The sequence below is a fragment of the Pseudomonas fragariae (ex Marin et al. 2024) genome, from assembly GCF_059621105.1.
In genome coordinates, this window is sequence record NZ_CM184369.1 from 1 (window position 1) to 56,559 (window position 56,559).

Genomic DNA, 56,559 nt, shown 5'->3' on the forward strand with positions numbered 1-56,559 from the left:
GTGTCAGTGGAACTTTGGCAGCAGTGCGTGGAGCTTTTGCGCGATGAGCTGCCTGCCCAGCAATTCAACACTTGGATCCGTCCGCTACAGGTCGAAGCCGAAGGCGACGAGTTGCGTGTGTACGCACCCAATCGTTTTGTTCTCGACTGGGTCAACGAAAAGTACCTTGGTCGTCTGCTCGAGCTTCTCGGCGAACACGGTCAAGGCATGGTCCCTGCTCTTTCCTTATTAATAGGAAGCAAGCGCAGCTCAGCACCGCGTGCTGCCCCGAATGCACCCTTGGCCGCTGCAGCCTCACAGGCGCTGTCTGCCAATTCGGTCAGCAGCGTCTCGGCCCCGGCTCCTGCCACGGCCGCTCCAGCTGCTGCTGTAGCGACGCCTGCACCGGTTCAGAACGTTGCAACACACGACGAACCGTCGCGTGACAGCTTCGATCCGATGGCCGGTGCCAGCTCGCAACAAGCGCCCGCCCGCGCTGAACAACGTACCGTCCAGGTAGAAGGTGCGCTCAAGCACACCAGTTACCTGAACCGTACGTTCACGTTCGAAAATTTCGTCGAGGGTAAGTCCAACCAGCTGGCACGCGCTGCGGCCTGGCAGGTTGCCGACAACCCCAAGCATGGCTACAACCCGCTGTTCCTTTATGGCGGCGTCGGTCTTGGTAAAACTCACTTGATGCATGCGGTGGGTAACCACCTGCTGAAGAAGAACCCGAACGCCAAGGTCGTGTACCTGCATTCGGAGCGCTTCGTTGCAGACATGGTCAAGGCGTTGCAGCTCAATGCAATCAACGAGTTCAAGCGCTTCTACCGTTCAGTCGACGCGCTGCTGATCGATGACATTCAGTTTTTTGCCCGCAAGGAACGCTCGCAGGAAGAGTTTTTCCACACGTTCAACGCGCTGCTGGAAGGCGGACAGCAGGTCATTCTGACCAGCGACCGCTATCCCAAGGAAATCGAAGGTCTTGAAGAGCGACTCAAATCGCGTTTTGGCTGGGGCCTGACGGTTGCCGTCGAGCCTCCGGAGCTGGAAACCCGCGTGGCGATCCTCATGAAAAAAGCAGATCAGGCCAAGGTCGATCTGCCCCATGACGCAGCGTTCTTCATTGCCCAGCGAATTCGCTCCAACGTCCGCGAGCTGGAAGGTGCGCTCAAGCGCGTCATCGCTCACTCGCACTTCATGGGCCGCGACATCACCATCGAGCTGATTCGCGAGTCGCTGAAGGACTTGCTGGCGTTGCAGGACAAGCTGGTCAGTGTGGATAACATTCAGCGCACTGTCGCCGAGTACTACAAGATCAAGATTTCCGATCTGCTGTCCAAGCGTCGTTCCCGCTCTGTCGCCCGGCCTCGTCAGGTCGCGATGGCGCTCTCCAAGGAACTCACCAACCACAGTCTTCCGGAAATCGGTGACGTGTTTGGTGGCCGTGACCACACGACTGTCTTGCACGCATGCCGAAAGATCAACGAGCTCAAGGAATCCGATGCGGATATCCGCGAGGACTACAAGAACCTGCTGCGCACTCTGACTACGTGATAACGCCAGTGCAGCTCATCAAGGCAAGGGACTAGACCATGCATTTCACCATTCAACGCGAAGCCCTGTTGAAACCCCTGCAATTGGTCGCCGGCGTCGTCGAACGCCGCCAGACCTTGCCGGTTCTTTCCAATGTGCTCCTGGTCGTCGAAGGTCAGCAACTGTCGCTGACCGGTACGGATCTGGAAGTCGAACTGGTTGGCCGCGTCCAGCTGGAAGAGCCCGCCGAACCTGGAGAAATCACGGTTCCTGCGCGCAAGCTCATGGACATTTGCAAAAGCCTGTCCAATGACGCGCTGATCGACATCAAGCTCGATGATTCGAAACTGATCGTCAAGGCCGGTCGTAGCCGGTTCACCCTGTCGACTCTGCCTGCCAATGATTTCCCTACCGTTGAAGAAGGCCCGGGTTCGCTGACGTTCACTCTGGTGCAGAGCAAACTGCGCCGCTTGATCGAGCGCACCAGCTTTGCGATGGCCCAGCAGGACGTTCGGTACTACCTCAACGGCATGCTGCTTGAAGTGAGTGCCGGTATCTTGCGTGCGGTTGCCACCGACGGCCACCGCCTGGCCATGTGCTCGATGTCTGCCGATATCGAACATGCCGATCGCCATCAGGTGATCGTTCCACGTAAAGGTATTCTTGAAATGGCGCGCCTGCTGACCGAGCAGGACGGTACGGTCAGTATCGTTCTGGGTCAGCATCACATTCGTGCGACGACTGGCGAATTCACCTTCACCTCCAAACTGGTCGATGGCAAGTTCCCGGATTACGAGCGTGTGCTGCCTAAAGGTGGTGACAAGCTGGTGCTCGGTGATCGTCAGGCACTGCGTGAGGCGTTCAGCCGCACGGCGATTCTGTCCAACGAGAAGTACCGCGGCATCCGTCTGCAACTGGCCAGTGGTCAATTGAAGATTCAGGCCAACAACCCTGAGCAGGAAGAAGCAGAAGAGGAAATCAGCGTCGAGTACAACGGTGACTCGTTGGAGATTGGTTTCAACGTGAGCTACTTGCTCGACGTGCTGGGCGTCATGACCACCGAACAGGTGCGCCTGATTCTGTCTGACTCCAATAGCAGCGCCCTGGTGCAAGAGTCCGATAACGACGACTCCGCCTACGTTGTCATGCCGATGCGTCTGTAACTTCATGTCCAGCGCAACCTAGATGTCTCTTAGTCGCGTCTCGGTCACCGGGGTGCGCAATCTGCACCCGGTGACCCTCTCCCCCTCCCCGCGTATCAATATCCTCTACGGCGCAAACGGCAGTGGCAAAACCAGCGTGCTGGAAGCTATCCATCTGCTGGGCATTGCTCGCTCGTTCCGCAGCAGTCGCCTGCTGCCCGTCATTCAGTACGAGCAGCCTTCCTGCACCGTCTTCGGTCAGGTCGATCTTGCACAAGGTGGACACAGCAATCTGGGTGTTTCACGCGACCGCCAAGGCGAGTTCCAGATTCGTATCGATGGGCAGAACGCCAGAAGCGCTGCGCAGCTTGCAGAAATTCTGCCGCTGCAGCTCATCAACCCCGATAGCTTCCGATTGCTTGAAGGTGCGCCGAAGATACGCAGGCAGTTTCTGGATTGGGGAGTGTTCCACGTGGAACCTCGCTTTATGGCCACGTGGCAGCGCCTGCAGAAGGCCCTCAAGCAGCGAAACTCGTGGCTTCGGCATGGTACACTTGACGCCGCTTCACAGGCGGCATGGGACCGTGAGCTGTGCTCGGCAAGTGACGAGATCGATGAGTTCCGCCGGGCTTATATCAAGGCATTGAAGCCAGTCTTTGAACAGACTTTGAGCGAACTTGTTGAGCTTGAAGGTTTGACCCTGAGCTACTACCGAGGATGGGACAAGGAAAAAGAGCTAAGTACAGTGCTCGCCTCTTCCCTCCACCGCGATCAGCAAATGGGCCACACCCAGGCCGGACCACAGCGAGCTGACCTGCGCCTTAGATTAGGCGCGCACAATGCGGCAGATATTCTGTCTCGCGGTCAGCAAAAGCTGGTGGTCTGCGCACTGCGTATTGCTCAGGGACATCTGGTCAGCCAGGTCCGTCGCGGCCAGTGTATTTACCTGGTAGATGATTTGCCCTCCGAACTGGATGACAACCATCGACGCGCGCTTTGCCGCTTGCTGGAAGAATTACGCTGCCAGGTGTTTATCACCTGTGTAGATCAAGAATTTTTGAGGGAAGGCTGGCAGACGGAAACGCCAGTCGCTTTGTTCCACGTGGAACAAGGCCGTATCACCCAGACCCACGACCATCGGGAGTGATTGCATGAGCGAAAACCAAACGTACGACTCGTCCAGCATTAAAGTGCTGAAAGGACTTGATGCCGTACGCAAGCGTCCCGGAATGTACATCGGTGATACAGACGATGGCAGCGGTCTGCACCACATGGTGTTCGAGGTGGTTGATAACTCGATCGACGAAGCATTGGCAGGCCATTGCGACGACATCAGCATCATCATCCACCCAGACGAATCTATCACCGTGCGCGACAACGGCCGCGGTATTCCGGTAGACGTGCATAAAGAAGAAGGCGTGTCGGCAGCCGAGGTCATCATGACCGTGCTCCACGCTGGCGGTAAGTTCGATGATAACTCCTACAAAGTATCCGGTGGTTTGCACGGTGTAGGTGTATCTGTGGTTAACGCCCTTTCAGAGCTTCTGTTACTGACGGTTCGTCGTAGCGGCAAGATCTGGGAACAGACCTATGTTCATGGTGTTCCACAGGAACCGATGAAGATCGTCGGTGAAAGTGACAGCACAGGCACTCAGATCCACTTCAAGCCTTCCGCCGAAACCTTCAAGAACATCCACTTCAGCTGGGACATTCTGGCCAAGCGGATTCGTGAGCTGTCCTTCCTGAACTCCGGTGTAGGCATTGTCCTCAAGGATGAGCGCAGCGGTAAGGAAGAATTGTTCAAATACGAAGGCGGTCTGCGCGCATTCGTCGAGTACCTGAACACCAACAAAACGCCGGTCAACGAAGTGTTCCACTTCAACATCCAGCGTGATGATGGCATTGGTGTCGAGATTGCTCTGCAGTGGAACGACAGCTTCAACGAGAACCTGCTGTGCTTCACCAACAACATTCCGCAGCGTGATGGCGGTACTCACCTGGTGGGCTTCCGCTCTGCGCTGACGCGTAACCTGAACAACTACATCGAGCAGGAAGGTCTGGCCAAGAAGCACAAGGTCGCGACCACCGGCGATGACGCGCGTGAAGGTCTGACTGCGATCATTTCGGTCAAGGTGCCTGATCCTAAGTTCAGTTCGCAGACCAAGGACAAGCTGGTTTCGTCCGAAGTCAAAACGGCTGTCGAACAGGAAATGGGCAAGTACTTCTCCGACTTCCTGTTGGAAAACCCGAACGAAGCCAAAGCGGTTGTCGGCAAGATGATCGACGCTGCCCGTGCCCGTGAAGCTGCGCGCAAGGCGCGTGAGATGACTCGTCGTAAAGGCGCGCTGGATATCGCCGGCTTGCCGGGCAAACTGGCGGACTGCCAGGAGAAAGACCCTGCTCTCTCCGAACTGTACCTGGTGGAAGGGGACTCTGCTGGCGGATCAGCCAAGCAGGGGCGTAATCGTAGAACCCAGGCCATCCTGCCGCTCAAGGGCAAGATCCTGAACGTTGAAAAAGCGCGTTTCGACAAGATGATCTCTTCGCAGGAAGTGGGCACCTTGATCACTGCGCTGGGCTGCGGTATTGGCCGTGAAGAGTACAACATCGACAAGTTGCGTTATCACAACATCATCATCATGACCGATGCTGACGTCGACGGCTCGCACATCCGTACCCTGCTGCTGACCTTCTTCTTCCGTCAGTTGCCCGAGCTGATCGAGCGTGGCTACATCTACATCGCTCAGCCGCCGCTGTACAAGGTCAAGAAAGGCAAGCAGGAGCAGTACATCAAGGACGACGAGGCCATGGAAGAATACATGACTCAGTCGGCCCTTGAAGACGCCAGCCTGCACCTCAGCGAATCGGCGCCGGGTATCTCCGGTACCGCACTGGAGAAGCTGGTCAACGACTTCCGCATGGTCATGAAGACGCTCAAGCGCCTGTCGCGTCTTTACCCACAGGAACTGACCGAGCACTTCGTCTACCTGCCGCCGATCACCCTCGAGCAGCTGTCTGACCACGAGGGCATGCAAGCCTGGCTGGCACTGTTCGACGCGCGTCTGCGCACCGGCGAGAAGTCAGGTCTGGTCTACAAGGCCAGCCTGCGTGAAGACCGTGAACGTAACGTCTGGCTGCCAGAGGTCGAACTGATCTCCCACGGCCTGTCGAACTACGTCACCTTCAACCGCGACTTCTTCGGCAGCAACGACTACAAGACCGTTACCGCTCTGGGCGCGCAGATCAGCACGCTGCTGGAAGAAGGTGCCTACGTACAACGTGGCGAGCGCAAGAAGCCCGTCAACGAGTTCAAGGAAGCCCTCGCCTGGTTGATGGCCGAAAGCACCAAGCGCCACACTATCCAGCGCTACAAAGGTCTGGGTGAGATGAACCCGGACCAGCTGTGGGAAACCACCATGGACCCGAGTGTGCGCCGCATGCTGAAAGTCACCATCGAAGACGCCATCGGCGCTGACCAGATCTTCAACACCCTCATGGGTGATGCGGTCGAGCCACGTCGTGACTTCATCGAGAGCAATGCGCTGGCAGTGTCCAACCTGGACTTCTGATGAGCGTATGAGCAAACATCAACCCCGGCGAAAGCCGGGGTTTTTGTTTGTGCTCTAAAACAGTTTCGCCAGTCGCAGATTCAAGCGGGACTTTTCCTGGAAGCCCTCCTCCACTTCTACATCCCTGCCGAGTACGGCCTGGACCTGAATCGACGGGGTCAGCATGTGAGTAGCACTCACACGCAGGTAGGTAGTGCTTAGTTGATCGTCTTGATTGACGCCACCCACCCGGTTTTCTCCGCCATCAATATGGCCTCCACCAACGGCAAACCGGGTTTGCGGCGAAACGTTGTAGCTCAGGTAAGCCTGATATTCGTAGCGGGTCTTCTGTGCCAATGTGTCACTGCCTGAACCGTAATCATCGTTATCGCTGAACCATGAGACATCCGCAGCGGTGTCCAGAGCCCATCTGGCATTGAAGTGATGGATGTAGGCTGCTTGCAGCAAAAGACGCCAGCGGTTTTCACCCAGGTTGAGTGTGTCGTCGTTTTCGTAACTGCCGGTAGGCAAATAAAGGTAAGGCGCCACGGAAAAGACATCCTTATTTGCAGTGGCTAAGGTCCACTTTACCGGTGCGCCGAGAATCAGATCTCCGGCGCCGGTGGTCTGGCCAAGCGCGCTTGCCTCACCACCAGCCTTCAGATGTCCATAAGGCAGGATGAACTGTGGCTCTATCACCGCGTTGTTGCTCAGCGCAAACGAGTGGATATAGCGAAGCAGGCTGACATCGGTCTTGAGCCGAAAATCGTCCGAGACTTTTTGACCGTTGCTGTAAAAGTCCGAGCTTTCAGCGTGTTGTGCATAAACCAGCAAAGCGTTCATGCCGACAGGCAGCGGCTCATAATCGCCTGCGGTGATTTCCAGGGCATGAGTCACGGTCGACCAACACAGCATGGTAGAGCTGGCCAGCACTGAACGGGCAACCAGATTGAGTCTTTGCATATCTGTTTCCTCAAGGATTAATGCGTGTCAGCGGCTCAGCAAGCCGCTGCCGGGGTGGCAATTGAGGTATTCGAAATACTGGGCCTCACGGGGGATCACCGCGATCTCATGGTAGAGGCGTAACTGGACCTGGAAGTTGAGGGTCTGTACGTACTGCATGAAGCCGCCGAAGATCGCCACATGAGTGGGATGGGTCTTTGCCCAACGCTCCAGGTTGCTCAGGTCATCGAACCAGGCGAGGCCGAAGCTCTTCTCCAAAGGCTCGCCGCTCTCGTTGTCCAGCGCTTGCATGAAGCGACAGCTCAGGCAGCCGACGGTGGCGCCTTCGTCGCGCAGAAACGTCATGCCGGTCTGCAACACGGGCTGTATGTCGTTCAGGTACAGATCACGTTCCTGTCCGGTGGTGCTGCTCCAGTCCTGCCCGGAGCGAATCAGGCACAGGTTGTCGCGACCGGACATACGCACCCTGCCAGCACGCAGCACGTCCGCACTTGAAGGATTGCTGCTACCTGCCAGTGCATCAGTCTGGGCAAAAGGGATACGGTCGCGGGAACTGCCCCAGTACGCGTGTTCCTGAATAGGCTCACTCATGTGAGTGGCCAGGTGAGTAACACCTTCGGGCACATCCGGGGCGGAGAACAATGTTTCGAAACGCTCCGTGCTGGGGCAAACGACCTCTAGGAACCATCCCAGCGGCCCTGTTTCACGAGCCGGATCCTGCCACCAGCGCAAGAACCCCGAGCTGTTTCGCCACCGATTGAAAGCGTCCACGTCGTGCCAGTAAGCGATGGCTATGCAGGTATGGAAACCATCGGCGTCCACGCAACATGCGCTGTCCCAATACCGCGGGCCTGAGTCGCTATCAAACCAAGCGGTTATCGCTGCCAGTTCTGGCAGACCTACCGGATGCAGGGACTGGACGCCGAAATAAGCCATCACCACCTGCCCTGCCAGCGGATCGAAACGCGCGGACCATGCAGGAAAAGGTGGTTGATAGCCCTCGGGCAGATTGCTGTTCAGCTCACGTGGCTTGCGCAGATGTTCAGGAATCGCTGAGTGCATGTCACACCTCCAGCGCGATGTCAGGCCGAAGCAGCTCGATGGACTCGCTGCTGATCGGCAGGCCTGGCAGATCGACTACACATGGAGTGGGATTGGGATTGAACATCAGACGAGTGACGTCGGGACGTGAGTAATGTCCAGCCGGGTCGGCTGCTACTTTGGCCAAGGTCAATGCGGCTGGATCAAGTGTTGCGTAGAGCAGACCTTCCTCATGTTCGCCCAATGGGGTCGCCAGATCACTTCCGTCCGGACCGAAAATCCGTGCGTGCCCGCCACCGGCCTGCAGCAGGCTGCGTTTGGCATCACTGTCGCAAAGCATTTCGATCATTTCAGGGGAAACGATTGCACAGGGTGCGAGGACGAAGCATTGCCCTTCTGCGGCATAAACCCGCGAAGCCGCAGTATTGACCTCGGGGCCCAGGGCGCTCGTGGCGTTGCGGTACAGGCTGAAGCTTGGCCAGGCCGCTACGTGAATCTGTTCGTTCTGTGCGTACATGGCGTACTTGGAAAGCGGTTGCAGGTGCTCCCAGCAGCAAAGCGCACCGAGAACACCGACAGGGGTTTCAAAGGTACGCAATGATGCCCCGTCGCCTTCGCCAAACATCGTACGTTCCACATGAGTAGCCTTGAGCTTGCGACGCACGCCAACCGTTTCACCGTGATCGTCGATGATCCACTGACCGATATACAGCGACGCGTTGTTGCGCTCGCTGTAACCGAGCACCACATAGAGACCGAGATGGCGAGCCGCATCGCTGATACGTCGGGCCTGAACACTGTCCAGCACCAGAGACTGCTGGTGATAACGCTGCACCAACGGCATGTTCCAGGCCGGTGCGTCGAGCCACAAGAACCACGGATAGCCCGGAATCCACGTTTCCGGGAATGCAATCAGACCGGCTCCGGCGGCTGCCGCCTGCTCCATCAGGGTTATGGTCTTGTCTACGGTGGCGTCCAGATCCAGGAACACGGGCGCAGCTTGCACACAGGCGACTTTCAGAGGGTCTTTCATCGTCAAAACTCGAATGGCTGTTGGATGGCCACAGGCTATGAGCTTTCCTGACGACGGTATTAGGACGAAAAGGAACGGCTTTTTGACTGGAAGGGATAGGCTGACAGGGATGGTTTCAGACTTGCATGGCGATTGGCTCGACGCATCGAAGTGCAGGTTGAACGCGATGAGCATCTATTTCGATACCAACAGCATTGTCGTGCGGGAACGGGCAGAGTTCTGGCAGGAAGTGGTGTGCAGTACTTTCGTGCCATTGGAATGTGCCTTCCCGGATCGACAAAACTTCCAGGGTCGTTTGCGCTCGCATAGCGTCGCAGGGCTTGGCTTGGTTGAAGTACAGGCCTGCGAGCAGACGGTCGTTCGAGATACCTCGAGTATTTCGCGCAGTGACGACGAGTTCGTATTGGTGAGTCTGGCGCTTGAAGGCCGGGCGCAGGTTTCTCAGGAGGGACGCGAAGCGATATTGGAGGTCGGCGACTTTGCTATCTACGACACTCGTCGCCCTTACCGACTGCACTTCGACAGTGCGTTCAGTCAGACCGTGGTGCAAATCCCGCGCAACAGTCTGCAGCAGCGCCTGTGCAATCTGGAGTATCTGACCGCTTTATCCATGTCTCGCGATAACCCGCTCAATGGACTGGTCTTCGACTTTTTTACCGGTCTCGCTGCACTCGAGAACCGGGTAGGCGAATCGCAGCAGGCGCGGATAACCGAGCAAGGGCTGGACTTGTTGGCAATGGCTTTGTCCGAAAGAGTCAAAGGGCAGGCACAAGGTTCGAGACGCAGTGGCTTACTGCTGCGCATCAAGGACCATATTCAGGCCAACCTGGCAGATACAAAACTGTCTCTGGCCAATGTCAGCGCCCGATTCGGAGTCAGCACGCGCTATGTCAGCAGCCTGTTTCAGGATGAACAGACCTCGTTCGGGCGCTACCTGTTGGGCTCCCGGCTACAACGCTGCGCCAGTGATCTGCGCGAGCCATTACTCGCCAATCGACAGATCAGCGAGATCGCTTGGCGTTGGGGATTCAGTGATGTCGCTTACTTCAGCAGAGTCTTCCGCCAGCGCTTCGGAGCGCCTGCAAGGGAATATCGGCTTGAAACTTCGCAAACCCCGCGCATAAAAAAACCGACCTCTTAAAGGTCGGTTTCTGATACATCATCAAAACTTATGCACGTTTTTCCGGTTTTTATAGCCTGAAAAAATATGTATACGAATTAACAGGTTAGACAGCCTTTTTCAGCGATTTCAGAAAAACCGTACACAGGTTATCCACAAAATCACGCCGGGACTTTTTCGGGGGTGGCTGCAGGCTCGACAGGCGAACCCATTGCGCGTTGTGTGTCTTCATTCCAGGCCTGCACACGCTCATTCAACGCAGCAATGGCACGTGGGCCTGTGCCTTCTGCATACATCGGCTCGCCGATCACCACTTGAATGGTGCCTGGCTTTTTTGCCCAGCCGTCGCGAGGCCAGTACTTGCCTGCGTTGTGCGCGACAGGCAGCACGGGCAGGTCGGCGTTCACTGCCAGTGCAGTTCCACCGCGTGAGAATTTGCCGACCTGGCCGTAAGGCACGCGTGTGCCCTCCGGGAAGATCAATACCCAGACGCCATCCTTGAGCAGCTCGTCGCCCTTCTTGGCAATCTCCCTGAGTGCGGCTTTCGGGTTTTCGCGGTCGATGGCGATCGGGCGCAGCATTGCCATCGCCCAGCCAAAGAACGGCACGTACAGCAGTTCACGCTTGAGGACCTGACTCATCGGCTCGAAATACGCCGACAGAAAGAAGGTCTCCCAGGTGCTCTGATGGTTGGAGATGATCACGCAGGGGGTTTTCGGTACGTTCTCGGCGCCAGTTACTTCAACCTTGATGTTCAGAAACACCTTGGTCAGCCAGATGGCGCAGCGGCACCAGTAGACGTTGATGAAGCGATAGCGGGCTTTGAACGGCAGAAAAGGCGCAATGAAAAAACTCAATGTGCACCACAGCAGCGAGCTGGTGCCCAGCAACAGGTAAAAGAAGAAGGTCCTGATTGCCTGCATGATCGACATAGTTACGTTTACCGTACGGGCAGGTGCCCGCTCCTTGAGCGTCCTGAACCTGAAGAGCTGATTGTTCAGTGAGTGCTGTTGTGGATAAGTTCTGCGGCAACTGCCGCCAGATCGTCAAAAATCAATGTGCCTGCCGGCACTCCGCCTTCCATCGTCTTGCGGCCTTTGCCGGTCATTACCAGCACAGGCTGAGAATCGACGGCCAATGCGGCCTGCAGGTCACCCTTGCTGTCGCCCACGAACCAGAGACCTTTGAGGTCCGCTGCGTAATGACGGGCGATGGCCCGCAGCATGCCGGGTTTGGGCTTGCGGCAGGTACAGCCATCGTCTGGCCCATGCGGGCAATAGACGATCAAACCGAGCTCGCCGCCCTGCTCTGCCACCAGCTTGCGCAAGCGCACGTGCATGGCATCCAGAGTGGCCAGATCGTAATAACCTCGGGCAATGCCCGACTGGTTGGTGGCGACGGCCACCGTCCAGCCGGCCTTGCTCAGCGCTGCGATAGCTTCGATCGAGCCAGGAATGGGCAGCCATTCCGCCACCGACTTTATGTAAGTGTCGGAGTCATGATTGATCACGCCATCCCGATCGAGTATCAGCAGTTTCACAGCGACTCCTTGTCAGCCCAGCAGCGAGATGTCGGCGACGCCGAGGAACAGGCCGCGCAAACGCGACAACAGGGCATAGCGGTTGGCACGCACGTTGGCGTCTTCCGCGTTGACCATCACGGCTTCGAAGAACGCATCGACCGGCTCACGCAGCATCGCCAGGCGCGCCAGCGATTCACTGTACTGACGCTCGGCAGCCATCGGCTGGATCGCGTGATCGGCCTGCTGGATGGCCGAGTACAGCGAGAACTCGTTGGCGTTATCGAAATACTTGGGCTCGACGGTCTGGGCAATGCTGCCCTCGGCCTTGCTCAAGAGGTTCGATACACGCTTGTTCACTGCGGCCAGTGCAGCGGCCTGTGGCAGTTTGCGGAAGGCCTGAACCGCCTGGACGCGCTGATCGAAATCCAGCGCCGAAGCCGGTTGCAGCGCACGCACCGAGAGGTACACCGCCACGTCGACGCCTTCGTCTTCATAACGCGCACGCAGACGATCGAAGATGAAGTCGAGAACCTGTTCCGCCAGACCGGCCGGCTTGATCTTCGCGCCGAACTGCGCGACGGCGAATTTCACCGTTTCGATCAGGTTCAGGTCTAGCTTCTTCTCGATCAGGATGCGCAGGATGCCCAGTGCTGCACGACGCAGGGCATACGGGTCCTTGCTGCCGGTAGGCAGCATGCCGATACCGAAGATACCGACCAGCGTATCGAGCTTGTCGGCAATGGCCACCGCAGCACCGGTCAGTGTGGTCGGCAGTTCGGCACCCGCGCCACGTGGCATGTACTGCTCGTTGAGCGCCAGCGCGACATCTTCCGGCTCGCCGTCGGCCTTGGCGTAGTAGTAACCGGCAATGCCCTGCATTTCCGGAAACTCGCCGACCATCTCGCTCGACAGGTCGCACTTGGAGAGCAGACCGGCCCGCGCAGCACGCTGGGCGTCGCCGCCGATGCGCGGTGCGATGTAAGCGGCCAGTTTCGACACACGCTCGGCCTTGTCGAACACGCTGCCCAACTGCGCCTGGAACACGACGTTCTTCAGGCGATCGTTGAAGGTTTCGAGCTTCTGCTTCTTGTCCTGCTTGAAGAAGAACTCGGCGTCGGTCAGGCGTGGACGAACCACCTTCTCGTTACCGGCGATGATCTGTGCCGGGTCCTTGCTCTCGATGTTGGCCACGGTGATGAAGCGCGGCAGCAGCTTGCCGTCGACATCCAGCAGGCAGAAATACTTCTGGTTGTCCTGCATGGTGGTAATCAAGGCTTCCTGAGGGACTTCCAGGAAGCGCTCTTCGAACGAGCACACCAGCGGAACCGGCCACTCGACCAGACCGGCCACTTCGTCCAGCAGGCTTGGCGGCACGATGGCGGTGCCTTCCTGCTGGGTGGCCAGCTCGTCGACGCGTTTGCTGATGATCTGGCGACGTTCGTTGAAGTCGGCCAGTACATGAGCGGCGCGCAGGTCACTGAGGTAACCGGCAGGCGAGGAAATGCGCACGTCTTGCGGATGATGGAAGCGATGACCGCGCGAATGACGACCCGCGCTCTGGGCGAGGATCGTGCAGTCCACCACCTGATCACCGAACAGCATCACCAGCCACTGGGTCGGCCGCACGAACTCTTCCTTGCGAGCACCCCAGCGCATGCGCTTGGCAATCGGCAGGTCGTTCAGCGAGTCTTCGACGATGGTCGGCAACAGCGACGTCGTCGGCTTGCCGAGGATGGTCTGGCTGTAACGCAGTTTCGGACCGCTCTGATCGATTTCGCTCAGGTCGACGCCGCACTTCTTGGCGAAGCCCAGGGCGGCCTGAGTCGGGTTGCCGTCGGCATCGAACGCGGCCTGACGCGGTGGGCCGTCGAGGTTGACGCTGCGATCCGGTTGTTGCGTGGCCAGTGCGGTAATCAGCACGGCCAGACGACGCGGTGCGGCGTAGACCTGTTTGGCGCTGTAGGTCAGACCTGCGCCTGCGAGGCCTTTTTCAATACCGGCGAGAAACGCATCGGCCAGCGAGACGAGGGTCTTGGGTGGCAGTTCTTCGGTGCCCAGTTCGACCAGAAAATCTTGAGCACTCATTGCGCTGCCTCCAGCTTGGCCAACACTTCATCGCGTAGATCGGGCGGCGCCATCGGGAAGCCGAGACGGGCCCGGGCCTGCAGATAGGCCTGAGCCACCGAACGGGCCAGCGTGCGCACGCGCAGAATGTATTGCTGACGCGCCGTCACGGAAATCGCGCGACGGGCATCCAGCAGGTTGAAGGTGTGCGAGGCCTTGAGGACCATTTCGTAGCCGGGCAATGGCAGCTCCAGCTCGATCAGGCGTGCGGCTTCGCTTTCGTAGAAGTCGAACAGCTCGAACAGCTTGTCGACGTTGGCGTGTTCGAAGTTGTAGGTCGACTGCTCCACTTCGTTCTGGTGGAACACGTCGCCGTAGGTCACTTTGCCGAACGGGCCGTCAGCCCAGACCAGATCGTAGACCGAGTCCACGCCCTGCTGGTACATCGCCAGACGCTCGAGGCCGTAGGTGATTTCGCCGGTAACCGGGTAGCACTCCAGACCACCGACCTGCTGGAAGTAGGTGAACTGCGAGACTTCCATGCCGTTGAGCCAGATCTCCCAGCCCAGACCCCAGGCGCCCAGCGTCGGCGATTCCCAGTTGTCTTCGACGAAGCGCACGTCGTGCACCAGCGGATCGAGACCGATGTGCTTGAGCGAGCCCAGGTACAGTTCCTGGAAGTTGTCCGGGTTCGGCTTGAGAATCACCTGAAACTGGTAATAGTGCTGCAGGCGGTTCGGGTTTTCGCCGTAACGGCCGTCAGTCGGGCGACGGCTTGGCTGTACGTAAGCGGCGTTCCAGGTTTCCGGGCCTACGGCGCGCAGAAACGTGGCAGTGTGGAACGTGCCGGCGCCTACTTCCATATCGTAGGGCTGAAGTACCACGCAACCTTGTTCTGCCCAGTATTGCTGGAGGGCGAGGATCAAGTCTTGGAAGGTACGCACGGCTGGCGTAGGCTGGCTCACAAATTTCACCTGTGCTGGGCTGCGATTCAAAGAGCGGGAGTATACCCGATTCGGCCGCACGTCCACTCCTTGGGAGCCCTATGACACGCTGCTTTTGGTGCAACGAAGACCCCCTGTACATCGCATATCACGATCAGGAGTGGGGAGTGCCGCTGCGCGATGCGCAGAAGCTCTTCGAGTTGCTTTTGCTCGAAGGGTTCCAGGCCGGGCTGTCGTGGATCACGATTCTCAAGCGGCGCGCGCGTTATCGCGAAGTGCTGCACGGTTTTGACGTCGAGCGCCTGGCGCAGCTGAGCGATGCCGAAATAGAGGCGCTGATGCTTGATCCGAGCATCATCCGCAACCGCCTCAAGCTCAAGGCGGTGCGCACCAATGCGCGGGCCTGGCTGGAACTGGAAGACCCGGTCGCGCTGCTCTGGTCGTTTGTCGGTGGTACCCCGAAGATCAATCACTTCAAGGATCGCAGCGAAGTCCCGGCGATTACCGCCGAGGCCGAAGCGATGAGCAAGGCACTGAAAAAGGCCGGTTTCACCTTTGTCGGGCCGACCATCTGTTACGCCTACATGCAGGCCAGCGGCATGGTCATGGACCACACTGTCGATTGCGATCGGTATGCGATCCTGAGCCGCTGACGGTTACACTACCCGCCTCGAGAATCTGGGAGTCATCTGTGGATAAGTTCAAAGGCGCCGTAATGGTCGGGGCGTTGCGATTGTTTGCGCTGTTGCCATGGCGCGCGGTGCAGTGGACAGGCACCGCGATTGGCTGGCTGATGTGGAAGCTGCCCAACCGCTCGCGGGAAGTGGCGCGGATCAATCTGTCCAAGTGCTTCCCCGAGTTGAGCGAACCCGAGCTGGAAAAGCTCGTCGGCCGCAGCCTCATGGACATCGGCAAGACCTTGACCGAAAGCGCCTGTGCGTGGATCTGGCCGGCACAGAAATCGATCGACCTGGTGCGTGAAGTCGAAGGGCTCGATGTGCTCAAGGACGCGCTGGCGTCCGGTAAGGGCGTGGTGGGTATCACCAGTCACCTGGGCAACTGGGAAGTGCTCAATCACTTCTACTGCAGCCAGTGCAAGCCGATCATTTTCTATCGTCCACCCAAGCTGAAAGCCGTGGACGACCTGTTGCGCAAGCAGCGTGTGCAGTTGGGCAACCGGGTGGCGGCGTCGACCAAGGAAGGCATTCTCAGTGTCATCAAGGAAGTGCGCAAAGGCGGCTCGGTGGGTATTCCGGCCGATCCGGAGCCGGCTGAATCAGCCGGTATCTTCGTGCCCTTCTGCGGCACCATGGCCCTGACCAGCAAGTTCGTGCCGAACATGCTCGCAGGCGGCAAGGCAGTCGGCGTATTCCTGCACGCCATGCGCCTGCCGGACGGCTCGGGTTACAAAGTGGTACTCGAAGCGGCGCCCGAAGCGATGTACAGCACCGACACCGAAACCTCGGCAGCGGCGATGAGCAAAGTGGTCGAGAAATACGTGCGGGCGTACCCGAGCCAATACATGTGGACCATGAAGCGCTTCAAGAAACGCCCGCCAGGTGAGGCGCGCTGGTACTAGAAAGGATAGGACGCGGAGCGTCCAGAACGGCATGCCCACGCTGGAGCATGGGCACGATCGTGTTCCTGCAGACACCTATCGTTCCTCACGCTCCGCGTGGGAATGCCGTGCGTGACGCTCTGCGTCACAAATCTGCGCCGCGCCGCAGTTCTCAGGATAGGACGCGGAGCATGGGCACGATCGTGTTTCCCTCAACTGGCGGCCGCAATCAATCCGCGTCGCTCCAGCGCCACCTGAGTCCCTTCCGGACTCATCCGCACCAGGTTCACCGGGATGGATTTGGCCGCAGGGGTGTTGCCGTGTTTATCCCGATTGGCCAGTGGTAGCAGGCCGTTGGTCTCCGGGTAGTACGCTGCGCAGCATCCCTGCGGCACGTCGTAGGGGATGACCTTGAAACCCGCTGCACGCCGCGCGGTGGTCGGGTCGAGCGCCGTCTGAAACTCGATGTAGTCCCCGGCCTTTAGCCCCAGGCGTTCGATGTCCTGCGGGTTGAGCATCACCACCATGCGGTCGCCAAAGATGTCCCGATAGCGGTCATCGTTGGAATACACCGTGGTGTTGAACTGGTCATGGCTGCGGATCGTCATCAACTGCAGATGCTCGGCGCCCGGCGGCGTGTCGTCTTCGTCGTAGATGCCTTCGGGAAAGAGGAAGTTGGCCTTGCCCGACTCGGTGTCCCACTTGCGCTCACTGGCGGCATTGGGCAAGCGGAACCCTCCGGGTTCGAGGATGCGCTGATTGAAGTCATAAAACTGCTCGGGTAACACTTCTTCGATCTTGTCGCGAATCCTTGAGTAGTCGCCCACATAGCTGTCCCAGTCCACCTTGGGATTGGGCGCAAGCGTCGCTTTGGCGATACCGGCAATGATCGCCACTTCGGAAATCAGATGTTTCGACGCAGGCTCGAGCATGCCGGTCGAGCCGTGCACCATCGACATCGAGTCCTCCACCGTAATGGTTTGCGCCACACCGTTCTGCAGGTCGCGTTCCGAACGCGCCACGCACGGCAGCAGAAAGGCCTTCTGGCCATGGACTGTCGCGCTGCGGTTGAGCTTGGTGTTGACCAGCACCGTCATTTTCAGACGGCTGACGGTCGGGCAGATCACATCGGTGTCCGGAATGGCACGGAAAAAATTACCGCCCATGGAAATCAGCGCTTCCACCTCGCCACGCAACAGGGCTTCGCAGGTCTCGGCCACGGCGTGACCTTTTTTTCTGGACGCCTCGAAACCGAACACCTTGCTCATGCTGGCCAGAAACGGTTCTCCGGCCTTTTCATAGATGCCCATCGTCCTGTCGCCCTGTACGTTGGAGTGTCCACGTACCGGGCAAGCACCCGCACCGAGCTTGCCGATGTTGCCGCGCAACAGCAGCAGGTTGATGATCTGCTGCATGGCGTCACCGCCGCGCTTGTGCTGAGTGATGCCCATTCCCCAGCAGCAGATGACCCCCTTCGAGCGCTTATAGACCGCCGCCACCTCTTCGATGGCCTGACGCGTCAGGCCCGAATGGCGCTCGATGATGTCCCAGGGCAACTGTCGGCAGTAATCGGCGTACTGCTCGAAGCCATGGGTGTGTTCTTCAATGAACGTCACATCGAGGACGCGTGGCAGGTGTTCACGCTGCGCCACATCGTCGGCTTCGATCACGGCCTTGCAAACGCCTTGCAGGGCGATCATGTCGCCGCCGATCCTGACCTGATGGTACTGCGAGCTGATTTCCACCCCATGCAGACTGAGCATGTCGCGCGGGTCCTGCGGCGCCGCAAAACGTACCAGCGCCCTCTCCCGCAGCGGGTTGAACGAGATGATGCTCGCGCCCCGGCGCGCGGCGGCGTGCAGCTCGGACATCATGCGCGGGCTGTTGGTCCCGGGGTTCTGGCCGATGATGAAAATCGCGTCGGCGCTCTCGAAATCCTCCAGCGTCGTGGTGCCTTTGCCGACCCCGATCGACTCGGGCAGCGCCGCGGTGGTGGTCTCATGGCACATGTTCGAGCAGTCAGGGAAGTTGGCCATGCCGTACATCCGGCCAAACAGCTGATACAGAAAGGCGGCTTCGTTCGATGTGCGCCCTGAGGTGTACAGCTCCAGCTTCCACGGGTCGCTCAGGTTGCGCAGTTCTTCGCCGATCTCGGCGAACGCCTCGTCCCAGGTGACGGGCAGGTATTTGTCAGTGGCGGCGTCGTAGCGCATCGGCTCGGTAATACGGCCTTCTGCTTCCAGCTCGTGGTCGCTCCAGGTGGCCAGTTCGCTGACCGTATGCCGGGCGAAGAACTCTGGAGTCACGCGTTTCTTGGTCGATTCCCAGGCCAGGGCCTTGGCACCGTTCTCGCAGTATTCAAAGGTGTGCGGCTTCTTCGGGTCCGGCCAGGAGCAGCTGGGGCAGTCGAAGCCGCCAGGCTTGTTCATGGACATCAGCGTGCGGTTGCCCTTGATCAGCACATGCTGGTGCAACAGGTGCTTGTTGACCGCACTGAGCGCGGCCCAGCCACCTGCCGGCGTGCCGTCGGTCTGTGATCCCTGAAGCGGGGCCTGGGAGTTTTCCGATTCGGACATGGGGTGTGTTCTCTCTCATAAAGCCCGTGAAGGCATGAAGCTCGTGTGTCTGAGATACACGGGCTCAGAGAGAATTCGCCCGAGTCGACGAGCGTTGCCGACAGGGCCGGCCGGCAAGAGGTTCAGTAGGGTCACACCCTGTTCAGCAGCGGTTCAGAAAAAGCTCAGGCCGACCTGAAACAGCCGCTCGACCTCGCGGATGCACTTCTTGTCTACAAGGAACATGATCACATGGTCACCGGATTCGATCACGGTGATGTCATGGGCAATGAGCACTTGTTCGTCGCGGATCACTGCGCCGATTGCCGTACCGGTCGGCAGGTTGATGTCCTTGATCGCACGGCTGACGACCTTGCTGGATTTCGAGTCGCCGTGAGCGACGATCTCGATGGCTTCGGCTGCACCGCGTCGCAGCGAATGCACGCTGACGATATCACCGCGGCGCACGTGGGCCAGCAGCGTGCCGATGGTTGCCAGTTGCGGGCTGACCGCAACGTCGATTTCACCGCCCTGCACCAGATCGACGTAGGCCGGGTTATTGATCAGCGTCATCACCTTGCGTGCGCCCAGACGCTTGGCCAGCAGCGACGACATGATGTTGGCTTCATCGTCGTTGGTCAGCGCCAGGAACAGGTCGGTGTTGCCGATGTTTTCTTCCAGCAGCAGGTCGCGGTCCGATGAGCTGCCCTGCAGCACCACCGTGCTGTCCAGGTGTTCCGACAGATAGCGGCAGCGCGCCGGGCTCACTTCGATGATCTTCACCTGATAGCGGCTTTCAATGGCCTCAGCCAGACGCTCGCCGATGTTGCCGCCACCGGCGATGACGATACGTTTGTAGTTCTCGTCCAGGCGCCGCAGCTCGCCCATCACGGCGCGAATATCAGCCTTGGCGGCAATGAAGAACACCTCGTCGTCGGCCTCGATGACCGTGTCGCCATGCGGCAGTATCGCCCGGTCGCGGCGATAGATCGCCGCGATGCGCGTTTCGACATTCGGCATGTGCGCTCGTAGCTGACGCAGCGGCTGACCGACCAGCGCACCGCCGTAATAGGCTTTGACCGCGACCAGTTGCGCTTTGCCTTCGGCGAAATCGATCACCTGCAGCGCACCGGGGTACTCGATCAGACGCTTGATGTAGTTGGTGACGACCTGCTCCGGACTGATCAGTACGTCGACCGGGATCGCGTTTTTATCGAACAGGCCTGCGCGTGTCAGGTACGCCGCTTCACGGATGCGCGCGATCTTGGTCGGCGTATGGAACAGCGTATGGGCCACCTGACAGGCAATCATGTTGGCTTCGTCGCTGCTGGTCACCGCGACCAGCATGTCGGCGTCGTCCGCGCCGGCCTGACGCAACACCGCCGGGTAGGAGCCTTTGCCCTGCACGGTGCGGATGTCCAGGCGGTCGCCCAGATCGCGCAACCGGTCGCCGTCAGTGTCGACCACGGTGATGTCGTTGGCTTCGCCCGCCAGATGCTCGGCCAGCGTACCGCCTACCTGCCCTGCACCCAGAATGATGATTTTCACGCGCTTACTCCCGCGCCGACGCGATCTTGATCAGTTTGGCGTAGTAGAAACCGTCGTGGCCGCCTTGCCGGGCCAGCAGCTGGCGACCATGGGCTTGCTTGATACCCGCGGGCGGCTGTCCGGCCTGCCCGGCGATGTCCAGCTCTCTGGCCCCGGAGGTACGCGCCAGAAACGCCTCGATGACGTCGGTGTTTTCGGTTGGCAGTGTCGAGCAGGTCGCGTACACCAGCATGCCGCCTACCTGCAGGGTAGGCCACAACGCATCGAGCAGCTCGCCCTGCAAGGCCGCCAGCGCGGCGATGTCGTCTGCCTGACGAGTCAGTTTGATGTCCGGATGCCGACGAATCACGCCGGTCGCCGAGCACGGTGCGTCGAGCAGGATGCGCTGGAACGGTTTGCCGTCCCACCACTGCGCTGTCTCGCGGGCGTCGGCTGCAATCAGCTCGGCATCCAGTCCCAGGCGATCGAGGTTTTCACGCACGCGCACCAGACGCTTGGCTTCCAGATCCACCGCCACCACGCCGTCCAGTTGCGGCTGTACTTCCAGCAAGTGGCAGGTCTTGCCGCCCGGCGCGCAGCAGGCATCGAGTACCCGTTGCCCGGGGGCCAGCTCCAGCAGGTCGGCGGCCAGCTGCGCGGCTTCATCCTGCACGCTGATCCAGCCTTCGGCAAAACCGGGCAGCGAGCGCACATCGCACGGCTCGGCGAGCACGATGCCGTCCTGACTGAACGTGCACGCACTGGCTTGCAGGCCGGCAGTGTCGAGCAGTTCGAGGTATTGATCGCGACGGTGATGGCGTCGGTTGACGCGCAAGATCATTGGCGGGTGCGCATTGTTGGCCGCGCAGATGGCTTCCCACTGTTCCGGCCAGGCGGCTTTCAGGGCTTTCTGCAGCCAGCGCGGGTGGGCGGTACGCACCACCGGGTCGTGTTCCAGCTCGATCAGCAGCGCCTCGCCATCACGTTGCGCATTGCGCAGCACGGCGTTGAGCAAGCCTTTGGCCCACGGCTTTTTCAATTTGTCGGCGCAGCCCACCGTTTCGCCAATCGCAGCATGGGCCGGAATGCGGCTGTAGAAAAGCTGATAAAGGCCGACCAGCAACAAGGCTTCAACGTCGGCGTCGGCGGCCTTGAAGGGCTTTTGCAGCAGCTTGGCCGCCAGTGCCGACAGGCGTGGCTGCCAGCGCGCGGTGCCGAATGCCAGGTCCTGCGTCAGGCCACGATCACGCACCTCGACCTTGTCCAGTTGAGTCGGCAACGAGCTGTTCAGCGAGGCCTTGCCGCTGAGTACGGCAGCCAGTGCCTTGGCGGCGGCCAGACGCGGGTTCATTGGCCCAGCACCGTGCCGATGGCAAATTTCTCGCGGCGGCTGTTGAACAGGTCAGTGAAGTTCAGCGGCTTGCCGCCCGGCAATTGCAGACGGGTCAGGCGCAGCGCGTTCTGCCCGCAGGCGACGATCAGGCCATCCTTGCTGGCGCAAAGAATCGTCCCCGGCGCGCCCTGCCCTTCGGCCAGATCGGCGGCCAAGACTTTCAGGGTTTCTTCGTTCAGCGTGCTGTGACAGATCGGCCAGGGGTTGAAGGCGCGGACCAGGCGTTCAAGCTCATCGGCCGGACGCGTCCAGTCCAGGCGTGCTTCGTCCTTGTTCAGCTTATGGGCGTAGTTGGCCAGGCTGTCATCCTGAACCTCGCCGACCAGCGTACCGTCCGCCAGACCGGCAATGGCCTGCAACACAGCAGGCGGACCGAGTTCGGCCAGGCGATCATGCAGCGTGCCGCCCGTGTCCTGCGCGGTAATCGGGGTTACGGCCTTGAGCAGCATCGGCCCGGTGTCCAGCCCTGCTTCCATGCGCATCACGGTCACGCCGCTCTCGGCATCACCGGCCTGCACCGCGCGCTGAATCGGCGCCGCACCGCGCCAGCGCGGCAGCAGCGACGCATGGCTGTTGATGCAGCCCAGGCGCGGAATATCCAGCACCACTTGCGGCAGGATCAGGCCGTAGGCGACGACCACCATCAAATCGGGTTGCAGCGCTGCCAGTTCGGCCTGCGCGTCGGGATCGCGCAGTGTGGGCGGTTGCATGACCGGTACGTCATGTTGCAGCGCCAGTTGCTTGACCGGGCTGGGCATCAGCTTTTGTCCACGACCGGCCGGGCGATCGGGCTGGGTGTACACGGCGACGATCTGGTGAGGGCTGTCGAGCAGGGCCTTGAGGTGTTCGGCGGCAAATTCCGGGGTGCCGGCGAAGACGATGCGCAGTGGCTCAGTCATGGAGTTCTCATTATAAAAAAAGGCCTGTTCAGGCCTTTTGGGGTAACGACGGATCAGGCGTTGAGCTTGTGCTGCTTTTCGAGCTTCTTCTTGATTCGGTCACGCTTGAGGTTGGACAGGTAATCGACAAACAGCTTGCCGTTCAGGTGATCGCATTCATGCTGGATACAGATGGCGAGCAGGCCCTCGGCAACCAGTTCATAAGGCTTGCCGTCACGGTCCAGCGCCTTGACGCGGACCTTTTGCGGACGGTCGACGTTCTCGTAGAAGCCCGGCACCGACAGGCAGCCCTCCTGATACTGGTCCATTTCATCGGTCAGTTTTTCGATTTCAGGATTGATGAAGACCATCGGTTCGCTACGGTCTTCGCTCAGGTCCATGACGACCACGCGCTTGTGGACGTTGACCTGAGTCGCGGCCAGGCCAATACCTGGCGCTTCGTACATGGTTTCAAACATGTCGTCGACCAACTGGCGAATGCCGTCGTCTACCATCGCCACAGGTTTGGCGATGGTGCGCAGGCGCGAATCGGGAAATTCGAGGATGTTTAGAATGGCCATATACGTAAGAGCTGCACTGTTAAGGTAAAGTCAATGTTGGGTGCCGGGCCCGGGAGTTCAAGGCAGGCAGCCCAGGACAGGACTCTAGGGTTCGCGTGAGGCAACATGATAAAGGGATTCACCGCATGAGGAAATCACTACTCGCCCTGCTGCTGCTGACTGCCAGCGGTCTTGCGCAGGCGCAAGTGCAACTCAGGGAAGGCTATCCACAGAGCTACACCGTTGTCGCCGGGGACACACTCTGGGACATTTCCGGCAAGTTCTTGCGTGAACCGTGGAAATGGCGCGAGATCTGGCGGGCCAATCCGCAAGTCCATGATCCCGACCTGATCTACCCCGGTGACACCCTCGCGCTAACCTGGGTCGATGGTCAGCCGCGCGTAACGCTCAATCGCGGCCAGTCGCGTGGCACCATCAAATTGTCACCGCGTGTGCGCAGTACGCCGATGGTCGAGGCCATTCCGAGCATTCCGCTGGGCGCGATCAACGCTTTCCTGATCAACAATCGGATTGTCGACAGCGCCGAGCAGTTCGAAAAAGCCCCCTACATCGTTGCGGGCAATGCCGAGCGCGTGCTCAGTGGCAACGGTGATCGCGCCTATGCACGGGGCGCGCTGGACCCGGCGCACAGCGTCTATGGCATCTTCCGTCAGGGCAAGACCTACGTCGATCCCAAGACCCAGGAAGTGCTGGGGATCAATGCCGATGACGTCGGCAGCGCCGAGGTGGTTGCCACCGAGGGTGACGTCTCGACCCTGATTCTGCAACGCTCCACACAGGAAGTGCGTCTGGGCGACCGCTTGTTCAGCAGCGAAGAGCGGGCCATCAACTCGACGTTTTTGCCCAGCGCTCCGCAGGCGCCGATAGACGGTTTGATTCTGGATGTGCCACGCGGTGTCACCCAGGTCAGCGTGCTGGACGTAGTCACGCTCGATAAGGGCAAACGCGACGGGCTGACCGAGGGCAACGTGCTGGCGATCTACAAGACCAGCGAGACCGTGCGCGACCGGATCACCGGTGAACAGGTAAAAATCCCCGACGAACGGGCCGGCCTGCTGATGGTTTTCCGTACCTACGACAAGCTTAGTTACGCCTTGGTCCTGCAAGCCAACCGATCTTTGGCCATCATGGACAAGGTTCGCAACCCGTAGACGCATGTTTCAGATCTGACACGGATTTGTGCGACGAACCAGACACTTATCAAATTGTTGTCAACAGAGTTATCCACAGGTTTGTGCATCCCTCGGGATGCACGATGGATCAGGGACGATCTCATGCCATTGTTCGAAAATGCCCCCTCTTCGCCCGCAGAGCTGGAAGCGCGTTTGCGCATGCACCGCTTGCCCGAGATAGGGCCGAAACGCTTTTCCAGACTGATTGAAGCCTTCGGTTCGGCATCGTCGGCGCTCAGTGCGCCGGCCAGCGCATGGCGTGCGCTGGGTATTCCTGGTGCCTGTGCCGAGGCGCGTCGTGACCCCTCCGTACGTGATGGCGCCAGTGCCGCATTGGCCTGGCTGGAGCGTCCGGCCCAGCATTTGCTGATGTGGGACGACCCTGGCTACCCCGCATTGCTGGCGCAGATCGCTGATCCACCGCCGCTGATCTTCATTGCCGGCGACCCTTCGATCCTTGAGCATCCGCAGCTGGGGATGGTCGGCAGTCGTCGCGCCTCCCGACCCGGGCTGGACACCGCCAGCGCTTTTGCGCGCAGCCTGGCGGCTGCCGGTTTTGTGATCACCAGTGGCCTGGCGCGGGGTATCGACGGCGCCGCGCATCAGGGCGCATTGGATGTCGGGGGGCTTACAATCGGCGTGCTTGGCACCGGGCTCGAAAAACTTTATCCACAGCAGCATCGCGCGCTCGCAGCGCAGATCGCGGCACAGGGCGGCGCAGTGATTTCCGAGTTCCCGCTGGACGCCGGACCGCAGGCCAGCAACTTCCCGCGACGTAACCGAATCATCAGCGGCCTGTCGCTGGGCATACTGGTGGTCGAGGCCAGTGTCGCCAGCGGCTCGTTGATTACCGCGCGACTGGCCGCCGAGCATGGACGAGAGGTGTATGCGATACCTGGCTCGATTCATCACCCTGGCGCCAAGGGCTGTCATCAGTTGATACGTGACGGCGCGACACTGGTCGAGACCGTCGAGCACATTCTTGAAGGCTTGCAGCACTGGAAACGTGTTGCGCCCGACAGCGATCCTGTCACGCCAGCGAAGCCTGCACCTTGCGATCATCCTTTATTGGCGCTGCTGCACGCCGCACCGCACACCAGCGAGGGGCTGTCGGTGTCATGCGGCTGGCCATTGCCCAAGGTATTGGCTGGCCTGACCGAGCTGGAACTGGACGGACGCATAAGCTGTGAGGCAGGACGATGGTTCGCCAGAGCGCCCTGAGGTTAAACTGCCGCCAGGATTCAGTGGAGAGACAAAAATGGTCAGCAGTTGGCGAGTGCAACAAGCCGCTCAGGATATTCGAGCCGGTGCGGTGATTGCCTACCCGACCGAGGCAGTCTGGGGGCTGGGGTGCGATCCGTGGGATGAAGAAGCGGTCTATCGTCTGCTGGCGATCAAGTCACGGCCGGTGGAAAAAGGCCTGATCCTGATTGCCGACAACATTCGCCAGTTCGACTTCCTGTTCGAAGACTTCCCTGAGCTGTGGCTTGACCGCATGGCCAGCACCTGGCCGGGGCCCAACACCTGGCTGGTACCGCATCAGAACCTGCTGCCCGAGTGGATCACCGGCATTCACGAAACTGTGGCGCTGCGTGTTACCGATCACCCGACCGTACGTGAACTGTGCGCGCTGGTCGGGCCGTTGATCTCCACTTCGGCCAACCCGGCGGGTCGACCGGCTGCGCGTTCGAGATTGCGCGTCGAGCAGTATTTCCGCGGGCAGATCGACGGGGTTCTCGGCGGCAGCCTGGGCGGGCGTCGAAACCCCAGCGTGATACGTGACATCGCCACCGCGCAGATCGTGCGCGCCGGCTGACGCTGGCGCACACAGCGCGGGTTCAGTGGTAGACGATCAAGGGATCAGAATGGTCGAGCCAGTGGTGCGCCGGGCCGACAGCTCGGTCTGCGCCTTGGCGGCGTCCTTCAGGGCGTACTGCTGAATGCCGTCGACCTTGAGTTTGCCGCTGGCGAGCATGTCGAACAGCTCGTCAGCCATGGCCTGCAGGTTCTGCGCAGTGTTGGCGTAAGAGCCCAGCGTCGGACGGGTGACATACACCGAACCCTTTTGCGCCAGAATCCCGAGGTTCACACCCGAGACCGGCCCGGAGGCATTGCCGAAGCTCACCACCAGCCCGCGTGGTGCCACACAGTCAAGTGACGTCAGCCAGGTGTCCTGGCCCACCCCGTCGTAGACCACCGGGCATTTCTTGCCGTCGGTCAGTTCCAGCACGCGGCTGGCGACATCTTCGTGGCTGTAATCGATGGTTTCCCAGGCTCCAAGCGCCTTGGCGTGAGCGGCCTTCTCCGGCGAACTGACCGTGCCGATCAGTTTGCCGCCCAGGGCCTTGACCCATTGACAGGCCAGCGAGCCCACCCCGCCTGCGGCGGCATGAAACAGAATGATCTCGCCCGGCTTCACCTGATAGGTCTGACGCAGCAGATACTGCACCGTCAGGCCCTTGAGCATCAGGGCTGCGGCCTGCTCGAAACTGATCGAGTCCGCCAGCTTGACCAGATTCGCTTCAGGCAGCACGTGCACTTCGCTGTACGCCCCCAGCGGCCCGGTGCCATAAGCGACACGATCACCGACCTTGAAGCGCGTCACCTCGGCCCCCACCGCCTCGACCACCCCCGCCCCTTCGGCGCCGAGGCCGGAAGGCAGCGACGGCGCCGGATACAGCCCGCTGCGGTAATAGGTATCGATGAAATTCAGGCCAATGGCCTTGTTACGCACCACCACCGCCTGCGGCCCCAGAGCCTGCGGCTCGAAATCGACATATTCAAGAACCTCGGGTCCTCCGACAGTGTTGAACTGGATACGCTTTGCCATGTGCTCTCTCCTTGATGGTTAAAACAAGCTGCGAAAGCCCCCATCGGACTCTTTCCCCGAACCTTCGTCAACTGCCAGCCCGCGCCGCCGATGGTATGCTACGCGCCAATTTGCCTGCGCCTCTTTTGCTGCGGGGGCTCAGCCGTTTGACGTCAGCCGTAAGGGATCCTCATGAGTACCCGTACCGAGGCCGTAAAAGCCTACCTGCTCGACCTGCAAGACCGTATCTGCACTGCGCTTGAACAGGAAGATGGCAGCGCACACTTCATGGAAGATGCCTGGACGCGTCCGGCGGGCGGCGGTGGTCGCACGCGGGTGATCGAGAATGGCACGGTCATCGAGAAAGGCGGTGTCAATTTTTCCCATGTTTTCGGCAGCAATCTGCCGCCGTCTGCCAGCGCTCATCGGCCTGAACTGGCCGGGCGTGGTTTCGAGGCGCTGGGCGTTTCGCTGGTGATCCATCCGCACAACCCGCATGTGCCGACGTCCCACGCCAACGTGCGCTTCTTCATTGCCGAGAAAGAAGGTGAAGAGGCCGTCTGGTGGTTCGGTGGCGGTTTCGACCTGACGCCCTATTACGGCGTCGAGGAAGACTGCGTGCACTGGCACCGGGTTGCCGAGCGCGCCTGTGCGCCCTTCGGCGACGATGTCTACCCGCGCTACAAGGCCTGGTGCGACAGTTACTTCCACCTCAAGCATCGCGATGAACCGCGCGGCATCGGTGGTCTGTTTTTCGATGACGTGAACCAGTGGGATTTCGACACCAGCTTCGCCTTCATCCGCGCCATCGGTGATGCGTTCATCAATGCCTATCTGCCGATCGTGCGGCGGCGCAAGGCGGCGGCCTATACCGTGCAGCAGCGTGAGTTTCAGGAATTCCGTCGTGGTCGCTACGTCGAGTTCAACCTGGTGTATGACCGCGGCACGTTGTTCGGTCTGCAATCGGGTGGGCGTACCGAATCGATCCTCATGTCGCTGCCGCCGCGAGTGCGCTGGGGTTATGACTGGAAGGCCGCGCCGGGCAGCGAAGAAGCGCGTCTGACCGAATACTTCCTGACCGACCGCGACTGGCTGGCGGAAAACTGATGGACCGGTACGTCGTCTTCGGTAATCCCATCGGCCACAGCAAGTCGCCGTTGATTCATCGCTTGTTTGCCGAGCAAACCGGGCAAACGCTGGATTACCAAACCTCGCTGGCACCGCTGGACGATTTCACCGCGTTTGCCCAGGCGTTTTTCCAGGCCGGGCGTGGCGCCAACGTCACCGTGCCGTTCAAGGAACAAGCCTGGCGCCTGGCCGACAGCCTGACCCAACGTGCGCAGCGCGCCGGGGCGGTCAACACCCTGAGCAAGCTCGACGACGGAACTCTGCTGGGCGATAACACTGACGGTGCGGGGCTGGTACGCGATCTGACGGTCAATTGCGGGCGCAGCCTGCGTGGTCAGCGCATTCTGTTGCTGGGCGCAGGCGGTGCGGTGCGTGGCGCGCTGGAGCCGTTGCTTGGACAACAGCCCGCTGCGTTGGTGATCGCCAATCGTACGGTCGAGAAAGCCGAGCGGCTGGCGCAGGAGTTCGCCGACCTCGGGCCGGTATTCGCCAGCAGCTTCGACTGGCTTGAAGAGTCGGTGGACGTGATCATCAACGCCACCTCCGCCAGCCTGGCCGGAGAGCTGCCACCGATTGCGCCCAGCCTGATCCAGCCGGGAGTGACCTTCTGCTACGACATGATGTACAGCAACGAGCCCACTGCTTTTTGCCGTTGGGCCACCGAGCACGGCGCGGCGCAGGCGGTGGATGGTCTGGGCATGCTGGTCGAGCAGGCCGCAGAAGCCTTCCTGCTGTGGCGCGGTGTGCGTCCGGATTCAGCGCCTGTATTGGCGGAGTTGCGCAGATTGCTGGCTGCGGGTTGATCGGCTATCTGCGGACTATCGTGCCAATGCTCCGAGTTATACACAAGTCCGCTTTTGATTCTGGCCGAAGGCCGTGGAAGCGAACCGGGCGACGCTTCGCTCCCACGCCCTCCGGGCAGAAGCCAAATCTACGGGCTTATCGGGACCTTTGTAGAACGCAGAGCGTCGCGACGATGAGTTACAACTCAATCCTCAAACAGAATCGGGCACTTCTCCGCGCCTTCCAGCTTGTGCAGTTCCTCGATCACTTGCGGCCTGGCATTGCGCAGGACCAGCACTCTGCCCTGCCGGCCCAGACGTCGGGCCTCCTGATGAAGCATCTCCACGCCTGAGTAATCGATGAAGTTGATCTGCTGCGCATCGATCACCACTCGCACACCTTCGGTACGTTGCAGGCGGGTTTGCAGGTAGTGGCTGGCGCCGAAGAAGATCGATCCGCCGACCCGCAGGACCTCTTCGTCGCCCTCGCGCCATTGCTGGACGCGCGGTTGCGAGGTGCGCTTGAGGTAGAAAAACAGCGAGGCAAGTACACCGGCGTAGATCGCGGTTTGCAGCTCCAGCAGCAAGGTGGCCAGACAGGTCAGCGCCATCACGAAAAACTCGGCGCGGCTGACGCGGAACAGCGCACGAATGCCGCGGCGATCCACCAGCCCCCAACAGATCAGCAGGATTGAGGCGGCCATGGCCGGGATCGGAATGTGCGATATCAACGAGGCACCGGCGACTGCGAACAACGCCACCCACAACGCAGAAAACACCCCCGCCAACGGCGAGCGCGCACCTGCCTCGTAACTCAACGCCGCCCGGGTAAAAGATCCGGCTGACAGGTAGCCGGAGAACAGCGAGCCGACCATGTTCGACAGCCCCTGGGCACGCACTTCCTGATTGGCATTGAGCATCTGCTGCGAACGAGCCGACAGCGAGCGGGCAATCGACAGACTGTTGACCAGCCCGAGCATACCCACCGCCACGGCGGTCGGCAGCAGCTTGAGGATCAGTTCGAGGTCCAGCGGCAACGGGCTGAAGGGCGGCAGATGGCCGACGAAGGCGCTGACCACACGGACATGGCCGAACATCGCCGGCCACAGCCACACCAGCAGGCTGCTCGACACCAGGGCGATCAACAGCGTCGGCCAGCGAGGCACCAGAAGCTTGAGTCCGATACCCAGCGCCAGGGTCAACAGACCGAGCATCAGCGAAGACAGATCGACTTCACGCCAATGCTCAAGCACGGCGCTCAGGCTTTTGAGGGCGGTGGTCTGACTCGGCAGATCGATGCCCAGCAGATTGGGCATCTGCCCCAGCGCAATCACCACCGCAGCGCCCAGCGTGAAACCCAGCACCACCGAGTGCGAAACGAAATTGACCAGCGCACCGAAGCGCATCATCCCCAGCAACAGCTGAAACACACCGGCGATGAAGGTCAGCAGCAGGATCAACATGATGTAGTCCTGACTGGCCGGGACGGCGAGCGGGCTGACGCTGGCGTATAGCACGATGGATATAGCCGCGGTCGGCCCACAGATCAGGTGCCAGGACGAACCCCATAGACAGGCAATGAGGACTGGAACAATCGCAGCGTACAGACCGTACTCAGGCGGCAGCCCGGCGATCAGTGCGTAAGCGATGGATTGCGGCAGCGCCAGAATGGCGCCACTCAGGCCCACCAGCGCATCACGCCCGACGCTGGCGCGATTCTGCTGCGGCAGCCAGGCGAGAAAGGGTAGAAATTTATGGCGATTGAGCCAGCGCATCGGTCCCTCATGTTGGATGGGTCACTGCATCACGACGTCAGACCGTTTCTGCCCGGAGCCGCGAGCGAACGCTAGTTCATGGCGTAGCATTTCGAGGTGGCGACGTTTGTATCTGACCCGGTTCCAGCACCTCTGAGCATGCAGATAACATAGTGTTTCTTGTTCTTGAGGGTCACTACCGGACCAATGTCTGCCACGTACGAAGAAACGACCGTTGCTCCTGCGTTGAGCATCTCTTCCATAGAGACATTGACGGCCTCCAGCTTGGTCGGATATTCCAGCGCGTTTCCAGGCACTTTGGCGCTGGTTTCTGGTGGCCAGCTACCCGCAGAGGCAAAGGATGCGCTCAGAATCAGGGCCAGCGAGAGGGGTATAAGTGACCTTTTCATACTGTTCTCCAGAGTTAGCGGATAGGCCGCACGGCAGTCTAGTGGTTTGTCCCCGTTCGTTGGTTCCTTATTGCTATTCCAGAATGACGCTTCGGAGCGCTAATAATTGCTGAAAAAACCGGCGCAGTGGAAACTCCTGACGCCGGGTCACTACTTAGTGTCGAGGCCTAAAACTTCGCCTTCACCGCCGCCAGACCGTCCTTGCCATCAACGGTCTGTACGCCCTCAAGCCACTTGTCCAGCACCGCCGGGTTGGCCTTGATCCAGGCCTTTGCCGCCTCGCTGTTGCTGACCTTCTTGTTGACCACCTCGGCCATGATGCTGTTTTCCATGTCCAGGGTGAAGCTCAGATTGGTCAGCAGCTTGCCGACGTTCGGGCAGGCTTGAGCATAACCTTTGCGGGTCAGTGTAAAGACCGAGCCGGTGTCACCAAAGTATTTCTCGCCGCCCTTGAGGTAGTGCATGCCCTTGATCTGCACGTTCATCGGGTGCGGCGTCCAGCCGAGGAACACCACAAAGGCCTTTTTCTTCACGTTGCGATTGACCTCGGCCAGCATCGCGGTCTCGCTGGATTCCACCAGCTTCCATTTGCCCAGATCGAATTCGTTCTTCTTGATGATCTCCTGCAACGACAGGTTGGCAGGCGCGCCAGAACCGATGCCATAGATCTTCTTGTCGAACTTGTCAGCAAATTTGCTCAGGTCGGCAAAGTCATGCACACCGGCATCCCAGACGTAATCCGGCACGGCCAGGGTGAATTCGGTGCCCTCCAGGTTCTTCGCCAGTTGCGTCACATCGCCGGTGGCCACGAACTTGTCGTAAAAGCCCTGCTGCGCCGGCATCCAGTTGCCCAGAAACACATCCAGCTTGCCGTCTTTCAAACCGCCATAGGCGATCGGCACGGCCAGGGTATCGACCTTGGGCGTGTAGCCCAGACCTTCGAGTACCACGCTGGCAATGGCATTGGTGGCCGCAATGTCACTCCAGCCGGGATCGGCCATCTTCACGGTGCTGCAACTGGCGTCCTCTGCCTGTGCTGCAAGGCTGCCGAGGGTCATGACCGCGACCGCAACGGCTGTGGATAACTTCTTCATTGATGTACCCCTTTGGTTTTTTTGGTGTGGGCAGGGTCAAGGTTGCGGATAACGTGCCTTGCGCTCCAGATCGTCCAGATCAATGTGGTTGCGCATGTACTGCTGACTGGCGTCGACCAGTGGCTGGTGATCCCAACTCTTCAGCTTGCCGGTTGCCAGCGATTTGGCGACGAAGCGCCTTCTGCGCTGGCTGGCGAGCACCTGTTGGTGTATCGCCGGGATGTCCCACTTGGCCCGAGCTTCGGCCAGGAAGTCAGTGAACAGCTTTTCATGGGCGGGTGACTGGCTCAGGTCCTTCTGCTCTTTCGGGTCCTTTTTCACATCGAACAGCAGGCACGGGTCCTGTTCCGAATAGATGAATTTGTACGCGCCACGGCGGATCATCATCAGCGGGCTGGTGGTACCTTCGGCCATGTACTCACCGAACACCTCATCGTGCCCGCCCTTGCGTTTCAAATGAGGCATCAGCGAGCGTCCGTCCAATGGCAAACCGGCGTCCAGTTTGCCTTTGGCCATTTCGACGAAGGTCGGCAGCAAGTCGGCAGTCGACACCGACGCACTGACCCTTCCCGGTTTGAACTGGCCCGGCGCGTACACCACCAGCGGCACGCGCGCGGCCATTTCGAACCAGTGCATTTTGTACCAGAGGCCCTTTTCGCCCAGCATGTCGCCGTGATCGCCGGAGAACACCACGATGGTGTCTTCCGCCAACCCGACTTCATCGAGCGTCTGCATCAGCTTGCCGACGTTGAGGTCGATGTAGCTGCACGCACCGAAGTAGGCGCGGCGAGCATCACGAATCTTGTTGGTCGGCATGGGCTTGTCCCACAGGTCATAGACCTTGAGCAGCCGTTGTGAATGCGGGTCCAGCGCGGCCTGATTGGCGTGCGGCGTGGGCATCGGTATTTCGTCGTCGGCGTACAGGTCCCAGAACGGCAGAGGGATGGTGTACGGATCATGAGGGTGAGTCATGGAAACGGTCAGGCAGAACGGCGCATCACCGTCCTGTCGCACATGGTCGTAGAGGTATTGCTGGGCCTTGAACAGCACCTCTTCATCGAAGTCCAGCTGGTTGGTGCGAATGCACGGACCGGCCTGCAACACCGATGACATGTTGTGATACCAGCTTGGCCGCACGTCCGGCTCGTCCCAGTTGACCGACCAGCCGTAGTCGGCCGGGTAAATGTCACTGGTCAGGCGTTCTTCGTAGCCATGCAACTGGTCCGGTCCGCAGAAGTGCATCTTGCCCGACAGGGCGGTCTTGTAGCCCAGCGCACGCAGGTAGTGGGCATAGGTCGGAATATCGGCCGGGAAGTCGGCTGCGTTGTCGTACGCGCCGATCCTGCTTGGCAACTGGCCGCTGACCAGGGTGAAGCGCGACGGCGCGCATAGCGGGCTGTTGCAGTACGCCGAATCGAACACTACGCCGTCGGCGGCGAGACGGCTCAGGTTCGGCATCAGAATCGGGGACCGGGCGTAAAACGGCAACATTGGCGCGGCCATTTGATCGGCCATGATGAACAGAATATTTTTGCGCTTCATGTAATCGCTATATCCATTGTGAAAAGTTATGCGAAAGTGCCGGGTATGAGGATGGAGTCCATAAGTTTCAGGGTAAAGCCCATACACAGCAATGCCTAGGATAAGCCCAGCTAATGTTTGAATCTTTCGGCGATGTGTCACTCGACCTGCTGCGTGCCTTTGAGGTCGCGGCGCGCTTACGCAGCTTCACCGCGGCAGCCCTCGAACTGGGCACGACACAGCCCGCTGTCAGCCAGCAGATCAAGCGCCTCGAAGAGCAACTCGCTACCCGTCTGTTTGACCGCATCTACCGTGGTATCGAATTGACCGACGCCGGTGAAGTGTTGTTCAGCCATGTGCAGGCCGGGCTGCAATCCATCGACAGCGGAGTGATAGCCATCACCGAACACCACCAGCACGAAGTGCTTCAAGTGGCGACCGACTTCGCCTTCGCCGCCTACTGGCTGATGCCGCGTCTGCACCGCTTCCACAAGGTCAACCCGGACGTGGATGTCAGCCTGGTCACCAGCGAGCGTACCCACAGCATGTTACGCGCCGATATCGACGTTGCCGTGCTGTTCGGTGACGGGCGCTTCAAACAGGGAGAAAGCCACTGGCTGTTCAGCGAAGAAGTCTTCCCGGTGTGCAGCCCGCAACTGCTCGCCGGGCGCCAGACGCCGCTGCCCACCGATGCGCTGCGCGACTTTCCACTCCTGCACCTGCGTGGCGAAAGCATCAACAACTGGTTCGACTGGGCGGGTGTATTCCGCGCGCTGGACATCCCCCAGGCCCCCGCGCCCGGTCAACTGCGCTTCGACAACTACACCCTGCTGATCCAGGCGGCCATCGGCGGACAAGGCATCGCCATCGGCTGGAAGCACCTGGTCGACGACCTCCTCGATCAGGGCCTGCTCTGTCGCCCTATCGCCGGCGCGGCGATTTCCGGTCAGGGCTATTACGTGGTCCTGCCCCAGCGCAAACGCCGCGTGCAGATCGTTCAGCAGTTCGTGGACTGGCTGGCCAGCGAGCAGGCGTTGAGCGGGGTTTCGCTGGCGGGTAGGCCATTGCCGTCGATTGCGGTTTAGGGAGGCGGTGTTCAAGGTTGAATTAAATATAAGTTCGAAGCAATTAGTGGTTAGATAGGAAATTTCTTACAAGTTTTACGGAAGTAAGCGGGTTTACTTTTGTTCTCATATAGTATTACTTAGGTTGTGTATTAGATGGCGGCTGCATCTGGAATGACTTTAAGTTATGGCTTTCTCAAATAGACGTGTGTGACGCGATTTGATAGTTTCAATCATCATGGATCTTGCTTAAAAGCGCATAAAGCGAGTATTTGAGATTTAACTTATAGATCAGTTTAAGTGCTCCTAAATAGAGCGCTTTGCCCATGCCGTATCAATACTGACCAGTTTATGGCATGCAGCGAGTGATCATAGGCCCAAAAATCTATATCAAATCAATAAGGCTGTAGAAGGCTGCTATGAGCTTTGCTTTTTACTATTTAAGATAATGGATGGATTTAACGTGCTTGGAAAAAAGAAAAACAATATTATGAAAGTTTTGCTGTTTGGCGCGCTATTGGGAAGTCAGCTTGGACATTCTGAAGAGTTAGAGTCTACGCCGTATGATTTAGCACCGAAGAAAAATCGTGGGCTGGTTTCTAATGCGGTTGACAGCGTTGACCCTTGGTCCGGGAATCTCAAAGTCAGTCATATTGATTTAAGTATTCCTGGGACGGCAGGCATGGATATCAATATTCATCGAAGCTACGACCTACAGCGTTTAACCGCCGGGCTTGCTGCGCCTTATAGGCAAAGTACGGAATGGACCGCTTTAGGACCCGGTTGGACAATCGCGGCAGCGCCGAAGATTTATCATGCCACCAATTATCATCTTCGTGATCGTAGCGGGACACCTAACTATTACATGAACTCAACTTTTCAGTTGTGTCACAATCAAGGGGAACGTCCCAGTGCCCGATTTAATTTAAGACTTCCGGATGGTAGTAGCGAAAAATTTTATCGTGTTGCACCTTATGAAGACAGAACCAAATCAAATTGGCGTTTACGTTGCGATTCAATGGTGCTTACGCTAACGTCACCATCTGGAATTAGGTATGACATGGGGCGTGCCGATGTAGATATGAAATTTAGTGCTTCAGTTACATCGTTTCCTAACGAAGATCCAGATTTTACAGAATCTATTTTTCTGACAAAAAAGGCAACTGACCTTAATGGTAACTGGATTGCTTACGACTATACTCAATTTGGCCCCCCTTTAAGCGTTCCAATTTCAGGGAGTGTTTATATTGACCACTGTCTTCAAGCCAACCTTGAAGACGCCGCCAATTGCGAAAAATCCGATATGCTTTTATCTAGGATAACGTCCAGTGACGGCAGAGCTGTTGATTTTAATTACGACCCTGCGACAGGCCGCCTTCTTTCGCTGGTCGATAATAATCAGCGCATGGTTCAGTATGGATATACCGCGAAAGACCATCTGAACTCTCAGGCCCTGGCTCAGGTAACTGGACCTACTGGAGAAGTCTGGAAGTATGCCTATCACCCTGGAGAATGGTTTCAGATAGTAGTTTCCAATGAAAGTTATGCGAATGATCAAAGAGCTGCCGCTCGCAAACTTATATCGATTGAGCAGCCCAGCGGTGGAAAAACGACATATGAATACTCATATGTGGATCTAGAAGGCCATCTTGGTGGACGCTTTGTCTGGTCGCGTTTCGAGCGTATAAGCCGCAAAATTGATGCAGCCGGAAATCACTGGGCTTATGCCTATAATCGTGGAAATATTGGACAATACGATAGTACAGTTATCACCGGGCCGGATGGCACAACCATCCATGAGTTCATTGGCCCTGGATACAGTATTGCTACAGATGGAAACACTATAAATAATACCGTGTGGAGTATAGGAAGTCCGGTTAAAATTACCCGCCCGGACGGGAGTTATGAAACATACAAGTGGCAGCAACGGTTTATTTCACATGGAAGAGAATATGTGTTTGAACTCGGTGTAGTCACGGACGATACAATCTGGGCAGCTGACCTTCAAGAGCGAACTTTTTTCCGTGATGGCGCAACCTACAGTAGTCACTACTCTAACTACGATGCTTATGGCAATCCTGGAATACTGACTGAAACAGGTCCTAATAGTGATGGTCGAACTACCACGCTGACTTGGTATAATAATACTGATAAATGGATAATAGGTCGCCCTATAGATCAGATGTCACCTGATAGTTCTGTACATCGTATCTACGATGAGAACGGTAAGCTAATCAATTACAATCGCGATGGTGTTGCGACTGCGTATACCTACGATGCGCAAGGTAATCAAGCGACGCAAATTCGCCCGGGTGATCGTCATTACAGCTACATGAATTATAAACTCGGTACTCCGCAAACTGAGGTTCAGCCAGAGGGTATTACTATTTCGCGTGCAGTCGACGACGCTGGCAATGTTACCTCTGAGACCAACGGTGAAGGCCACACAACGCACTACGAATACGACAGGTTGAATCGCGTAACCTCTATCACTCCGCCGCAAGGCGCTGGTCAAAAAATAATATACACACCCACCAGCAAGACAAATCTGCGCGGCAATCTGTCCGAGATAACTCAATATGATCTGTCTGGTCGTGTCTCCAGTATTGTTAGAGGTGATATAACAACCACCTATGCGTACGATGCCTATGGCCGCGTAACGTTTACTTCAGACCCTAACTCAAGTATGGGAACCAGTTATCAGTATGATGCGCTGGGTCGCGTCATTCGGATCACCCATGCGGACGGTACCTACCAGAGCACTGCCTACGGTTTTGCCCACAAAGTCATAACTGACGAACGAGGCAATTCCACTACTTATAACTATCGTGGCTATGGCGACCCCGAAAAATTGTCTCTGATGTCATTTCAGCCGTCGAATCCGACAGCCAGTATAACCTTGACTCGAAATGGTCGCGAACAAGTGACGTCGGTTACACAAGGCAATTCCACACGCCATTACGGCTATAACGCAAATGGTTATTTGATCTCGGTCAGCAATCCCGAAACTGGAGACACCGTCTACGGTCGAGACATTGCAGGCAATATGACTTCAAAGCAGGTGGGGCAGTCAGATATTACAACGTACACATACGACGGGCAGAATCGACAAACTGCAATCGATTATGCGCAAGGCACTCCCGCTATCAAAAATACTTATGATAAACAAAATAATCTGCTAATAGCGGACAGCAGTACGGGTATTCGAAGCTTTACATACAATCCTGCAGGGTTCGTCATAACGGAAAGCCTTTCTATTGAAGGTAAGCTGTTTGAGCTTTCTTATGGCTACGATGAAAATGATCGGCTGAAAAGCCTCACTTATAATCCGTCTGGTCGCATAGTTGAATATGCGCCAGACGTATTAGGCAGGCCCACAATGGTATCGGGCTACGTTAGCAATATTGCTTATTGGCCGAACGGTATGATTAAACAGGTCATCTATGCCAACGGTGCGGCGGTCAGTTACGAACAAAATAGTCGTCTCTGGCCAGCTTCTTTCAACATTACCTCACCCGCTGGAGTCGATTACCTGAAAAGCATTTACGACTATGATGGTGCGGGTAACTTGTTGACCATCAGGGACGGTGTGGACAACAGCATGGACCGTACCCTTGCTTACGACAGCCTTGATCGTTTGGTGAGTGCCGATGGTTTCTGGGGGGTAGGAACCCTCGCCTACGACGGTGTAGGAAACTTGACCCAAAAAACGTTTGGCGATTCAAGCCTGAACTATAACTACGATATACAAAACCGCCTGACTTCTGTCGATGGACAGCGCATTGATAGTATAAACTACGATGCTTATGGCAACGTCAGCAGTAGTGCTGACAACGCTTACCTTTACAATAATGTTCCCAATCTTGTATGCGTTAACTGCGAGAGTCCCGACAAAAAAGTTGAATATCAGTACGATGGTTTGAATCAACGCAGTTCCGTCAGTTCTGCGGGCAACAAAATATACGAGATGCAAGATGCCGATGGAAGGTTACGGATGGAACTCGAGGGAGACAAGCTAACCGAGTATTTCTATTTGGGTGGCCAGCGCATTGCACAGCAGGTAAGCCCATGATCGGGTGTCAAGGAAACCGAACCATGCAAATTATAAAAAAGCTATTTCGCAAAGTCAGTGTCGCGATGCTGGCACTCGTGCTGACTCATGCCGCTTTGGCAAACACCGTTACCTATTTTCATAATGATATAGCCGGCAGCCCTATGGTTGCGACCGATGAAACTGGCAATCTACTCTGGAAAGAGAGCTATAAGCCGTACGGAGAAAAATTAACCCAAACGAGTCCAAGCAGTAGCAACAAGATTGGCTTTCATGGGAAAGTATTTGACGATAATAGCGGCCTTTCTTATATGGGGGCACGGTATTACGATCCACTGCTCGGTCGCTTCATGGGTGCTGATCCGGTCGACTTTCAGGAAGGTAATCTGCATAGCTTTAATCGATATGCTTATGCTAACAATAATCCATATAAGTTCTCTGATCCTAGCGGTATGTATGCTGACCTCATTATCGAGACGATGAGCTTAGCGGTTGGTATGGCTAGTTTTCATCAGAATGTAAAAGAGGGGAATTATGGCGCAGCGGCCTTAGATGGTGTCGGTATCGCTGCAGATGGGGTACTCGCTGCGATTCCCATGGTACCTGGAGCAGCAGGTTTGGCCATTCAGGGAGCACGAGGACTGGAAAGGGCATCCGATATACGTCCGCATGTCGACAACGCTACATCATCCGCAGCCCCTGACTTCTTGATATCACCCAACGGGACTGTCTTTCCTGTGCCCAAGGATGCGACGGGCCCTTCGGCTAGTGTGAATCCTGCAGGGAATGTCACAGGTTCTGCTTTCACTAATGGTAGGGGTGGCGATAACGGACAGGTTAATGTAATGCGCGTTATGCAGCCGACACCTCCGAGAGGCAGTAGCCCGGGCTATAAAAATGGATACATTAAATATGAGAATAGGTCAGGTCAGGGTGTCGACCCTTATACAGGACGGACGTTGCCAAATTCAAAAAGTCATTTTCCAATCAAATAATGGAGTGTTGTGCGATGAGCGTACTTACCAGTCTTGTTGGGTCTAATGTTGTAGGTGCATGTATAGTGCATGACTACTTTCAAATATCTTTTGCTGAAGGCATCATATTAAATATCAACAATTCATATCGTATTGTTGGCTCGACAGTGAAGAGCCTGCGTGGGAAAAAACTTGTAAACGTCTCAGAAGACGAGCAAGAAGTTGAGTTGGTTTTCGAAGGTTTAACAAGAATTAGAGTTGATATGAGTCCGGATGGATTTCAAGGGCCGGAGGCTATGCAGCTTTTGAGGCCAGGATTTCCTATGGTTATCTGGAATTAGCTTTACTTGGTTTAAGATGCATGGGCTTGTATGGATAAGTATAAGCCTTGCTCTGCTAGCTGTAGATGGGTTAAGAGTTTTTACACCGCGTCGAGAGGAGTAAAGGGTGAAGATAGATTTTTTCGATGCCAGTAACGATCAAGAAGTAGAAATTGCGCGCCGTTTGGTTTTCTGATGCGGGGCGCAATCCTCAACCAGAAGACTTGAAAGACGCTGGCTTCTTACAGAAGCCGGACCTAGTTCTCATCGGTAAGCTTGTCTTGTTTGAGCTTGAGGATATTTACGGTGCAACATTTATTGTGTTGGCGGAGAGCGTTAGTTTAGACTCTTTGATACGATGTAGCGTTGTGCGTTTAGAAGGTCATCCAACTCCAGCGTTATGGGTTGGACGGCTTTTTTGTGAGGCCGCTTTACCAACCATCATGCAGGATCTACGATCGATCTACACACGAGAAAAACGAGCAAGGCTGGTCACACACCTGCACCAGTAAGGTCTTCAGCCGCAAAATGAGCCCCTACCTCAATGCAAGAAATCCACGGCTACCACGCTCACATCTATTTCAACGCCCAAACCCTCAATCAGGCGCGAGCGTTGTGCGAAGCCGCGACCGAGAAATTTGCCGTGCAGATGGGGCGCGTCCATCAAAAGCTGGTTGGGCCGCATCCGGACTGGAGTTGTCAGTTGGCGTTCGGGCATGAGCAGTTGGCTGACGTTACGTTGTGGCTCGCGCTGAATCGCGATGGGCTGGTGGTGTTTCTGCATCCTCTGACGGGCGATGAGCTGCGCGACCATACCGATCATGCCATCTGGATGGGCGCGGTCAGGCCTCTGAATTTGAGCTCGCTGGCTGGCTGATAGCCAGCTTCCTGGCCATTTTCCTTCTGCGGTTACTAGCGCATCCATCGTTGAAAAGATCGATGTAAGATAGCTCCGCTGAAAAATGACCGCTAGGTCCGTTACAGCGCAAACTTCCACAAGATGGTCATGCATACGCTTCAACATGATAATTCGCCTGCTACGGGCGGCTTGAATCGAATGCTGAAAGACCAGAATAGAGGATCATCAGAAATGCCGGATCTACTCATCGACGGTAAGACACTTCACTATTCCGACCAAGGCACCGGACCGGTGGTATTGCTCGGTCACAGCTATCTCTGGGACAAGGCGATGTGGAGTGCACAGATTGATACGCTGGCCAGCCAGTATCGGGTGATCGTGCCGGATCTGTGGGGTCATGGCGATTCCAGCGGGTTTCCTGAGGGCACGCGCAATCTCGATGACCTGGCGCGGCATGCGCTGGCGCTGCTGGATCATTTGAATATCGAGCGTTGCAGCATCGTCGGGCTGTCGGTCGGCGGTATGTGGGGCGCAATCGCTGCGCTGCTCGCGCCAGAGCGCATCACCGGGCTGGTGCTGATGGACACCTATCTGGGCAAAGAGACCGAGGCCAAGAAAGCCTACTATTTCTCGTTGCTCGACAAGCTGGAAGAAGTCGGGAGCTTTCCTGAGCCGCTGCTGGATATCGTCGTACCGATCTTCTTCCGTCCCGGCATTGATCCGCAGTCGCCTGTGTACGGGTCGTTTCGTGCGGCGCTTGCCGGCATGAATGCCGAGCAGTTGCGTCAGTCCGTCGTACCGCTGGGAAGGATGATTTTCGGTCGTGATGACCGGCTCGGTTTGATCGAGCAATTGAATGCCGACACCACGCTGGTGATGTGTGGCGATGCAGACATTCCACGCCCGCCCGAGGAGACGCGTGAGATGGCCAGCCTGATCGGCTGCCCTTATGTGCTGGTGCCTGAGGCCGGGCATATCGCCAATCTGGAAAATCCGGCGTTCGTATCGGGTGCGCTGATGACGTTCCTGGCGCGGGTTAACCAGAAGCAGGGTTGAGCTGAGCCGCGCCTTCAGGGACGGATGCAGACCCTCCGGAGCGGCGCTACCACGCTGTAGTGCTCACTTTTATACACAGAACCGGGAATGCAGCGCTTTCAGGCTTCTGCCCGAAGGGCGTGGGAGCGAACTTGTTCGCGAAGACGGTATTTCAGACGATGCATTTTCGGCGATTATACTGGCCCTTTCGCGAACAAGCGAAGCGTCGCCCGGTTCGCTCCCACGGCCTTCGGCCAGAATCAAAAGCGGACTTGTGTATAACGATGAGGAATGCCTTGCGTGACGCTCCGTGTCACACGTCTGCGCGTCGCCGCGCTTTCAAGGACGGCAGCAGACCATCAATTCAATACACCATCCAGAATCGCATACACAATCCCCGAACCCACGGCGATCAGCACCACGTCGGTGCCCAGGCGGCGCCATTCGTAGCCGTCATACTGTGGCAGGTATTGCAGCGAGCGGCTGTCCAGACGTTTACCGTAACCAGGGGGCAACGGACGGCCCTTGGCGATGTGTACGCCCGGCGGCAATGGCTGGCCCCGACCGATGACGTCGCGGTGTTGCTGGAAAGTCTCGCGTACCGGGCCGAAATCCTGCGGTGGGCGGTTGCCGCCACGGTTGTCCTGATGCGCCTGTCTGCCTGGTTGGCTGGCCGGGCCTTTGTCCGGACCCCTGCCATTGTCATTGCCCGGTCCACGGTCATTACCACGCTGGTTATGCCCACCGTCGTTCTGCGGTCCCGGCTGTTGGGCTCCACGGTTGTCGTCCGGGCCATCACCGCGTTGATCGGGTGGTGCAGCTTGCAGCAGCGGACTGGCGCTGATCATCAAGATACCCAGTCCGGTGATAAAACGGTTTGGCAGTTTCATGGTGTTTCCTCGGCCTCACGCGATGCAGCAAAAAGGGGTTCATGACGTTGGTCATGAACCCCTTGTGTCTTGCTACATAGAGCCGCTGCTCAGGCTTTGATTCCTCTGTATCAGAAACTTTACCCTCAGCGACGAGCGCTACGTACGCCCTCGGCCAGTGCCGCGCACAGCGTCAGCACGCCGTCGATGGCATGCTCCGGCGACTCGGCGCTGGCGATCTTGTCGACGAAGGCCGAGCCCACGACCACACCGTCAGCCAGACGCGCAATCGCCGCGGCCTGCTCGGGGGTGCGGATACCGAAACCGACGCTGATCGGCAGATCGGTGTGGCGGCGCAAGCGAGCGATGGCTTCGGTGACGTGCTCGGTGGTGGCCGAGCCTGCACCGGTCACACCGGCAACCGACACGTAGTAGACGAACCCGGAGCTGCGCTCCAGCACACGCGGCAGACGCGCATCGTCAGTGGTCGGTGTGGTCAGGCGGATGAAGTCGATGCCGGACGCCTGTGCAGGCGTCGCCAGCTCGGCGTCGTGCTCGGGTGGCAGGTCAACGATGATCAGACCGTCAACGCCTGCTTCCTTTGCCTGCGCCACGAAGGCTTCGACGCCAAAGCGGTGGATCGGGTTGTAGTAACCCATCAGCACAATCGGTGTGGTCTGATCGTCGACACGAAATTCGCTGACCATCTGCAGGGTTTTCTGCAGAGTCTGGCCAGCGTCCAGAGCACGCAGAGTCGCCAGCTGAATCGCCACACCGTCGGCCATCGGATCGGTGAACGGCATGCCCAGCTCGATCACGTCAGCACCCGCCGCAGGCAGGCCCTTCAGGACTTTCAGCGAGGTGTCGTAGCCAGGGTCACCGGCGGTGATGAAGGTGACCAGCGCCGCACGACCTTCGGTTTTAAGCTGGGCGAAACGATGTTCTAGACGGCTCATACCAGCTGCTCCTGAGTGTGTTCGGCGGCGGCCATGTGGTTCATGACGGTTTGCATGTCTTTGTCGCCGCGCCCGGACAGGCACACGACCATCAGGTGATCATCGCGCAGGTTGGTCGCGCGCTTCATGGCTTCGGCCAGGGCGTGAGCGGTTTCCAGCGCCGGGATGATGCCTTCGAGCAGGCAGCACTGATGGAAAGCGTCCAGCGCTTCGTCATCGGTGATGCTGACGTATTCGACGCGCTTCACTTCGTGCAGGAATGCGTGTTCAGGGCCGATGCCGGGATAGTCCAGGCCGGCAGAGATCGAGTGCGCATCGGTGATTTGTCCGTCGCCGTCCTGCAGCAGGTAGGTACGGTTGCCGTGCAGCACGCCCGGTACGCCGCCGTTCAGGCTGGCCGCGTGCTTGTCGGTGCTGACACCATGACCGCCCGCCTCGACGCCGATGATTTCCACGCTGGCGTCATCCAGGAACGGATGAAACAGGCCCATGGCGTTGGAACCACCACCGACACAGGCAACCAGGCTGTCCGGCAGACGACCTTCCTTCTCCAGCATCTGCTCTTTGGTTTCCTTGCCGATGATGGCCTGGAAGTCACGGACCATCGCCGGGTAAGGGTGCGGGCCTGCCACGGTGCCGATCAGGTAGAAAGTGTCGTCGACGTTGGTCACCCAGTCACGCAGCGCTTCGTTCATCGCATCTTTCAGGGTGCCGGTGCCGGAGGTGACCGGAACGATTTCAGCGCCCAGCAGCCTCATGCGGAACACGTTGGCCTGCTGACGCTCGATGTCGGTAGCACCCATGTAGATTACGCAAGGCAGACCGAAACGTGCAGCAACGGTAGCAGTGGCAACGCCGTGCATGCCGGCGCCGGTTTCCGCGATCAGGCGTTTTTTGCCCATGCGCTTGGCCAGCAGCACCTGGCCGATGCAGTTGTTGATCTTGTGCGCGCCGGTGTGATTGAGCTCTTCGCGCTTGAAGTAGATCTTCGCGCCGCCGCAGAATTCGGTCAGGCGTTCGGCGAAGTACAGCGGGTTCGGACGGCCCACGTAATCGCGCTGAAAGTAGGCCATTTCTTTGATGAATTCCGGGTCTACCTTGGCGGCTTCGTACTCGCGGTTGAGGTCGAGCACCAGCGGCATCAGGGTTTCAGCCACGTAGCGGCCGCCGAATGAGCCGAACAGGCCGTTGGCGTCGGGGCCGCTGCGGAAATTGGTCTGGGTCATGAAGTGCTCCAGTTGCAGTATTGGGCGAATAGGTTGAGCCGTATTGGCAATGGGTTCACTTTAACCAGCGCAAGGCCGGATGAAAACCGATAAGATCGCTGCAACCTGTCAGGAAAACTCACAGATCATGAGCCGCGACCTTCCTCCCCTCAATGCATTGCGCGCCTTTGAAAGCACTGCCCGGCTTGGCAGTGTCAGTAAGGCGGCGGAACAGCTGAACGTCACACATGGCGCTGTCAGTCGCCAATTGAAAGTGCTTGAAGAACACCTGGGTGTGAGCCTGTTCAGCAAGGACGGACGAGGCTTGAAACTCACAGATGCAGGTATTCGTCTACGCGATGTCAGCGGCGACGCGTTTGATCGGTTGCGCGGTGTATGTGCAGAGCTGAGCAAGGGCAGCGCAGACGCGCCGTTCGTGTTGGGGTGCTCCGGCAGCCTGCTGGCGCGCTGGTTCATCCCGCGCTTGAGTCGCCTGAATGCCGAGCTGCCGGACCTGCGTCTGCACTTGTCGGCGGGCGAAGGTGATCTTGACCCGCGTCGACCAGGTCTTGATGCCCTGCTGATATTCGCCGAGCCGCCATGGCCGGCAGACATGCAGGTCTTCGAACTGGCAAGCGAGCGGATCGGCCCGGTGTTGAGCCCGCGCTTCGCGCGGTTCGAGCGTTTGTGCGATGCACCTGCCGAGGCGTTGCTGGAAGAGTCGCTGCTGCAAACCACATCGCGTCCGCAGGCGTGGCCAAGCTGGGCGCAGCAGAACGGCATCGACCCGCAGTCATTGCGTTACGGACAGGGGTTCGAGCATTTGTATTATTTGCTGGAGGCGGCCGTGGCAGGCCTTGGCATCGCGATTGCGCCGGAACCTCTGGTCATCGATGACCTGAAAGCCGGTCGCCTGGCTGCGCCATGGGGCTTCAGTGAAACCCCGGCGCAGCTGGCGCTTTGGGTACCCAGACGTGCGGCCGATGGACGGGCGCAGCAGCTTGCTCAGTGGTTGAAAAATGAGCTGAAGCGGTCCGGGGAACCGATCAGAAACTGATCAGTTACCGCGCTTGAACAGCATGTAGGCAGCGATCAGGCCGATGGCACCTACCGCAACGCCAGCGGTGGTCCAAGGGTGTTCCTGAGCGTAGTCACGGGTTGCCAGCGCGTTCTCGCGGGTTTTCTCTTTGACGTCTTCGTAGACATCGCTGAGCAGGCTGCGCGAATGGCTCAGCGCGCTTTCAGCGTTGGCTTTCAGATTCTTCAGTGTCTTGCGCGACTCGTCGGTAGCGTCGGCTTTCAGGCCCTCGAGGGACTTCAGGAGGCTCTCGATTTCAGCTTCCATACTCTGCAACGAGGCTTTGCGAAGTGACGTAGTAGCCATGGTGTTTCTCCTGCAATGATGATTGGGCGTGTTGTTTCGGACTCCGCGCTTTTTGGAAAGTGCGATGGGATTTTTGCAAAGGTCTGAACTTTTGCGCGCGTTCTCCTGACAGAAGCAGGGAGCGCGCTCTATATCGCGTCTTTTTCAGACCTCAGGAGAACTGCCATGTCCGATCATCACACGTACAAGAAAGTTGAAATCGTCGGCTCTTCCACGACCACCATCGAAGACGCCATCAACAATGCCCTGGCCGAAGCCAGCAAAAGCCTCGACCTGATGGAATGGTTTGAAGTGACCGAAACCCGCGGCCATATCGAAAACGGCAAAGTCGCGCACTTCCAGGTAACGTTGAAAGTGGGCTTCCGCATCACCAACAGCTAAGGGTGATCTGAACCTTTCGACTGGCCGATTGCCATAACCTGCGCTACACACACTGATATGGCCACACGGTTGATGTGTGAGCGTGGGGATTTTCAATGGGCGCCTGTTCCGATGGCGTCTTCATTTGGCCGGACGAGAGGGATTACCCATGAAGAAGTTTTTGTTGGCTGTAGGCTTGCTGAGCATTGCAGGCACTGCCCTCGCGGCAGGCAAGCCATGTGAAGAGTTGAAAAGTGAACTCGACGCCAGACTCCAGGCGAAGGGCGTAACGTCCTACACGCTGGAAGTGGTCGAGAAAGGCAGCGCGGCCGACAAGCAAGTCGTCGGCACCTGCGAAGGCGGCACCAAGGAAATCGTTTACCAGCGCGGTTGATTGCCAACCGGGCAAGGCTCAGGCCGGTTGGCCCGGTTAATCCCGTTTGCAGGTTTCACGAACAGAATCGCCCCGGACTGTCATCCAGTCCGGGGCGATTCTGTTTGTGGCTGGTTTTTTCCGATTCGGAAAGTCGCTTAACCGTGCGCGACCTGCGCCAGAATCTCGTAGGAACGCAACCTGTCTTGGTGCTCGTACATGTCGCAGGTAAAGAGCAACTCGTCAGCGTCGGTCTGCTCGAGCAGCACATCCAGTTTGGCGCGGATCTTCTCCGGGCCACCCACCATCGCCAGCCCGAGGAAGCTTGCTACAGCCTCACGCTCGTGCGGCAGCCACAGGCCGTCCATCGATTCGACAGGCGGACGCTGCATCAGGCTGTGCCCACGCATCAGCGCCAGAATGCGCTGATAGACCGACGTCGCCAGGTATTCGGCATGCTCGTCCGTGTCGGCTGCCGACAGGGGCACGCCGAGCATCACGTAAGGCTTGTCGAGCACTTCCGATGGCTGGAAGTGATTGCGATACACGCGAATCGCCTCGTGCATGTAACGCGGTGCAAAGTGCGAGGCGAAGGCATACGGCAAGCCGCGCATGCCTGCCAGCTGGGCGCTGAACAGGCTCGAGCCCAGCAGCCAGATCGGCACGTTGGTATTTGAACCGGGTACGGCGATCACTTTTTGATCAGGCGTGCGCGGCCCCAGGTATTCCATCAGCTCGGTGACATCATCCGGGAAGTCATCGGCACTGCCGGAGCGCTCGCGGCGCAAGGCACGCGCAGTCATCTGGTCGGAGCCCGGTGCGCGGCCCAGACCCAGGTCGATGCGGTCGGGATACAGGCTGGCCAGGGTGCCGAACTGCTCGGCGATCACCAGCGGCGCATGGTTGGGCAGCATGATCCCGCCAGCCCCGACACGAATGGTCGACGTGCCGCCTGCCAGGTAGGCGAGCAGCACCGAGGTCGCTGAACTGGCGATGCCGTCCATGTTGTGGTGCTCGGCCACCCAGAAGCGGTTGTAGCCCAGCTTTTCGACATGCTGGGCGAGGTTGAGCGAGTTGCGCAGCGATTCGGCGGGCCCTTTGTCGTGGCGCACCGGCACCAGATCAAGGGTGGAAATTTTTACATCTGCCAGACGTTTCATAGGCCGGGGTAGCTCCTCGAATTGTGATGGGCCGGCTGCTGGAGCTGCCCACGATGAAACAGCAGTGCGGGCGCAAGTCCGGCTTTTCAATGGGGCAGTGTAGAAAAACCTACTGAAACGGTAGGTCTTTCCGACGGTTGAACTTTCCAGAGCCGTCTATCCTCAGAATGCTGTAACAGCAACGATCCAAATTCATTCCAAAAGGAGCCACCATGAGCATCGTCAAGAAAGCATCCGCCCACTGGGAAGGTGATCTGAAAAGCGGTATCGGCAGCATCTCCACGGAAACCGGCGTATTGCGCGAAGCACCTTACGGCTTCAAGGCACGTTTTGAAGGCGGCAAAGGCACCAACCCTGAAGAATTGATCGGCGCAGCCCATGCAGGCTGTTTCTCGATGGCATTGTCCATGATTCTGGGCGGTGCAGGGCTGACTGCTGAAAGCATCGATACTCAGGCTGAAGTGTCGCTGGATCAGGTAGAAGGCGGTTTCGCGATCAGCGCTGTGCATTTGACCCTCAAGGCCAAAGTGCCAGGCGCCACCCAGGAGAAGTTCGACGAACTGACCAAGCAGGCCAAAGAAGGCTGCCCGGTCTCGAAAGTGTTGAACGCCAAGATCACCCTGGACGCTACATTGCTGAGCTGATTCACAGCCAGCCTTGCGGGGGCGCCTTGTGCGCTCCTGTATCTGCTGTATAAAGCTGGCTTGCTTCATCGGTCATGCGTTGGTTGACGCATGGTTTGATTATGATCAGGAGTCGAGCATGAAACGTTTTATTCTGGCAGCGACCTGCACCCTGCTGGCAACCAGCGCCCTGGCGGCACCGAAATCCTGCGAAGAGCTCAAGGCTGAAATCGAGGCCAAGATCCAGGCCAACAATGTCACGTCCTACACGCTGGAAATCGTGAGCAACGAAGAAGCCACCGATCCCAGCATGATCGTCGGCAGCTGCGACAACGGTACGAAAAAAATCATCTATCAGCTCAACGGCCGCTGATCAGATGCAGTGCACCCCGCCCTCTTCTTCCTCCTCGGCCACCACCTTGCGCTCTGCATCGTAAAGCCAGGCGTCGACACTGTTCGCCAGTGAGCGTACCTCCAGCACATAACGCTGCCCGGCAGCGAAGTGGTCGTAACGAACACTGACGTAACAGGTGATCTCGGTGTACTCGTCGCCGATCATCCCCATGCCGCCCGATCGGTATTCATAGTCATAACGCACCTGCAACTCATGGCTGCCCGGCGTGACTTGAAAATAGCGCCCGTCGTAAGTGTTTCTGCCATCGAGCTTGTCGCCCATGATCAACTGGCCGGTGATGGTGCGCATGTCGACCCACGCCATGTCCGGATTGACGGCAGGCAAGGGGCCGGCGCATCCGGCGAGGGTGGCGAGTACAAGAGCAATCGGCAGTGTCGTGAAGCGCATGTGGGCGGTTCCGGATTGTGTGAATTGAGCATAGCCTGCCACATCCGTCCGGCATAACATCACCTTCTCCACATAACCAAAGCCCTTCCCTTCATGGCCACATTCGCCCTGCCACGCCTTCGCCACCTGCTAGCGCTGACGGCCGCTACGCTGCTGACCGGCTGCTCCAGCGTTTCCTACTACAGCCAGTTGGCGCAGGGTCAGTGGCAGTTGCTGCAGGCCCGTGAGACGGTGGAGAAGATCATTGCTGACCCGACTCGGGATGCAGGTTTGCGCAGGCATCTGGCCCGGTCACAGTTGGCGCGGGCGTTTGCCAGCGAGCATTTGCATCTGCCGGATAACCAGAGTTATCGCCTGTATGCGGATCTGGGCCGCCCTTATGTGGTGTGGAATGTGTTCGCGACGGATGAGTTCTCGCTGGAGCCGGTCACGCATTGTTTTCCCATTGCCGGGTGTGTCGCGTATCGCGGTTATTACAGCCCTGGCGGGGCGCGTGGCGAGGCGGCGTTGCAGCGGCAGGCGGGCAAGGATGTGTATTTGAGTGGCGTGGAAGCCTATTCGACGCTGGGTTGGTTCAATGATCCGATTCTCAGTTCGATGATGGGCTGGGGTGACGAGCGTCTGGCCACGCTGATTTTTCATGAATTGGCGCATCAGCGCTTTTATGTGAAGGACGACACGGAGTTCAATGAGTCCTACGCCAGTTTCGTCGAGCAGGAAGGTACGCGGCAATGGCGTGCGGCGCGGGGATTGCCGCCGGAGAGTGTTTCGCAGTCGGCACGGCGTGATCAGTTTACCCGGCTGGTGCTCGACACCCGGGAGCGACTCAAGGCGCTTTATCGTCATCCGCTGTCGGCCGAAGTGATGCGCGCGCGCAAGGCTGAGGAATTCGAGCGGATGCGCCGTGACTACCGCGCGTTGCGGGATGAGCAGTGGGCTGGCGACAAGCGTTTCGATGCCTGGATCAACAGCCCGATGAACAACGCTAAACTGCTGCCTTTTGGTCTTTACGATCAATGGGTGCCAGCGTTCGAGACGTTGTTCAGGCAGGAGAATGGCGACTGGCAGGCTTTTTATCGAGCGGTGGAGAAGCTGGGCGGGATGCCTGCCGAGGCGCGCAAGGCGGCGCTGCAGGCGTTGATGCCTTGAAGCTCCTGTGGGAGCGAGCTTGCTCGCGAAGAGGTCGGTACAGCGCCCACACAAAGGGCGTTTGAACCGCGGTCTTCGCGAACAAGCGAAGCGTCGCCCCGGCTCGCTCCTACGGCCTTCGGCCAGAATTGAAGGCCGACTGAGTGCAGAGCGCAGTATTAATAGCGGGCCTCAACCCTTATCAAACCCTTCCGCCAGATGCTGATCCTTGAGCTTCACGTAATTAGTCGCGCTGTACGGGAAGAAGGCGATTTCCTTTTCGGTCAGGGCGCGCACCTGTTTGACCGGGCGACCGACGTACAAAAAGCCGCTTTCCAGCACTTTGCCCGGCGGTACCAGGCTGCCGGCGCCGATGATCACTTCGTCTTCAACGACCGCGCCGTCCATGATGGTGGTGCCCATGCCGACCAGGATGCGATTGCCGATTGTGCAGCCGTGCAGCATGGCCTTGTGGCCGATGGTCACTTCATCGCCGATCAGCAGCGGAAAACCGTCCGGGTTGAATGGGCCAGCGTGGGTGATGTGCAGCACACTGCCGTCCTGCACGCTGGTGCGGGCGCCGATGCGGATCCGGTGCATGTCGCCGCGCACCACGGTCAGCGGCCAGACGGAGCTGTCGGCGCCGATTTCGACGTCGCCGATTACCACCGCTGAATGATCGACAAAGGCCCGTTCGCCGAGGGCTGGGGTGTGCTCCTGAAACTTGCGAATGGCCACGATAGGCTCCTTCTTTGGCAGTGATAGGCGTGTAGAGCGGGTTTGGTTGCTGCGGTCGGCGTCGATTGTAATTAAGATGGCTGAGTGTTTCTTCAAGGCAAGGTGCAAAACCGTGAGCGCGAACAACCCTCTTCTGCAATCGTACGACCTGCCACCCTTTTCGGCGATTCGTGCCGAGCATGTCAAACCTGCTATCGAACAGATCCTGGCGGATAACCGTGCCGCGATTGCCGACATCCTCGCCAAACAGGGTTCGACACCGACCTGGGCCGGGCTGGTGCTGACCATGGACGAGCTGAACGACCGCCTGGGCGCTGCCTGGAGCCCCGTCAGCCACCTCAATGCCGTGTGCAACAGCGCCGAGCTGCGCGAAGCGTATGAATCGTGCCTGCCGGCCTTGAGCGCCTACTCCACCGAGATGGGCCAGAACCGCGCGCTGTTCCAGGCCTATGAAGCCTTGGCCAATGGCCCCGAGGCCGCCAGTTTCGACGTTGGCCAGAAGACCATTCTGGAGCAATCGCTGCGTGACTTCCGCCTGTCCGGTATCGATCTGCCGCCTGAGCAGCAGAAGCGCTATGCCGAAGTGCAGAGCAAGCTGTCGGAGCTGGGCAGCCAGTTTTCCAACCAATTGCTCGATGCCACTCAGGCCTGGACCAAGCTGGTTGCCGATGAGTCCGCCCTCGCCGGCCTGACCGACTCTGCCAAGCAGCAGATGGCCGCCGCAGCCAAGGCCAAGGACCTGGAAGGCTATCTGATCACGCTGGAATTTCCGAGCTACTACGCGGTGATGACCTACGCCGAAGACCGCGCACTGCGCGAGGAAGTCTATGCGGCGTACGCCACCCGCGCGTCGGATCAAGGTCCGAACGCCGGCAAGAACGACAACACGCCGGTCATGGAGCAGATCCTCGACCTGCGTCAGGAACTCGCGCAATTGCTCGGTTATGCTAACTACGCTGAACTGAGCCTGGCGACCAAGATGGCCGAGTCCAGCGATCAGGTGCTGAGCTTCCTGCGTGACCTGGCCAAGCGCAGCAAGCCGTTTGCTGCCCAGGACCTGGAGCAGCTCAAGGCCTATGCCGCCGAACAGGGCTGCCCGGATCTGCAAAGCTGGGACAGCGGTTTCTACGGCGAGAAGCTGCGCGAGCAGCGCTACAGCGTTTCCCAGGAAATCCTGCGCGCCTACTTCCCTGTCGATAAGGTGCTCGGCGGCCTGTTCACCATCGTTCAACGCCTGTACGGCATCGAGATTGCCGAGCAGAAAGGCTTCGACACCTGGCACCCGGATGTTCGTCTGTTCGAGATCAAGGAAAACGGCCAGCACGTCGGGCGTTTCTTCTTCGATCTGTATGCCCGCGCCAACAAGCGTGGCGGTGCCTGGATGGACGGCGCGCGTGACCGTCGCCGTACGGCGCAAGGCACGTTGCAAAGCCCGGTGGCCAATCTGGTGTGCAACTTCACACCCGCTGTCGCAGGCAAGCCTGCGCTGCTCACCCACGACGAAGTCACCACGCTGTTCCACGAATTCGGTCATGGCCTGCATCACCTGCTGACCCGCGTCGAGCATGCCGGGGTATCCGGTATCAATGGCGTGGCTTGGGACGCGGTCGAGTTGCCGAGCCAGTTCATGGAAAACTGGTGCTGGGAGCCCGAAGGCCTGGCGCTGATCTCCGGTCATTACGAAACCGGCGAGCCGTTGCCGCAGGATCTGCTGGAGAAGATGCTCGCTGCCAAGAACTTCCAGTCCGGCCTGATGATGGTGCGTCAGCTGGAGTTCTCGCTGTTCGACTTCGAACTGCATGCCACGCATGGCGACGGCCGCAGCGTGCTGGACGTGCTGGAAGGCATTCGCGACGAAGTGTCAGTGATGCGTCCGCCTGCCTACAACCGCTTCCCGAACAGCTTCGCGCACATCTTCGCAGGTGGTTACGCCGCCGGTTATTACAGCTACAAGTGGGCTGAAGTGCTGTCCGCCGATGCGTTCTCGAAGTTCGAGGAAGATGGCGTGCTCAACGCTGAAACCGGACGCGCCTTCCGCGAAGCCATTCTGGCGCGTGGCGGTTCGCAGGCACCGATGGTGCTGTTCGTCGACTTCCGCGGACGCGAGCCGTCGATTGACGCATTGTTGCGTCACAGTGGCTTGAGTGAGGACGCGGCAGCATGACCGATACACCGGTAGTCATTACCAGGAAACGCTTTATCGCCGGGGCGGTGTGCCCGGCGTGCAGCGAGCCTGACAAACTGATGATGTGGAACGAAAACGACGTGCCGCATCGCGAGTGCGTGAGTTGCGGCTACAGCGATACGCTCAACGAGCAGGGTATTTCGATACCGAAGGAGTTGGGCACACGGGTCAACAAGGTGGTGGTCAAACCGGCGGATCCCAAGGTTCAGGGTGTACAGTTCTTCCCGAACCCGAAGTTGAAGAAGCCGGTTGATTTGGAGTGATCAACGTCTGACTCAGCATGTCGAGGGGCATCGAAAGTGCCCCTCACTCCTGACGGTCGTGTCACTGTTTACTTGATGGAAAGATTCATTTTGGTGAATGCTTTGGCCAGTTCGATCAAAATGGCGTCATCCTTGTCATCGATTCCCTCTACCCCATCAACGTCGGCCTTGCTCTTGACCGTATCGTAACCGTCGCCGTTACCGGAAGCCGTTACAAACGCCGTAAACGCCACGTCTCCCTTGCGGCCTGTTCTTTCATTGACAGCTTCGCTGTCCCAGAACTCTACGAGTACTTCAGGCGTCGCGTCGCCTTCAAGTTCGGCGCTTGAAAGTCTTACTTCATAATTAGCCATGTTCTCAATCCTCTTTTATTGATTGAGATGCCAGTACTGCATACCTTTCCGGCACCTGCGTAAATCAGGTTTTATTACCAGGCGTCACCAATCCACCAACTCAGCCACCTTCTTCCTGAAGGCCAATGCCAGGTCGGTCAGAACTTCCTCGTCCCTTCCCAGTTCGCCGCGAATCTTGTGCTTGCCATGAGGGTGCAGCCTGACCCAGGCATGCTCTTGCAAATCATCGTTTTCATAAAATTCAATGGCTATTTCAGGATGGTCATGTTCCTCAATGTCTTCAGCCCACAACCGAATCTCATACTTGGCCATCACCCACCTCGTTCTCAGGTAAATGCGCCAGTACCCGATAGCCGAGTTGGCGTTTCGCTACACTAGGCTTGAAGAAAAAGGGCGTCTACTGGCAGAAGTAACAGGTGGTTTTTTATACAGGGCGGGAACTATCTAAAGGAGGGCTTTAATAGCACTTAAACATACAGTCAGGACAAGCGGCGGGCGCCGCTTGTCCTTGAGCACGCGTGAAGTTTCAGTCTGCCGTCTGCAGCCTGCGCTTCTCGGTCAGACGACTTCTGCCGTACAGCACGGCAATGGCGATCAGGGCGATGGCCTGTGCGCCGAGCGAGTACAGGTCGGCGTGAATGCCCAGCCAGTCGAACTCGAAGAACGGCACCGGCCGTGTGCCGAATATGCCCGCCTCTTGCAACGCCTTGACGCCGTGACCGGCAAACACCACCGACAGTGCGCAGAGCAGCGCAGCGTTGATGCCGAAGAACAGCGACAGCGGCAGCTTCGCCGAGCCGCGCAGGATGATCCACGCCAGGCCCACCAGCAGCACCAGCGCCGTGGCACCGCCCGCCAGCACGGCGTCGTGCCCGGCCGGTCCTGCCTGCAGCCACAGGGTTTCGTAGAACAGGATGACTTCGAACAGCTCGCGGTAGACCGAGAAGAACGCCAGCACCGCGAAGCCGAAACGACCGCCGCCGCCGACCAGGCTGCTTTTGACGTAGTCCTGCCACGCAGCGGCGTGGCGACGGTCATGCATCCACACCCCGAGCCAGAGCACCATCACACTGGCGAACAACGCGGTGGCGCCTTCCAGCAATTCCCGCTGTGCGCCGCTGACGTCGATGACATACGCCGCGAGCGCCCAGGTGGCCAGCCCGGCCAGCAGCGCCAGACCCCAGCCGATGTTGACGCTGCGTACGGCAGACTGCTGGCCGGTGTTGCGCAGAAACGCCAGAATCGCCGCCAGTACCAGAATCGCTTCCAGTCCTTCACGCAGCAGAATCAACAGGCCCGAAATATAGCTCAGTGACAGGCTCAGGCCGTCGCTGCCCAACAGGTCCGCCGACTCCTTGAGCTTGCCTTTGGCTGCTTCCAGCTTCTGCGCAACCTGAGGTAGCGGCATGCTGTCCTGCAAGGACTGCCGGTAAGCCATCAGGCTCTTTTCAGTGTCCTTGCGCACATTGGCGTCGACGTTATCCAGCGAGCTTTCGACCAGCTCGAAACCCTCCAGATACGCCGCGACCGACAGATCATAGGCCTGCTCGCGATCACCGGCCTTGTAGGCTGCCAGGCTCTTGTCCAGCGTTACACTGGTGTAATCCAGCAGTTGCGCCGGGCCGCGCTGTACCTGTGGTGGCTGCGCGCGCTGGGCCCGGAAGGTGGCGGTAGCGTCCGGACCTTCGGCTGCCTGGATTTCGGCCGGTGTCTGGCGAGCCAGGTCGGCAAGGTTGAAGGTCTTGGCAGGCTGGGCGACAGGTTGCGCGCTGAAGCTGGCGATATAGGTCGCTATATCCCAGC

Annotated in this window: 53 protein-coding genes (1 of these 53 only partly in view); 26 read left to right on the plus strand and 27 right to left on the minus strand. The window is 58.5% G+C overall.

Annotated features, from left to right (window positions below):
* Genes dnaA through gyrB form a run of 4 tightly spaced genes read left to right on the plus strand, consistent with a single transcriptional unit; the run spans position 1 to position 6,226 of the window.
* Positions 1–1,536, plus strand: coding sequence for a chromosomal replication initiator protein DnaA (gene dnaA / locus AC54XV_RS00005; RefSeq protein ID WP_024642351.1), 1,536 nt, complete (start codon positions 1–3; stop codon positions 1,534–1,536).
* 38 nt (positions 1,537–1,574) lie between these two features.
* On the plus strand, positions 1,575–2,678 hold the full coding sequence (dnaN, locus tag AC54XV_RS00010) for a DNA polymerase III subunit beta (protein WP_003421522.1): 1,104 nt from the start codon (positions 1,575–1,577) through the stop codon (positions 2,676–2,678).
* A gap of 22 nt (positions 2,679–2,700) precedes the next feature.
* Positions 2,701–3,804 (plus strand): DNA replication/repair protein RecF, encoded by a 1,104-nt coding sequence (gene recF, locus AC54XV_RS00015; RefSeq protein WP_003340176.1) that lies wholly within the window; start codon positions 2,701–2,703, stop codon positions 3,802–3,804.
* A 4-nt stretch (positions 3,805–3,808) separates the two neighbouring features.
* Positions 3,809–6,226, plus strand: a complete 2,418-nt coding sequence (gyrB, locus tag AC54XV_RS00020; protein WP_003340175.1) for a DNA topoisomerase (ATP-hydrolyzing) subunit B — start codon at positions 3,809–3,811, stop codon at positions 6,224–6,226.
* 54 nt (positions 6,227–6,280) lie between these two features.
* Here the strand turns inward: gyrB and AC54XV_RS00025 are convergent, their stop codons facing one another.
* From AC54XV_RS00025 to AC54XV_RS00035, 3 genes are read right to left on the minus strand one after another with little or no spacing between them, the layout of a single operon-like run.
* Positions 6,281–7,168 (minus strand): transporter, encoded by an 888-nt coding sequence (locus AC54XV_RS00025; RefSeq protein ID WP_060409249.1) that lies wholly within the window; start codon positions 7,166–7,168, stop codon positions 6,281–6,283.
* A 27-nt stretch (positions 7,169–7,195) separates the two neighbouring features.
* On the minus strand, positions 7,196–8,230 hold the full coding sequence (locus tag AC54XV_RS00030; protein WP_011266125.1) for a phenylacetaldoxime dehydratase family protein: 1,035 nt from the start codon (positions 8,228–8,230) through the stop codon (positions 7,196–7,198).
* Position 8,231: 1 nt separating this feature from the next.
* A complete protein-coding gene (locus AC54XV_RS00035; protein WP_058399148.1) occupies positions 8,232–9,242 on the minus strand; it encodes a nitrilase in 1,011 nt (336 codons plus the stop codon).
* A gap of 166 nt (positions 9,243–9,408) precedes the next feature.
* Between AC54XV_RS00035 and AC54XV_RS00040 the strand changes: the two genes are divergently transcribed.
* Entirely contained in the window at positions 9,409–10,383 is a 975-nt protein-coding gene (locus AC54XV_RS00040) for an AraC-like ligand-binding domain-containing protein (RefSeq protein WP_058399175.1), read from the plus strand.
* 140 nt (positions 10,384–10,523) lie between these two features.
* On the opposite strand, the gene AC54XV_RS00045 is transcribed toward AC54XV_RS00040, so the two are convergent.
* The 4 genes from AC54XV_RS00045 to glyQ form a co-directional block, all read right to left on the minus strand.
* Positions 10,524–11,294, minus strand: coding sequence for a lysophospholipid acyltransferase family protein (locus AC54XV_RS00045; protein WP_011266128.1), 771 nt, complete (start codon positions 11,292–11,294; stop codon positions 10,524–10,526).
* A gap of 65 nt (positions 11,295–11,359) precedes the next feature.
* Positions 11,360–11,902, minus strand: coding sequence for a D-glycero-beta-D-manno-heptose 1,7-bisphosphate 7-phosphatase (gmhB, locus tag AC54XV_RS00050; RefSeq protein ID WP_003401440.1), 543 nt, complete (start codon positions 11,900–11,902; stop codon positions 11,360–11,362).
* A 12-nt stretch (positions 11,903–11,914) separates the two neighbouring features.
* A complete protein-coding gene (gene glyS / locus AC54XV_RS00055) occupies positions 11,915–13,969 on the minus strand; it encodes a glycine--tRNA ligase subunit beta (RefSeq protein ID WP_060409250.1) in 2,055 nt (684 codons plus the stop codon).
* Positions 13,966–14,913 carry a glycine--tRNA ligase subunit alpha gene (gene glyQ, locus AC54XV_RS00060; protein ID WP_002551326.1) on the minus strand — a complete coding sequence of 316 codons (948 nt, stop codon included), beginning with the start codon at positions 14,911–14,913 and terminating at the stop codon, positions 13,966–13,968. The genes glyS and glyQ overlap by 4 nt, the downstream gene beginning before the upstream one ends.
* A gap of 80 nt (positions 14,914–14,993) precedes the next feature.
* Here glyQ and AC54XV_RS00065 point away from each other — a divergent pair, with 80 nt between their 5' ends.
* On the plus strand, positions 14,994–15,545 hold the full coding sequence (locus AC54XV_RS00065; RefSeq protein WP_024642347.1) for a DNA-3-methyladenine glycosylase I: 552 nt from the start codon (positions 14,994–14,996) through the stop codon (positions 15,543–15,545).
* Positions 15,546–15,583: 38 nt separating this feature from the next.
* Positions 15,584–16,471 carry a lysophospholipid acyltransferase gene (locus tag AC54XV_RS00070; protein ID WP_003401447.1) on the plus strand — a complete coding sequence of 296 codons (888 nt, stop codon included), beginning with the start codon at positions 15,584–15,586 and terminating at the stop codon, positions 16,469–16,471.
* Positions 16,472–16,662: 191 nt separating this feature from the next.
* On the opposite strand, the gene AC54XV_RS00075 is transcribed toward AC54XV_RS00070, so the two are convergent.
* The 5 genes from AC54XV_RS00075 to def all read right to left on the minus strand — a co-directional run bounded on the left by AC54XV_RS00075 (position 16,663) and on the right by def (position 23,384).
* The gene (locus tag AC54XV_RS00075) at positions 16,663–19,026 is read right to left on the minus strand and encodes an FdhF/YdeP family oxidoreductase (RefSeq protein WP_060409251.1); all 2,364 of its coding nucleotides are present in this window, start codon (positions 19,024–19,026) and stop codon (positions 16,663–16,665) included.
* A gap of 153 nt (positions 19,027–19,179) precedes the next feature.
* Complete coding sequence (gene trkA, locus AC54XV_RS00080) at positions 19,180–20,553, minus strand: Trk system potassium transporter TrkA (RefSeq protein WP_003401453.1); 1,374 nt, start codon at positions 20,551–20,553, stop codon at positions 19,180–19,182.
* Between the two features lie 4 nt (positions 20,554–20,557).
* On the minus strand, positions 20,558–21,883 hold the full coding sequence (gene rsmB / locus AC54XV_RS00085; RefSeq protein ID WP_060406241.1) for a 16S rRNA (cytosine(967)-C(5))-methyltransferase RsmB: 1,326 nt from the start codon (positions 21,881–21,883) through the stop codon (positions 20,558–20,560).
* On the minus strand, positions 21,880–22,824 hold the full coding sequence (gene fmt, locus AC54XV_RS00090; RefSeq protein ID WP_032654810.1) for a methionyl-tRNA formyltransferase: 945 nt from the start codon (positions 22,822–22,824) through the stop codon (positions 21,880–21,882). Before fmt ends, rsmB begins: the two co-directional genes overlap by 4 nt.
* A 53-nt stretch (positions 22,825–22,877) precedes the next feature.
* Entirely contained in the window at positions 22,878–23,384 is a 507-nt protein-coding gene (gene def / locus AC54XV_RS00095) for a peptide deformylase (protein ID WP_003401459.1), read from the minus strand.
* A gap of 125 nt (positions 23,385–23,509) precedes the next feature.
* Here def and AC54XV_RS00100 point away from each other — a divergent pair, with 125 nt between their 5' ends.
* The 3 genes from AC54XV_RS00100 to tsaC all read left to right on the plus strand — a co-directional run bounded on the left by AC54XV_RS00100 (position 23,510) and on the right by tsaC (position 26,372).
* Positions 23,510–24,535: a LysM peptidoglycan-binding domain-containing protein gene (locus AC54XV_RS00100; protein ID WP_003401462.1), complete on the plus strand. Its 1,026-nt coding sequence runs from the start codon at positions 23,510–23,512 to the stop codon at positions 24,533–24,535.
* A gap of 123 nt (positions 24,536–24,658) precedes the next feature.
* Entirely contained in the window at positions 24,659–25,777 is a 1,119-nt protein-coding gene (gene dprA, locus AC54XV_RS00105; protein ID WP_060409252.1) for a DNA-processing protein DprA, read from the plus strand.
* A 37-nt stretch (positions 25,778–25,814) separates the two neighbouring features.
* Entirely contained in the window at positions 25,815–26,372 is a 558-nt protein-coding gene (gene tsaC, locus AC54XV_RS00110) for an L-threonylcarbamoyladenylate synthase type 1 TsaC (RefSeq protein WP_003340101.1), read from the plus strand.
* Positions 26,373–26,408: 36 nt separating this feature from the next.
* On the opposite strand, the gene AC54XV_RS00115 is transcribed toward tsaC, so the two are convergent.
* On the minus strand, positions 26,409–27,386 hold the full coding sequence (locus AC54XV_RS00115; RefSeq protein ID WP_496717565.1) for an NADPH:quinone reductase: 978 nt from the start codon (positions 27,384–27,386) through the stop codon (positions 26,409–26,411).
* 171 nt (positions 27,387–27,557) lie between these two features.
* Here AC54XV_RS00115 and hemF point away from each other — a divergent pair, with 171 nt between their 5' ends.
* Positions 27,558–28,472 (plus strand): oxygen-dependent coproporphyrinogen oxidase, encoded by a 915-nt coding sequence (gene hemF, locus AC54XV_RS00120; RefSeq protein ID WP_496717567.1) that lies wholly within the window; start codon positions 27,558–27,560, stop codon positions 28,470–28,472.
* Positions 28,472–29,296 carry a shikimate dehydrogenase gene (aroE, locus tag AC54XV_RS00125; protein WP_011266136.1) on the plus strand — a complete coding sequence of 275 codons (825 nt, stop codon included), beginning with the start codon at positions 28,472–28,474 and terminating at the stop codon, positions 29,294–29,296. The genes hemF and aroE overlap by 1 nt, the downstream gene beginning before the upstream one ends.
* Before the next feature lie 185 nt (positions 29,297–29,481).
* Here aroE and AC54XV_RS00130 read toward each other — a convergent pair whose 3' ends face one another.
* The 4 genes from AC54XV_RS00130 to betC all read right to left on the minus strand — a co-directional run bounded on the left by AC54XV_RS00130 (position 29,482) and on the right by betC (position 34,075).
* On the minus strand, positions 29,482–31,050 hold the full coding sequence (locus AC54XV_RS00130; protein WP_024639366.1) for a SulP family inorganic anion transporter: 1,569 nt from the start codon (positions 31,048–31,050) through the stop codon (positions 29,482–29,484).
* Between the two features lie 71 nt (positions 31,051–31,121).
* Entirely contained in the window at positions 31,122–31,439 is a 318-nt protein-coding gene (locus AC54XV_RS00135) for a hypothetical protein (protein WP_003340090.1), read from the minus strand.
* 167 nt (positions 31,440–31,606) lie between these two features.
* On the minus strand, positions 31,607–32,533 hold the full coding sequence (locus AC54XV_RS00140; RefSeq protein ID WP_122319698.1) for a choline ABC transporter substrate-binding protein: 927 nt from the start codon (positions 32,531–32,533) through the stop codon (positions 31,607–31,609).
* A gap of 36 nt (positions 32,534–32,569) precedes the next feature.
* Positions 32,570–34,075, minus strand: coding sequence for a choline-sulfatase (gene betC / locus AC54XV_RS00145; protein ID WP_060406238.1), 1,506 nt, complete (start codon positions 34,073–34,075; stop codon positions 32,570–32,572).
* A gap of 113 nt (positions 34,076–34,188) precedes the next feature.
* Here betC and AC54XV_RS00150 point away from each other — a divergent pair, with 113 nt between their 5' ends.
* From AC54XV_RS00150 to AC54XV_RS00175, 6 genes are all read left to right on the plus strand, one after another.
* The gene (locus AC54XV_RS00150; RefSeq protein ID WP_024651198.1) at positions 34,189–35,139 is read left to right on the plus strand and encodes a choline sulfate utilization transcriptional regulator; all 951 of its coding nucleotides are present in this window, start codon (positions 34,189–34,191) and stop codon (positions 35,137–35,139) included.
* 442 nt (positions 35,140–35,581) lie between these two features.
* Positions 35,582–39,190 carry an RHS repeat domain-containing protein gene (locus AC54XV_RS00155; protein ID WP_239691405.1) on the plus strand — a complete coding sequence of 1,203 codons (3,609 nt, stop codon included), beginning with the start codon at positions 35,582–35,584 and terminating at the stop codon, positions 39,188–39,190.
* Positions 39,191–39,213: 23 nt separating this feature from the next.
* Positions 39,214–40,164, plus strand: coding sequence for an RHS repeat domain-containing protein (locus AC54XV_RS00160; protein ID WP_496717571.1), 951 nt, complete (start codon positions 39,214–39,216; stop codon positions 40,162–40,164).
* A 14-nt stretch (positions 40,165–40,178) separates the two neighbouring features.
* The gene (locus AC54XV_RS00165) at positions 40,179–40,484 is read left to right on the plus strand and encodes a hypothetical protein (RefSeq protein WP_003401510.1); all 306 of its coding nucleotides are present in this window, start codon (positions 40,179–40,181) and stop codon (positions 40,482–40,484) included.
* Positions 40,485–41,007: 523 nt separating this feature from the next.
* Positions 41,008–41,340 carry a DOPA 4,5-dioxygenase family protein gene (locus AC54XV_RS00170; RefSeq protein WP_058822568.1) on the plus strand — a complete coding sequence of 111 codons (333 nt, stop codon included), beginning with the start codon at positions 41,008–41,010 and terminating at the stop codon, positions 41,338–41,340.
* A 213-nt stretch (positions 41,341–41,553) separates the two neighbouring features.
* Entirely contained in the window at positions 41,554–42,378 is an 825-nt protein-coding gene (locus AC54XV_RS00175; protein WP_496717573.1) for an alpha/beta fold hydrolase, read from the plus strand.
* Positions 42,379–42,716: 338 nt separating this feature from the next.
* Here AC54XV_RS00175 and AC54XV_RS00180 read toward each other — a convergent pair whose 3' ends face one another.
* The 3 genes from AC54XV_RS00180 to trpB all read right to left on the minus strand — a co-directional run bounded on the left by AC54XV_RS00180 (position 42,717) and on the right by trpB (position 45,408).
* Entirely contained in the window at positions 42,717–43,247 is a 531-nt protein-coding gene (locus tag AC54XV_RS00180) for an anti-virulence regulator CigR family protein (protein WP_011266142.1), read from the minus strand.
* 125 nt (positions 43,248–43,372) lie between these two features.
* Positions 43,373–44,182, minus strand: coding sequence for a tryptophan synthase subunit alpha (gene trpA / locus AC54XV_RS00185; protein WP_003318459.1), 810 nt, complete (start codon positions 44,180–44,182; stop codon positions 43,373–43,375).
* Positions 44,179–45,408, minus strand: a complete 1,230-nt coding sequence (gene trpB / locus AC54XV_RS00190; RefSeq protein WP_024640017.1) for a tryptophan synthase subunit beta — start codon at positions 45,406–45,408, stop codon at positions 44,179–44,181. Before trpB ends, trpA begins: the two co-directional genes overlap by 4 nt.
* 79 nt (positions 45,409–45,487) lie before the next feature.
* Here trpB and AC54XV_RS00195 point away from each other — a divergent pair, with 79 nt between their 5' ends.
* Complete coding sequence (locus tag AC54XV_RS00195) at positions 45,488–46,444, plus strand: LysR family transcriptional regulator (RefSeq protein ID WP_060409256.1); 957 nt, start codon at positions 45,488–45,490, stop codon at positions 46,442–46,444.
* On the opposite strand, the gene AC54XV_RS00200 is transcribed toward AC54XV_RS00195, so the two are convergent.
* Positions 46,445–46,771, minus strand: coding sequence for an ElaB/YgaM/YqjD family protein (locus tag AC54XV_RS00200; RefSeq protein ID WP_003318456.1), 327 nt, complete (start codon positions 46,769–46,771; stop codon positions 46,445–46,447). It abuts the gene before it with no gap.
* 165 nt (positions 46,772–46,936) lie between these two features.
* Between AC54XV_RS00200 and AC54XV_RS00205 the strand changes: the two genes are divergently transcribed.
* On the plus strand, positions 46,937–47,152 hold the full coding sequence (locus tag AC54XV_RS00205) for a dodecin (RefSeq protein WP_003318455.1): 216 nt from the start codon (positions 46,937–46,939) through the stop codon (positions 47,150–47,152).
* Positions 47,153–47,300: 148 nt separating this feature from the next.
* Positions 47,301–47,525 carry a DUF1161 domain-containing protein gene (locus AC54XV_RS00210; RefSeq protein ID WP_003318454.1) on the plus strand — a complete coding sequence of 75 codons (225 nt, stop codon included), beginning with the start codon at positions 47,301–47,303 and terminating at the stop codon, positions 47,523–47,525.
* A gap of 137 nt (positions 47,526–47,662) precedes the next feature.
* Here the strand turns inward: AC54XV_RS00210 and AC54XV_RS00215 are convergent, their stop codons facing one another.
* A complete protein-coding gene (locus AC54XV_RS00215; protein ID WP_003401526.1) occupies positions 47,663–48,664 on the minus strand; it encodes an LLM class flavin-dependent oxidoreductase in 1,002 nt (333 codons plus the stop codon).
* A 212-nt stretch (positions 48,665–48,876) separates the two neighbouring features.
* Between AC54XV_RS00215 and AC54XV_RS00220 the strand changes: the two genes are divergently transcribed.
* Both AC54XV_RS00220 and AC54XV_RS00225 read left to right on the plus strand, forming a co-directional pair.
* Positions 48,877–49,308 carry an OsmC family protein gene (locus tag AC54XV_RS00220; protein ID WP_003340074.1) on the plus strand — a complete coding sequence of 144 codons (432 nt, stop codon included), beginning with the start codon at positions 48,877–48,879 and terminating at the stop codon, positions 49,306–49,308.
* Between the two features lie 118 nt (positions 49,309–49,426).
* Positions 49,427–49,660, plus strand: a complete 234-nt coding sequence (locus AC54XV_RS00225) for a DUF1161 domain-containing protein (protein WP_003318449.1) — start codon at positions 49,427–49,429, stop codon at positions 49,658–49,660.
* Here AC54XV_RS00225 and AC54XV_RS00230 read toward each other — a convergent pair whose 3' ends face one another.
* A complete protein-coding gene (locus AC54XV_RS00230; protein ID WP_003401532.1) occupies positions 49,661–50,089 on the minus strand; it encodes a PA0061/PA0062 family lipoprotein in 429 nt (142 codons plus the stop codon). It lies immediately after the preceding gene.
* Between the two features lie 93 nt (positions 50,090–50,182).
* Here AC54XV_RS00230 and AC54XV_RS00235 point away from each other — a divergent pair, with 93 nt between their 5' ends.
* Positions 50,183–51,238: an aminopeptidase gene (locus tag AC54XV_RS00235; protein WP_104653214.1), complete on the plus strand. Its 1,056-nt coding sequence runs from the start codon at positions 50,183–50,185 to the stop codon at positions 51,236–51,238.
* 171 nt (positions 51,239–51,409) lie between these two features.
* On the opposite strand, the gene AC54XV_RS00240 is transcribed toward AC54XV_RS00235, so the two are convergent.
* Positions 51,410–51,955: a gamma carbonic anhydrase family protein gene (locus tag AC54XV_RS00240; protein ID WP_003401536.1), complete on the minus strand. Its 546-nt coding sequence runs from the start codon at positions 51,953–51,955 to the stop codon at positions 51,410–51,412.
* 76 nt (positions 51,956–52,031) lie between these two features.
* On the opposite strand from AC54XV_RS00240, the gene prlC reads away from it, so the two are divergent.
* Entirely contained in the window at positions 52,032–54,119 is a 2,088-nt protein-coding gene (gene prlC, locus AC54XV_RS00245; protein WP_161632401.1) for an oligopeptidase A, read from the plus strand.
* Positions 54,116–54,403, plus strand: a complete 288-nt coding sequence (locus AC54XV_RS00250; RefSeq protein ID WP_060400507.1) for a YheV family putative zinc ribbon protein — start codon at positions 54,116–54,118, stop codon at positions 54,401–54,403. The genes prlC and AC54XV_RS00250 overlap by 4 nt, the downstream gene beginning before the upstream one ends.
* Before the next feature lie 68 nt (positions 54,404–54,471).
* Here the strand turns inward: AC54XV_RS00250 and AC54XV_RS00255 are convergent, their stop codons facing one another.
* From AC54XV_RS00255 to AC54XV_RS00265, 3 genes are all read right to left on the minus strand, one after another.
* Positions 54,472–54,756, minus strand: coding sequence for a hypothetical protein (locus AC54XV_RS00255; RefSeq protein WP_060400508.1), 285 nt, complete (start codon positions 54,754–54,756; stop codon positions 54,472–54,474).
* Between the two features lie 84 nt (positions 54,757–54,840).
* Positions 54,841–55,068, minus strand: a complete 228-nt coding sequence (locus AC54XV_RS00260) for a hypothetical protein (RefSeq protein WP_003401541.1) — start codon at positions 55,066–55,068, stop codon at positions 54,841–54,843.
* 214 nt (positions 55,069–55,282) lie between these two features.
* Positions 55,283–56,559: the 3' portion of a cytochrome c/FTR1 family iron permease gene (locus tag AC54XV_RS00265; protein ID WP_104653213.1), read on the minus strand. Its footprint extends 622 nt past the window's final position; 1,277 of the gene's 1,899 nt are visible here — the last part of the coding sequence; the start codon falls outside the window, past its right edge — the gene reads right to left on this strand; the stop codon is at positions 55,283–55,285.

Excerpts from the sequence above, each read along its gene's own strand:
- AC54XV_RS00260 (WP_003401541.1), bottom strand. The coding sequence starts at position 55,068 with ATGGCCAAGTATGAGATTCGGTTGTGGGCTGAAGACATTGAGGAACAT.
- AC54XV_RS00250 (WP_060400507.1), top strand. The coding sequence starts at position 54,116 with ATGACCGATACACCGGTAGTCATTACCAGGAAACGCTTTATCGCCGGG.
- AC54XV_RS00230 (WP_003401532.1), bottom strand. The coding sequence starts at position 50,089 with ATGCGCTTCACGACACTGCCGATTGCTCTTGTACTCGCCACCCTCGCC.
- AC54XV_RS00075 (WP_060409251.1), bottom strand. The coding sequence starts at position 19,026 with ATGTCCGAATCGGAAAACTCCCAGGCCCCGCTTCAGGGATCACAGACC.
- fmt (WP_032654810.1), bottom strand. The coding sequence starts at position 22,824 with ATGACTGAGCCACTGCGCATCGTCTTCGCCGGCACCCCGGAATTTGCC.
- trpB (WP_024640017.1), bottom strand. The coding sequence starts at position 45,408 with ATGACCCAGACCAATTTCCGCAGCGGCCCCGACGCCAACGGCCTGTTC.
- tsaC (WP_003340101.1), top strand. The coding sequence starts at position 25,815 with ATGGTCAGCAGTTGGCGAGTGCAACAAGCCGCTCAGGATATTCGAGCC.
- aroE (WP_011266136.1), top strand. The coding sequence starts at position 28,472 with ATGGACCGGTACGTCGTCTTCGGTAATCCCATCGGCCACAGCAAGTCG.
- AC54XV_RS00200 (WP_003318456.1), bottom strand. The coding sequence starts at position 46,771 with ATGGCTACTACGTCACTTCGCAAAGCCTCGTTGCAGAGTATGGAAGCT.
- AC54XV_RS00100 (WP_003401462.1), top strand. The coding sequence starts at position 23,510 with ATGAGGAAATCACTACTCGCCCTGCTGCTGCTGACTGCCAGCGGTCTT.
- AC54XV_RS00255 (WP_060400508.1), bottom strand. The coding sequence starts at position 54,756 with ATGGCTAATTATGAAGTAAGACTTTCAAGCGCCGAACTTGAAGGCGAC.
- AC54XV_RS00210 (WP_003318454.1), top strand. The coding sequence starts at position 47,301 with ATGAAGAAGTTTTTGTTGGCTGTAGGCTTGCTGAGCATTGCAGGCACT.
- trpA (WP_003318459.1), bottom strand. The coding sequence starts at position 44,182 with ATGAGCCGTCTAGAACATCGTTTCGCCCAGCTTAAAACCGAAGGTCGT.
- AC54XV_RS00030 (WP_011266125.1), bottom strand. The coding sequence starts at position 8,230 with ATGCACTCAGCGATTCCTGAACATCTGCGCAAGCCACGTGAGCTGAAC.
- AC54XV_RS00195 (WP_060409256.1), top strand. The coding sequence starts at position 45,488 with ATGAAAACCGATAAGATCGCTGCAACCTGTCAGGAAAACTCACAGATC.
- AC54XV_RS00035 (WP_058399148.1), bottom strand. The coding sequence starts at position 9,242 with ATGAAAGACCCTCTGAAAGTCGCCTGTGTGCAAGCTGCGCCCGTGTTC.
- AC54XV_RS00040 (WP_058399175.1), top strand. The coding sequence starts at position 9,409 with ATGAGCATCTATTTCGATACCAACAGCATTGTCGTGCGGGAACGGGCA.
- dnaN (WP_003421522.1), top strand. The coding sequence starts at position 1,575 with ATGCATTTCACCATTCAACGCGAAGCCCTGTTGAAACCCCTGCAATTG.
- AC54XV_RS00165 (WP_003401510.1), top strand. The coding sequence starts at position 40,179 with ATGAGCGTACTTACCAGTCTTGTTGGGTCTAATGTTGTAGGTGCATGT.
- AC54XV_RS00180 (WP_011266142.1), bottom strand. The coding sequence starts at position 43,247 with ATGAAACTGCCAAACCGTTTTATCACCGGACTGGGTATCTTGATGATC.
- gyrB (WP_003340175.1), top strand. The coding sequence starts at position 3,809 with ATGAGCGAAAACCAAACGTACGACTCGTCCAGCATTAAAGTGCTGAAA.
- AC54XV_RS00215 (WP_003401526.1), bottom strand. The coding sequence starts at position 48,664 with ATGAAACGTCTGGCAGATGTAAAAATTTCCACCCTTGATCTGGTGCCG.
- AC54XV_RS00225 (WP_003318449.1), top strand. The coding sequence starts at position 49,427 with ATGAAACGTTTTATTCTGGCAGCGACCTGCACCCTGCTGGCAACCAGC.
- AC54XV_RS00045 (WP_011266128.1), bottom strand. The coding sequence starts at position 11,294 with ATGTCGATCATGCAGGCAATCAGGACCTTCTTCTTTTACCTGTTGCTG.
- def (WP_003401459.1), bottom strand. The coding sequence starts at position 23,384 with ATGGCCATTCTAAACATCCTCGAATTTCCCGATTCGCGCCTGCGCACC.
- rsmB (WP_060406241.1), bottom strand. The coding sequence starts at position 21,883 with ATGAACCCGCGTCTGGCCGCCGCCAAGGCACTGGCTGCCGTACTCAGC.
- AC54XV_RS00150 (WP_024651198.1), top strand. The coding sequence starts at position 34,189 with ATGTTTGAATCTTTCGGCGATGTGTCACTCGACCTGCTGCGTGCCTTT.
- recF (WP_003340176.1), top strand. The coding sequence starts at position 2,701 with ATGTCTCTTAGTCGCGTCTCGGTCACCGGGGTGCGCAATCTGCACCCG.
- glyS (WP_060409250.1), bottom strand. The coding sequence starts at position 13,969 with ATGAGTGCTCAAGATTTTCTGGTCGAACTGGGCACCGAAGAACTGCCA.
- AC54XV_RS00205 (WP_003318455.1), top strand. The coding sequence starts at position 46,937 with ATGTCCGATCATCACACGTACAAGAAAGTTGAAATCGTCGGCTCTTCC.
- AC54XV_RS00135 (WP_003340090.1), bottom strand. The coding sequence starts at position 31,439 with ATGAAAAGGTCACTTATACCCCTCTCGCTGGCCCTGATTCTGAGCGCA.
- AC54XV_RS00115 (WP_496717565.1), bottom strand. The coding sequence starts at position 27,386 with ATGGCAAAGCGTATCCAGTTCAACACTGTCGGAGGACCCGAGGTTCTT.
- prlC (WP_161632401.1), top strand. The coding sequence starts at position 52,032 with ATGGCTGAGTGTTTCTTCAAGGCAAGGTGCAAAACCGTGAGCGCGAAC.
- AC54XV_RS00175 (WP_496717573.1), top strand. The coding sequence starts at position 41,554 with ATGCCGGATCTACTCATCGACGGTAAGACACTTCACTATTCCGACCAA.
- AC54XV_RS00170 (WP_058822568.1), top strand. The coding sequence starts at position 41,008 with ATGCAAGAAATCCACGGCTACCACGCTCACATCTATTTCAACGCCCAA.
- dprA (WP_060409252.1), top strand. The coding sequence starts at position 24,659 with ATGCCATTGTTCGAAAATGCCCCCTCTTCGCCCGCAGAGCTGGAAGCG.
- AC54XV_RS00065 (WP_024642347.1), top strand. The coding sequence starts at position 14,994 with ATGACACGCTGCTTTTGGTGCAACGAAGACCCCCTGTACATCGCATAT.
- hemF (WP_496717567.1), top strand. The coding sequence starts at position 27,558 with ATGAGTACCCGTACCGAGGCCGTAAAAGCCTACCTGCTCGACCTGCAA.
- AC54XV_RS00235 (WP_104653214.1), top strand. The coding sequence starts at position 50,183 with ATGGCCACATTCGCCCTGCCACGCCTTCGCCACCTGCTAGCGCTGACG.
- AC54XV_RS00130 (WP_024639366.1), bottom strand. The coding sequence starts at position 31,050 with ATGCGCTGGCTCAATCGCCATAAATTTCTACCCTTTCTCGCCTGGCTG.
- AC54XV_RS00220 (WP_003340074.1), top strand. The coding sequence starts at position 48,877 with ATGAGCATCGTCAAGAAAGCATCCGCCCACTGGGAAGGTGATCTGAAA.
- betC (WP_060406238.1), bottom strand. The coding sequence starts at position 34,075 with ATGAAGCGCAAAAATATTCTGTTCATCATGGCCGATCAAATGGCCGCG.
- AC54XV_RS00160 (WP_496717571.1), top strand. The coding sequence starts at position 39,214 with ATGCAAATTATAAAAAAGCTATTTCGCAAAGTCAGTGTCGCGATGCTG.
- AC54XV_RS00025 (WP_060409249.1), bottom strand. The coding sequence starts at position 7,168 with ATGCAAAGACTCAATCTGGTTGCCCGTTCAGTGCTGGCCAGCTCTACC.
- AC54XV_RS00140 (WP_122319698.1), bottom strand. The coding sequence starts at position 32,533 with ATGAAGAAGTTATCCACAGCCGTTGCGGTCGCGGTCATGACCCTCGGC.